The 55509-nt window shown below is 65.8% G+C and carries 54 protein-coding genes and 1 pseudogene (1 of these 55 cut by a window edge); 42 read left to right on the forward strand and 13 right to left on the reverse strand.

The annotated features are described in order from the left end of the window. The first annotated feature begins 274 nt into the window (after window positions 1-274). Both ACQR0W_RS10475 and ACQR0W_RS10480 read left to right on the forward strand, forming a co-directional pair. Complete coding sequence (locus ACQR0W_RS10475; RefSeq protein ID WP_315718526.1) at window positions 275-619, forward strand: hypothetical protein; 345 nt, start codon at window positions 275-277, stop codon at window positions 617-619. Between the two features lie 106 nt (window positions 620-725). Continuing rightward, window positions 726-1190 (forward strand): RbsD/FucU family protein, encoded by a 465-nt coding sequence (locus tag ACQR0W_RS10480; RefSeq protein ID WP_315718506.1) that lies wholly within the window; start codon window positions 726-728, stop codon window positions 1188-1190. Window positions 1191-1456: 266 nt separating this feature from the next. Here the strand turns inward: ACQR0W_RS10480 and ACQR0W_RS10485 are convergent, their stop codons facing one another. Beyond that, window positions 1457-1837, reverse strand: a complete 381-nt coding sequence (locus ACQR0W_RS10485; protein ID WP_316164640.1) for a hypothetical protein — start codon at window positions 1835-1837, stop codon at window positions 1457-1459. Window positions 1838-2415: 578 nt separating this feature from the next. Then, the gene (locus ACQR0W_RS10490; protein ID WP_315749831.1) at window positions 2416-3621 is read right to left on the reverse strand and encodes a M20/M25/M40 family metallo-hydrolase; all 1206 of its coding nucleotides are present in this window, start codon (window positions 3619-3621) and stop codon (window positions 2416-2418) included. A 143-nt stretch (window positions 3622-3764) separates the two neighbouring features. On the opposite strand from ACQR0W_RS10490, the gene ACQR0W_RS10495 reads away from it, so the two are divergent. From ACQR0W_RS10495 to ACQR0W_RS10520, 6 genes are all read left to right on the forward strand, one after another. After that, window positions 3765-4523, forward strand: coding sequence for an SDR family oxidoreductase (locus tag ACQR0W_RS10495; RefSeq protein ID WP_315749833.1), 759 nt, complete (start codon window positions 3765-3767; stop codon window positions 4521-4523). Next, window positions 4520-5428, forward strand: coding sequence for a sigma-70 family RNA polymerase sigma factor (locus ACQR0W_RS10500; RefSeq protein ID WP_316186895.1), 909 nt, complete (start codon window positions 4520-4522; stop codon window positions 5426-5428). Before ACQR0W_RS10495 ends, ACQR0W_RS10500 begins: the two co-directional genes overlap by 4 nt. 81 nt (window positions 5429-5509) lie before the next feature. Beyond that, the gene (locus tag ACQR0W_RS10505) at window positions 5510-6076 is read left to right on the forward strand and encodes a cytochrome b (protein WP_315718501.1); all 567 of its coding nucleotides are present in this window, start codon (window positions 5510-5512) and stop codon (window positions 6074-6076) included. Window positions 6077-6217: 141 nt separating this feature from the next. Continuing rightward, window positions 6218-6622 carry an OsmC family protein gene (locus tag ACQR0W_RS10510; protein ID WP_316186896.1) on the forward strand — a complete coding sequence of 135 codons (405 nt, stop codon included), beginning with the start codon at window positions 6218-6220 and terminating at the stop codon, window positions 6620-6622. After that, the gene (locus ACQR0W_RS10515) at window positions 6619-7320 is read left to right on the forward strand and encodes a VIT1/CCC1 transporter family protein (RefSeq protein ID WP_316186897.1); all 702 of its coding nucleotides are present in this window, start codon (window positions 6619-6621) and stop codon (window positions 7318-7320) included. Before ACQR0W_RS10510 ends, ACQR0W_RS10515 begins: the two co-directional genes overlap by 4 nt. A gap of 63 nt (window positions 7321-7383) precedes the next feature. Further along, window positions 7384-8391: an HlyD family efflux transporter periplasmic adaptor subunit gene (locus tag ACQR0W_RS10520; RefSeq protein ID WP_316186898.1), complete on the forward strand. Its 1008-nt coding sequence runs from the start codon at window positions 7384-7386 to the stop codon at window positions 8389-8391. Between the two features lie 926 nt (window positions 8392-9317). Here the strand turns inward: ACQR0W_RS10520 and ACQR0W_RS10525 are convergent. Further along, entirely contained in the window at window positions 9318-10898 is a 1581-nt protein-coding gene (locus tag ACQR0W_RS10525; RefSeq protein WP_316170364.1) for an endonuclease/exonuclease/phosphatase family protein, read from the reverse strand. Between the two features lie 24 nt (window positions 10899-10922). After that, entirely contained in the window at window positions 10923-11660 is a 738-nt protein-coding gene (locus ACQR0W_RS10530) for a hypothetical protein (protein ID WP_316186899.1), read from the reverse strand. A 171-nt stretch (window positions 11661-11831) separates the two neighbouring features. Here ACQR0W_RS10530 and ACQR0W_RS10535 point away from each other — a divergent pair, with 171 nt between their 5' ends. Together ACQR0W_RS10535 and ACQR0W_RS10540 are read left to right on the forward strand one after the other, a co-directional pair. Then, window positions 11832-12482, forward strand: coding sequence for a hypothetical protein (locus ACQR0W_RS10535; RefSeq protein WP_315749844.1), 651 nt, complete (start codon window positions 11832-11834; stop codon window positions 12480-12482). 217 nt (window positions 12483-12699) lie between these two features. Continuing rightward, window positions 12700-13070 (forward strand): annotated as a pseudogene (locus tag ACQR0W_RS10540) (hypothetical protein). A gap of 737 nt (window positions 13071-13807) precedes the next feature. Here ACQR0W_RS10540 and recQ read toward each other — a convergent pair. After that, window positions 13808-15613 carry a DNA helicase RecQ gene (recQ, locus tag ACQR0W_RS10545; RefSeq protein WP_316186900.1) on the reverse strand — a complete coding sequence of 602 codons (1806 nt, stop codon included), beginning with the start codon at window positions 15611-15613 and terminating at the stop codon, window positions 13808-13810. Window positions 15614-16075: 462 nt separating this feature from the next. Here recQ and ACQR0W_RS10550 point away from each other — a divergent pair, with 462 nt between their 5' ends. The 13 genes from ACQR0W_RS10550 to dhaK all read left to right on the forward strand — a co-directional run bounded on the left by ACQR0W_RS10550 (window position 16076) and on the right by dhaK (window position 27140). Further along, window positions 16076-16723 (forward strand): 4'-phosphopantetheinyl transferase family protein, encoded by a 648-nt coding sequence (locus ACQR0W_RS10550; protein ID WP_315749848.1) that lies wholly within the window; start codon window positions 16076-16078, stop codon window positions 16721-16723. 331 nt (window positions 16724-17054) lie between these two features. Next, on the forward strand, window positions 17055-18386 hold the full coding sequence (locus tag ACQR0W_RS10555) for an ABC transporter substrate-binding protein (protein WP_315749849.1): 1332 nt from the start codon (window positions 17055-17057) through the stop codon (window positions 18384-18386). Between the two features lie 124 nt (window positions 18387-18510). Further along, window positions 18511-19473, forward strand: coding sequence for a carbohydrate ABC transporter permease (locus ACQR0W_RS10560; protein ID WP_315712570.1), 963 nt, complete (start codon window positions 18511-18513; stop codon window positions 19471-19473). Continuing rightward, window positions 19470-20423 (forward strand): carbohydrate ABC transporter permease, encoded by a 954-nt coding sequence (locus ACQR0W_RS10565; RefSeq protein ID WP_315712568.1) that lies wholly within the window; start codon window positions 19470-19472, stop codon window positions 20421-20423. The genes ACQR0W_RS10560 and ACQR0W_RS10565 overlap by 4 nt, the downstream gene beginning before the upstream one ends. Further along, the gene (locus tag ACQR0W_RS10570) at window positions 20420-20638 is read left to right on the forward strand and encodes a hypothetical protein (RefSeq protein WP_315749850.1); all 219 of its coding nucleotides are present in this window, start codon (window positions 20420-20422) and stop codon (window positions 20636-20638) included. The genes ACQR0W_RS10565 and ACQR0W_RS10570 overlap by 4 nt, the downstream gene beginning before the upstream one ends. 4 nt (window positions 20639-20642) lie before the next feature. After that, window positions 20643-21755, forward strand: a complete 1113-nt coding sequence (locus ACQR0W_RS10575; RefSeq protein WP_315712564.1) for an ABC transporter ATP-binding protein — start codon at window positions 20643-20645, stop codon at window positions 21753-21755. Next, on the forward strand, window positions 21748-22758 hold the full coding sequence (locus ACQR0W_RS10580; protein ID WP_315749851.1) for an ABC transporter ATP-binding protein: 1011 nt from the start codon (window positions 21748-21750) through the stop codon (window positions 22756-22758). Before ACQR0W_RS10575 ends, ACQR0W_RS10580 begins: the two co-directional genes overlap by 8 nt. 3 nt (window positions 22759-22761) lie before the next feature. Further along, window positions 22762-23373, forward strand: coding sequence for a dihydroxyacetone kinase subunit DhaL (gene dhaL / locus ACQR0W_RS10585; RefSeq protein ID WP_315749852.1), 612 nt, complete (start codon window positions 22762-22764; stop codon window positions 23371-23373). Next, the gene (dhaM, locus tag ACQR0W_RS10590) at window positions 23370-23768 is read left to right on the forward strand and encodes a dihydroxyacetone kinase phosphoryl donor subunit DhaM (RefSeq protein ID WP_284416623.1); all 399 of its coding nucleotides are present in this window, start codon (window positions 23370-23372) and stop codon (window positions 23766-23768) included. Before dhaL ends, dhaM begins: the two co-directional genes overlap by 4 nt. Before the next feature lie 12 nt (window positions 23769-23780). Next, on the forward strand, window positions 23781-24083 hold the full coding sequence (locus tag ACQR0W_RS10595; RefSeq protein WP_315749853.1) for an HPr family phosphocarrier protein: 303 nt from the start codon (window positions 23781-23783) through the stop codon (window positions 24081-24083). A gap of 2 nt (window positions 24084-24085) precedes the next feature. Continuing rightward, window positions 24086-25705, forward strand: coding sequence for a phosphoenolpyruvate--protein phosphotransferase (gene ptsP, locus ACQR0W_RS10600; protein WP_315749855.1), 1620 nt, complete (start codon window positions 24086-24088; stop codon window positions 25703-25705). Beyond that, a complete protein-coding gene (locus ACQR0W_RS10605; protein ID WP_315712557.1) occupies window positions 25702-26154 on the forward strand; it encodes a hypothetical protein in 453 nt (150 codons plus the stop codon). Before ptsP ends, ACQR0W_RS10605 begins: the two co-directional genes overlap by 4 nt. Beyond that, window positions 26151-27140, forward strand: a complete 990-nt coding sequence (gene dhaK, locus ACQR0W_RS10610; protein WP_315749856.1) for a dihydroxyacetone kinase subunit DhaK — start codon at window positions 26151-26153, stop codon at window positions 27138-27140. Before ACQR0W_RS10605 ends, dhaK begins: the two co-directional genes overlap by 4 nt. A 12-nt stretch (window positions 27141-27152) precedes the next feature. Here the strand turns inward: dhaK and ACQR0W_RS10615 are convergent, their stop codons facing one another. After that, the gene (locus tag ACQR0W_RS10615; protein WP_316170368.1) at window positions 27153-27929 is read right to left on the reverse strand and encodes a GntR family transcriptional regulator; all 777 of its coding nucleotides are present in this window, start codon (window positions 27927-27929) and stop codon (window positions 27153-27155) included. Between the two features lie 66 nt (window positions 27930-27995). Here ACQR0W_RS10615 and ACQR0W_RS10620 point away from each other — a divergent pair, with 66 nt between their 5' ends. The 6 genes from ACQR0W_RS10620 to ACQR0W_RS10645 are packed head-to-tail and all read left to right on the forward strand — an operon-like array spanning window position 27996 to window position 35454. Beyond that, the gene (locus tag ACQR0W_RS10620) at window positions 27996-29315 is read left to right on the forward strand and encodes a M20 family metallopeptidase (protein WP_316170369.1); all 1320 of its coding nucleotides are present in this window, start codon (window positions 27996-27998) and stop codon (window positions 29313-29315) included. Then, window positions 29315-30865: an ABC transporter substrate-binding protein gene (locus tag ACQR0W_RS10625; protein WP_316170370.1), complete on the forward strand. Its 1551-nt coding sequence runs from the start codon at window positions 29315-29317 to the stop codon at window positions 30863-30865. Before ACQR0W_RS10620 ends, ACQR0W_RS10625 begins: the two co-directional genes overlap by 1 nt. A 15-nt stretch (window positions 30866-30880) precedes the next feature. Continuing rightward, the gene (locus ACQR0W_RS10630) at window positions 30881-31828 is read left to right on the forward strand and encodes an ABC transporter permease (RefSeq protein ID WP_316170371.1); all 948 of its coding nucleotides are present in this window, start codon (window positions 30881-30883) and stop codon (window positions 31826-31828) included. Continuing rightward, window positions 31821-32651 carry an ABC transporter permease gene (locus ACQR0W_RS10635; RefSeq protein ID WP_316170372.1) on the forward strand — a complete coding sequence of 277 codons (831 nt, stop codon included), beginning with the start codon at window positions 31821-31823 and terminating at the stop codon, window positions 32649-32651. Before ACQR0W_RS10630 ends, ACQR0W_RS10635 begins: the two co-directional genes overlap by 8 nt. Beyond that, a complete protein-coding gene (nikE, locus tag ACQR0W_RS10640; RefSeq protein ID WP_316170373.1) occupies window positions 32648-34222 on the forward strand; it encodes an ABC transporter ATP-binding protein in 1575 nt (524 codons plus the stop codon). Before ACQR0W_RS10635 ends, nikE begins: the two co-directional genes overlap by 4 nt. 17 nt (window positions 34223-34239) lie before the next feature. Further along, on the forward strand, window positions 34240-35454 hold the full coding sequence (locus ACQR0W_RS10645) for a M20 family metallopeptidase (protein ID WP_315827452.1): 1215 nt from the start codon (window positions 34240-34242) through the stop codon (window positions 35452-35454). An 8-nt stretch (window positions 35455-35462) separates the two neighbouring features. Here ACQR0W_RS10645 and ACQR0W_RS10650 read toward each other — a convergent pair whose 3' ends face one another. The 4 genes from ACQR0W_RS10650 to ACQR0W_RS10665 all read right to left on the reverse strand — a co-directional run bounded on the left by ACQR0W_RS10650 (window position 35463) and on the right by ACQR0W_RS10665 (window position 40461). Further along, window positions 35463-35819, reverse strand: coding sequence for a carboxymuconolactone decarboxylase family protein (locus tag ACQR0W_RS10650; protein WP_315712545.1), 357 nt, complete (start codon window positions 35817-35819; stop codon window positions 35463-35465). Between the two features lie 8 nt (window positions 35820-35827). Then, window positions 35828-39049 (reverse strand): efflux RND transporter permease subunit, encoded by a 3222-nt coding sequence (locus tag ACQR0W_RS10655; RefSeq protein ID WP_316170374.1) that lies wholly within the window; start codon window positions 39047-39049, stop codon window positions 35828-35830. Next, window positions 39046-40035, reverse strand: coding sequence for an efflux RND transporter periplasmic adaptor subunit (locus tag ACQR0W_RS10660; RefSeq protein WP_315712542.1), 990 nt, complete (start codon window positions 40033-40035; stop codon window positions 39046-39048). The genes ACQR0W_RS10655 and ACQR0W_RS10660 overlap by 4 nt, the downstream gene beginning before the upstream one ends. 126 nt (window positions 40036-40161) lie before the next feature. Then, window positions 40162-40461 (reverse strand): ArsR/SmtB family transcription factor, encoded by a 300-nt coding sequence (locus tag ACQR0W_RS10665; protein WP_315827472.1) that lies wholly within the window; start codon window positions 40459-40461, stop codon window positions 40162-40164. Window positions 40462-40581: 120 nt separating this feature from the next. Here ACQR0W_RS10665 and ACQR0W_RS10670 point away from each other — a divergent pair, with 120 nt between their 5' ends. The 5 genes from ACQR0W_RS10670 (at window position 40582) to ACQR0W_RS10690 (ending at window position 44457) form a co-directional block, all read left to right on the forward strand. Then, window positions 40582-41868, forward strand: coding sequence for an NAD(P)/FAD-dependent oxidoreductase (locus tag ACQR0W_RS10670; RefSeq protein WP_315712541.1), 1287 nt, complete (start codon window positions 40582-40584; stop codon window positions 41866-41868). Then, entirely contained in the window at window positions 41865-42305 is a 441-nt protein-coding gene (gene trxC, locus ACQR0W_RS10675) for a thioredoxin TrxC (RefSeq protein ID WP_315712540.1), read from the forward strand. The genes ACQR0W_RS10670 and trxC overlap by 4 nt, the downstream gene beginning before the upstream one ends. A 61-nt stretch (window positions 42306-42366) precedes the next feature. Beyond that, a complete protein-coding gene (locus ACQR0W_RS10680; RefSeq protein WP_315827454.1) occupies window positions 42367-42570 on the forward strand; it encodes a YgaP family membrane protein in 204 nt (67 codons plus the stop codon). Window positions 42571-42607: 37 nt separating this feature from the next. Continuing rightward, window positions 42608-44053: a cytochrome c oxidase accessory protein CcoG gene (gene ccoG, locus ACQR0W_RS10685; protein ID WP_315712537.1), complete on the forward strand. Its 1446-nt coding sequence runs from the start codon at window positions 42608-42610 to the stop codon at window positions 44051-44053. 197 nt (window positions 44054-44250) lie between these two features. Beyond that, on the forward strand, window positions 44251-44457 hold the full coding sequence (locus tag ACQR0W_RS10690) for a hypothetical protein (protein ID WP_315712536.1): 207 nt from the start codon (window positions 44251-44253) through the stop codon (window positions 44455-44457). Window positions 44458-44479: 22 nt separating this feature from the next. Here the strand turns inward: ACQR0W_RS10690 and ACQR0W_RS10695 are convergent, their stop codons facing one another. Then, window positions 44480-45118 (reverse strand): TetR/AcrR family transcriptional regulator, encoded by a 639-nt coding sequence (locus tag ACQR0W_RS10695; protein WP_315712535.1) that lies wholly within the window; start codon window positions 45116-45118, stop codon window positions 44480-44482. Window positions 45119-45382: 264 nt separating this feature from the next. On the opposite strand from ACQR0W_RS10695, the gene ACQR0W_RS10700 reads away from it, so the two are divergent. From ACQR0W_RS10700 to ACQR0W_RS10735, 8 genes are read left to right on the forward strand one after another with little or no spacing between them, the layout of a single operon-like run. Beyond that, window positions 45383-46243: an FAD binding domain-containing protein gene (locus ACQR0W_RS10700; protein ID WP_316170523.1), complete on the forward strand. Its 861-nt coding sequence runs from the start codon at window positions 45383-45385 to the stop codon at window positions 46241-46243. Continuing rightward, window positions 46240-46773 (forward strand): (2Fe-2S)-binding protein, encoded by a 534-nt coding sequence (locus ACQR0W_RS10705; RefSeq protein WP_316164653.1) that lies wholly within the window; start codon window positions 46240-46242, stop codon window positions 46771-46773. Before ACQR0W_RS10700 ends, ACQR0W_RS10705 begins: the two co-directional genes overlap by 4 nt. Then, entirely contained in the window at window positions 46770-49145 is a 2376-nt protein-coding gene (locus ACQR0W_RS10710) for a xanthine dehydrogenase family protein molybdopterin-binding subunit (protein ID WP_316170375.1), read from the forward strand. Before ACQR0W_RS10705 ends, ACQR0W_RS10710 begins: the two co-directional genes overlap by 4 nt. Before the next feature lie 24 nt (window positions 49146-49169). Then, window positions 49170-50420: an ABC transporter substrate-binding protein gene (locus ACQR0W_RS10715; RefSeq protein WP_316170376.1), complete on the forward strand. Its 1251-nt coding sequence runs from the start codon at window positions 49170-49172 to the stop codon at window positions 50418-50420. A 10-nt stretch (window positions 50421-50430) separates the two neighbouring features. After that, complete coding sequence (locus ACQR0W_RS10720; protein WP_315827460.1) at window positions 50431-51303, forward strand: branched-chain amino acid ABC transporter permease; 873 nt, start codon at window positions 50431-50433, stop codon at window positions 51301-51303. Further along, window positions 51303-52304, forward strand: a complete 1002-nt coding sequence (locus ACQR0W_RS10725; protein WP_315827461.1) for a branched-chain amino acid ABC transporter permease — start codon at window positions 51303-51305, stop codon at window positions 52302-52304. The genes ACQR0W_RS10720 and ACQR0W_RS10725 overlap by 1 nt, the downstream gene beginning before the upstream one ends. Further along, complete coding sequence (locus ACQR0W_RS10730; protein ID WP_315827462.1) at window positions 52301-53056, forward strand: ABC transporter ATP-binding protein; 756 nt, start codon at window positions 52301-52303, stop codon at window positions 53054-53056. Before ACQR0W_RS10725 ends, ACQR0W_RS10730 begins: the two co-directional genes overlap by 4 nt. Beyond that, a complete protein-coding gene (locus ACQR0W_RS10735; RefSeq protein WP_315712527.1) occupies window positions 53049-53768 on the forward strand; it encodes an ABC transporter ATP-binding protein in 720 nt (239 codons plus the stop codon). Before ACQR0W_RS10730 ends, ACQR0W_RS10735 begins: the two co-directional genes overlap by 8 nt. Before the next feature lie 20 nt (window positions 53769-53788). On the opposite strand, the gene eutC is transcribed toward ACQR0W_RS10735, so the two are convergent. Next, a complete protein-coding gene (eutC, locus tag ACQR0W_RS10740) occupies window positions 53789-54580 on the reverse strand; it encodes an ethanolamine ammonia-lyase subunit EutC (RefSeq protein ID WP_315827463.1) in 792 nt (263 codons plus the stop codon). Further along, window positions 54580-55509, reverse strand: the 3' portion of a protein-coding gene (locus ACQR0W_RS10745) for an ethanolamine ammonia-lyase subunit EutB (RefSeq protein WP_315827464.1). It continues 456 nt past the right edge of the window; the window shows 930 of its 1386 coding nt (coding positions 457-1386); its start codon lies beyond the right edge, outside the window; the stop codon is at window positions 54580-54582. Before ACQR0W_RS10745 ends, eutC begins: the two co-directional genes overlap by 1 nt.

Raw genomic sequence — 55509 nt, forward strand, 5'->3', positions numbered from 1 at the left:
GCCGAACGGGCGCTCGGCATGAGCCGCCCATCTGCCGTGTGGAAATTCCGGTTACGACAATCCGGAGTTGCCGGCTTTGTTCCGGGCCTGCGGCCGCGGCCCTGGAGGAGCGTCCGCGTGCATCGGGACCTGTTGTGCGCGGTGAAGTCAGGCCGTGGATGGTTGCCGGTGGGATGGCGGCGTCGTACGCTCGCGCGCCACGTGACAGGTGGCATGATCGGGGACCGGGTCGTTTCAGGATGAGGCGCTGATGGCGCGGAGGGCAGCTCGCGTGATGGATGAGGACGACCCGAGCGGAGAGATCTCCCGGATCGAGGCGCGGATCGACGAGCTTGCCGAGATGGCGGAGCGGTGCCGAAAGATCATCCTGGCCTCGAAAATCGCGATAGCGGGCGGCGCCGCATTGCTGCTCGGCGCGGTGCTCGGCCTGCTCGGATCCGATGCGGTCGCGCTCCTCGGCGCCATTGCGGCGCTGCTCGGCGGCATCGTGTCGCTCGGATCGAATGTCAGCACGTTGCGACAGACAATGGCGGCGATGGCCGCCGCTGAAAGGCTGCGCTCGGACCTGATCGGCAGCATCGATCTTCGCCTGGTCGGCGAGAGGCGAGGGAGCGTGTAGTTCGCGATGGGATGATGGCGTGACGCGCTCCAGGTGTTGGCAGCAGTTGCCCTTGGCCGATGGCCCGGCGACCTGGTCCGTTCGATGAAAATGACAGGGAGACCACATGCTCAAGGGGATCGATCCACTGCTCAATGCCGACGTGCTCCATGCGCTCCGCGCGATGGGGCATGGCGACCGTCTCGTGATCTGCGACACCAATTTTCCGGCGGATGCGATCGCGCGGCAGACAGTGTTCGGCGGGCTGCTGCGCATCGATAATGTCAGCGCGGCGCGCGCGGTCCAGGCCGTGCTGTCGGTGCTGCCGCTCGACAGCTTCATCGACGATGCCGCCGTGCGGATGGAAGTCGTGGGCAGTCCTGCGGAGGTGACGCCGGTGCAGCAGGAGGTGCAGGCGGTGATCGACCGCGCCGAGGGCAGGTCGTGGCCGCTGGTCGGCGTCGAGCGCTTCGCATTCTATGAGATGGCCAGATCAGCCTATTGCGTGATCGCCACCGGCGAGCGCCGGTTCTACGGCTGCTTCATCTTCAGCAAGGGCGTCATCCCGCCGGATGGCGCATCGGGATCATGATGCCGGCTGGCGCGCCGCATTTGGGCAGCGGTGCGCATGCCGGCAAGGGTATCGCGATCGGTCATCCGCCTCGCGTTCGACGCGTAGCCCCCGCCGCGGCTCAATGGGCTTCGGGGAAGCGACCCGGCGAGAGATCGGTCCCGCATGTCGCTGCGCTCATGGCAGGTTACGGGACTGATCGCGACGGCAGAGAAGCGAGTCCAGCGCCGGGCGAGCGCCGCGAGACCTCGCCCGATGCCGCGTCGAGGTTTCAATCAGAAGCGGTCTCAGCGGCAATTCCAGGTCGTGCCCTGCGCGCAGACCGCGTTCGGGCTGTCGCCGCCATAGACCTGATAGGGGTATTCGCCCTTGCGGTAATAGCCATAGGCGTGTGGGTTCACGCCGTAGTAGGACGGAGCCGCGTAATACGCCGGGCCGTCATAGACCGGGCCATCGTAATAATCGTAGGCGTCGCGGCTTGCGGCGATCGCAAGACCGGTGCCGATGGCACCCGCCGCAAGCGCCGCGCCGATCGCAGCGCCGCCGCCGCCGCCGTGCCAGCGCCCATTTCGCGCGTCGGCACTGGTCGGGGTGAAGGCGCCGATCGCGAGTGCAGTCAATGAAGCAATTGCGGCCGTGCGGCCGAGCAGAGCTGGTTTGGTCGACATGTCAGGCCTCCAGTGAAGTGCGCCGTGATTGGCTGATGTCTCCGGTGTCCGGCTCTGCCGAGAACTGTGACGAACGTCAGAGCCGTACAATGCCGGCAAACGGATGATCGATTGCGGTTCTGGACCTGACCTCGCCGAGGAGCTGGCGACGGTCCAACGCGAATGGCAGGTCCATCGCACTAGAACCGCCGTCCCGCTTTGGAGTTCCGGCCCCGCCCGAACTTCCATGCGATCGGACAGGGGCCGCTGGGCACGCAGAGGAGGAATGGCTCGTGCTTTGCCGACCCGGCAGCCCGGTGCCGGAGCCAACTCATCACTGTGACGGTGGATTCCAATCACTGAAGACGTTTGAAGGGCGTCGATGAGACTGGCCGCCGTGACCCGACGAGCTCGCGCCATCCCGAGCTGCACGACGGGCAATCTCTGCCTGGGTGCCATCCGCCGCGGGAGCGCGACGTCATGGCCTCGCTGTTCGACCTGTTCGGAACATGCGCGTTTGCTGGCGAGCCCGTCATCACGACGTTGCGCGGGAGCAAGGAGGTTGCAGCCATCCAAGTGCGTGTCCGGATGGCGTCGTCTCACCCCATCGTCGCCAGCCTGACCGCCAGCGCACACGCCCGATCGTATTCGTCCAGGTTGATCCATTCGTCAATCGTGTGCGGCTCGTTCTGGCCGGTGCCGAAGGTCACGGTGGGGATGCCGTGGCGGACCATCCAGTTGGCGTCGAGGCCGCCATTGCCGGCGCGCAGGGTCGGCGCGGCGCCGATGTCGGAAACGGCAGCCATGGCGCGCTTGACGACGGGAAGGGTCTCCTTCATCCGGAACGGATGATAGTCGGTCTCGGCCTTGAACTTGACGCGGCCGGACTTGCCCTCGCTGTTGGTGACCTGCTTGGCCGCCTTCTCGAAGGCCGCCTTGTAGGCCTTGGTGATCTCGCGGATGAATTTGGCATCGTGGCTGCGGCATTCGCCGCGGACGTGGACGTAGTCGGTGACGACGTTGGTGGCGTCGCCCGCGGGGCGGCCTTCGCCGCCGGTGACCGGACCGACATTGCTGGTGCCAAGCCTCGCGTCCTTGCCCTTGCCCTTCACCACCTTGCCGAACCAGCCGCCGGCTTTCACCTCGGCGAGCGCGAGCGCCAGGATCATGGTGGCGCTGATGCCGCGCTCAGGCGCGACGCCGGCATGCGAGGCGCGGCCGAAGATCTCGACCTCCCAGCGGTCGGCGCCGACAGCGCCGATCGTGACGGCGGAGGCCGAGCTGCCGTCGAAATTGAACGCCATCTCGGGCGCGCCGAGGTCGTCGGTGTTGACGTGCCGCGCGCCATAGAGCCCGCTCTCCTCGCGCACGCAGAACAGCAGCGTGATCGGCGGATGATCGAGCTTCTGCCGGATCAGCTCGGCCGCGAGCGTGACGAGAATGCCGCAGCCGCAGCGATTGTCGCCGCCGAGCGCGGTCCTGGCCTGGTTGACGATCTTGCGACCGGAGATCTTCGGCTGCGCGCCGGCGCACAGCGGCACCGTGTCCATGTGGGTCATGAACATGATCCGCGGCTGATTGTGCTGGCTGCCGCGGCCGGGCAGCTCGACGATCAGGTTGCCGGTCTCGGTCGGCAGCGGAATGCGCGTATTGGCATCGTCGAGCCGCATCGCCTTGGCCGGCACGCCGGCCTGCTTCAGCGCCGCCATGATCTCGCGCCCGATCGCCTTTTCCTGTCCGGTCACGCCCTGGACGGCGAGAAAACGCATCAGACGATCGGTGGCGGCGGTGGTGTCGACGGACATGAAGCGATTCCCGTGATGAACGATGTGCCCGGAGCATCCAGCCGGGCGGCCGGTTGCGCAAGGGGGCTCGCATTGGTTTCGCCGCCCGACTCTTTTCCGATGCCTCGATCGTTTTCATGTCATCTGGACATTGGAGCATCATCATGAGCCTGAAAGACAAGACGATCGTCGTGACCGGCGGAAGCCGCGGCCTTGGCTTGGGAGTCGTGGAGGCCCTCGTCGATCGCGGCGCCAAGGTGACCGTCGTCGCGCGCGGAACCGAGGCGCTGAACGCGATTGCTGCGCGCCTGGGTGTGGCCACGATCGCGGCCGACGTCACCGACGAGGCCGCTGCGCATCGCATCGTCGGCGATATCAGCCCCGACATCCTGATCTTGAACGCCGGCACAACGCCGCACATGGACCGGCTGGATCGGCTGACCTGGAGGGATTTCTCGGTTGCCTGGGAAACGGACGTCAAGGCGGGCTTGTACTGGATCCAGGCGGCGCTCAAGCTCCCCCTGAAACCAGGAAGCCGCGTCCTGGTCGGATCGAGCGGCGCGGCGGTGGGCGGTTCGCAGATGTCAGGCGGCTACGGCGGCGCCAAGCGCATGCTCTGGTTCATGGCGAAATACGCCAACGGCGTGTCGCAGGACGACAGGCTCGGCATCCGCTTCCAGGCGATCGTGCCGCGTATGATGATCCTGGGCACGGGAGTGGGGGATACGGCCGCGGGTGCTTATGCCGGGTCCATGGGCATTGCGCCGGAAGCGTTCGTTGCCCGCTTCGGCGCGCCGATGCCGCCACGGGCGTTCGGCGATCGTGTGGTCGCAGTGCTGGAGGACCCGCGGTTCGTCGACGGCGTCGTGTTCGGTCTCAACGGAGATTCCGGCGTGACGGTGATGGAAGGAGCGGCAGCTTGAGCGACGGCGGACATGCTTCGCGCGGCGCGCGCAGCGCCGAGCTCGTGGCCCTCGCAGAGCAGCTGCGGCCCGAGCTGCATCGTTATTGCGCGCGCCTGATGGGCTCTGTGATCGACGGCGAGGACGTCGTGCAGGACACCCTGACAAAAGCGCTCGTCGCGGTGGACGAGATGCGCGACGTCGTGATGCTGCGTGCCTGGCTGTTCCGGGTCGCGCATAACCGGGCGCTGGACCTGCTGCGCAGCCGTGCGATCCGGGCCGCCGAACCGATGGAGGCGGCTGACGGTGTCGCCGACGACACCGTGCCGGATGCCGTGGAGGCGATGATGCGCGACGAGGCGATCCGGACCGCGGTGTCGCGCTTCACGGAGCTTCCGATCCCTCAGCGGAGCGTCCTCGTTCTGAAGGATGTGCTCGATGAGTCGCTCGCCGACATCGCGGCGCTGCTCGACCTGACGGTGGACTCGGTGAAGGCACATCTCGCCCGCGCCCGGGCGCGGCTCTCCGAGATCAACGCTGTGGCCGAGGCGCGGCCGGCGGCGAGACCCGCCTCCGATGCGGCGACACGCTATGTGAGCCTGTTCAACCGGCGTGATTGGGACGGCCTGCGCGCGCTGCTGGCGCAGGACGTCAAACTGCACCAGTCCACTCATCCCGTCCGTGTCGGCCCGGCCGATGTCGGGATGTTCTTCAGCATCTACGCCGGGATGGACGGCGTCTGGCTGGCGCCGGCCTGGCTCGAGGGCCGGGAAGTGATCGCCGTGTTCGAACGCCAGGGCGATCCGCGGCCCAGCTACGTCATGTGGCTGAGCTGGCGCGACGGCAAGATCAGCTTCATCCGCGACTACCGCTACGTCCGCTATGTCATCGCCGATGCAGAGCTGGCACTCGCCCCGCCGTCCTGAGCACCCAGACCGGCAAGGGCTTGATCCACATCAACGAGGGACGGTCGCGCCAGGAGCATCTTTTGACCAAAGAGGTCTGAGATGCAGCTCTTCAACTCGACGAGGGACTACGGGGCGATTCCGCAGACGCTGCATTGGCTGACGGTCGTTCTCGTGGCCGTCGCCTGGGCGCTTGGGGTCTTCGGTGACGTGCTGCCCAAGGGCGCGCCGCGCGAGTCCGGCCTGCTCGTCCATGTCACGGCTGGGATCGCGATCCTCATGCTTCTGGCGGTGCGCCTGGCTTGGCGGCTGGCCGATCCTTCTCCGCCGCCCGAAGCGACCGAGTTCGCCACATGGATGGGAAAGTGGCAGGATCCGGCCGCGCGTTTCGCGCACTACGTTCTCTATGCGCTGCTCTTTGCCGTGCCCGTCGTTGGCATCGTGTTGCAGTTTGCGCGCGGTGATTCCTTGCCGCTGTTTGGCATTGCCGAGATCGCGTCGCCCTGGCCCAAGGACCGCGCGTTTGCTCACAACGTCAAGGAAGTGCATGAAATTCTCGCCCACGCCCTCGTCATCGTGGCCGCAATGCATGCGGCCGCCGCGCTGATCCATCACTGGATCTTCCGGGATCGGACGCTGCTTCGCATGCTGCCTCACTCGGACGACTAGGGAAGGCGACACGCCTGTCGGAAACCATGGATTGCGCCGGTCGCTTCTGCCGCCGTAACCGGACGGTCGCGATCCGATCGATCACTCCGCTCATGGTTCGGATTGCCAACCCCAAGGACACGCGGCCCGGAGACTCCCCCAATGCTAGAGTATCGCGTCAACGCCCGACGGATCGATGCGCATGAAAGCGTGGCTGACTGCAAGGATGCGACCGTGGTGCTCGACACCGATGTCCAGGGACGGCGGGATGCGTTCAACCCGGCCGAGCTTCTTCTCGCCGCGGTTGCCGCCTGCATGATCAAGGGAATCGAACGCGTGACGCCGATGCTCAAGTTCCATGTTCGTGGCGTCGAGGTGCGACTGATCGGCTTCCGTCAGGACAGCCCGCCGATGATGGCGTCGATCGATTACGAGCTGATCATCGACACCGACGAAGACGACCGCCGGCTCGAGCTGCTTCATCAGAATGTCAGGAAGTATGGAACGATTTCCAACACCGTGGCGGCCGCCACGAAGTTGCAAGGCGTGATCAGGAGAAAGACATGAGCCGCCTTCACGTCCACCCCGAAAGCCATCTGGTGGCGCGGATCGGATGGCTCAGAGCGGCCGTTCTGGGAGCCAATGACGGCATCATTTCGACTGCGAGCCTGATCGTCGGTGTTGCTGCGGCAGCAGCGACACGAAACGACGTCCTGATCGCAGGCGTGGCGGGATTGGTCGCCGGAGCGATGTCGATGGCCGCCGGTGAATATGTCTCCGTCAGCTCGCAGTCGGATACGGAGCAGGCCGACCTGGCCCGGGAACGCAAGGAACTGAGCGACAACCCCGTATTCGAACGCGACGAGCTTGCCGATATCTACGTCAAGCGAGGTCTGGATCAATCCCTTGCGCGGCAGGTGGCCGAGCAGCTGATGGCGAAAGACGCACTGACGGCTCATGCCCGTGACGAATTGGGAATCTCGGAGATCACCGCAGCGCGGCCGATCCAGGCTGCCCTGACCTCGGCCATGATGTTTTCGGTGGGGGGCGCCATGCCCTTGCTGATGGTCGTGGTGTCGCCCGCCAATTTGCTGGTCCCGATCGTCTCCGCGGCTTCTCTCGCCTTTCTCGCGGTGCTGGGAGCGATCGGCGCAAAGGCAGGCGGGGCCAACATTCCGCGCGCCACCTTTCGCGTGACGTTCTGGGGGGCCTTCGCCCTGGGTCTCACCGCAGGCATCGGAAGGCTGTTTGGGGCCGTTGTTTGAAGCGCTGGCAAAGCTTGCGCGACGGTCAACGGCGTTACCCCGTCTGGTGTCGAGGCTGCGGCGGTGTCGGTGTCGTCGACACGGGCATTATTTCGAGAAATTGAAGACCCAATTCGGTCCTGGCGCCATTATCAACCGGCCCGCGAGCCGCCACATCTCGCGTCACGGGCATTCGATGGGTGCGACCCTGACATCAACAGGATGCCGCCGAGGCGGCAACGCGCCCGATGCCGTGGTCGTGAGGAGCGAGTGGTGGACGGACAGCAAGCGCCGGGCGGATCCCGGCCGGTCATTCTGCATCAGGAGCGTCCCCCGGCGGAGCCGCGCGCCAGGGCGTCCGCAGGACGTGCGCTGTGGTTGCTCGTCGCGCTCAGCCTGATGTTCGGAATGCTGGTCGCGGTGCCGTGGATGGTCGAGTATGTGACCGTGGGCCAATATCTGGTTCACACCGATGATGCCTATGTCAGTATGAACGAGATTCCGGTCAGGTCGGCGGTGTCCGGCCTGGTCAGGGACCTGCTCGTGACCGACAATCAGGAGATCGCTGCGGGACAGGTTCTCGCGCGGATCGAGCACCGGGACGAGCGCGCTTCGACGGTCGCGCTGAACGACGTCATCGCTCCCGTCGCCGGCGTCGTGGCTGCAAGCGGTCTCCATGTCGGCGACGCCGTGACGACAGATCGGTCGTTGATGGCGGTGGTCACGCCAGGCGAGCCCCACGTCATCGCAGCCCTCGCGGTTTCCGAGATCACCTATGTCGCGATCGGACAGGCGGTCACGATCGACGTGCCGGGCCTGCCCGCCCGGCTCTATGGACATGTCGCGGATGCTGAGTGGATCGGCGCGGCGTCCGGCTCGCCAACCGGCGAAGCGCGGATCGCGCTGAAGATCAGCCTGCTTCAGGCGGCCATGCCCGCCGGATTGCGATCGGGCATGGCTGTCGGCGCGACGATCCTGACCGGCCTGACCGGGACGGAGCGGATGGTCTCGCAGATCCTGCGGGAGAGGGCGCAGAGGACCTGCCACTGCGAGCAGGATCTCCAGCCCGCGTCGGTGCAGCGGCGCATCTGACCACGGCCATCCCTGCGCGACGGGCAATCCGTGCATGCCTCTCATGCCTGAACTGCCCGTCGTGCCAGTTTGTCGCGGACTCATCACTTGCACCGTCGGGCAAATCACCTCCACATTTCCTGTTATCCCGGCTCGCTGAAGAGGGACGTTTCGCGATCGTCACGAGCGTCGAGCCGGAAGATGCGATGGGCGCGTTGCTCCGCAGCCGGGTGTCACAGCCCGCGCCGACGAACGGAGCGATGCGACGGCGAAGTGGTGTGGTCCAGGCATCGCGGTGCTGATGCCAAGCCGGCGGTGATGATGATCCGCCGGCGACGGGGGCAAGACAGCCGATCCCCGGGGAGAGCGCCTATAAGTCGTCAAACCGTCGCGCAGGGAAGGCCGGATATTGGGCTGAACCTGTGGTTCTGCCGCGTGCTTTTTGCTGCACGCGGACCGCGGGTATCAGCTGATACCCGATCTTCCCTGCGCCTCTTCTTCGGAGGAAGAGGTTCACTCAAGATGACAACTCGGGCGGATGCCGCCGCGAGATGGCTCAGCCTTGCCTGCTGTTTGAAACGTACAACACGCGGTCGTGCGATGTCCCGCACCAAGTGGGCAGTCGCAAGGTGATCTGCGGCCCTATCTCGACGTGATCGAGAGCGTCTTCTTCACCGGCGGCCTGTCGGTGACGATCAAGTCGCACCACAAGGTCGGCGGCCTGCCGGCGCGCATGAACATGAAGCTGGCCGAACCCTTATGCTCAGCGGTCGGCGAGAGGTTGGTGATGCTAATGGCCTACCGTTTACCAAGTCGAGTGCCAAGACGCCTCAACTTGGCATCCCCGCCGACAAGCGCTGCGCAGACGGCCAAGTCGGCATTGTCGACGATGAGTGACCCATTCTGTGACTCCGAGCCTCTGCCGCGCTTCTTGAACGCCCGGAGCTCTAGTGCCTTGGGCTGGCGAACAAAGTCGCCTCCAGTCCGATGTGGTTCGAAAGATAGTCCTGCGGGCCGGGGGTGACGACCCAGCGAATGCGTGACTTGAAAGCACGCCGGCGCACACGTGAGACGTCGAGATTGAAGCCGTGAAATGCAGTCGCACGTTCCATGAACAGGTAGTCGATCCTCGATCCGGTGGGATTCGCGTCGTCTGGCTGCATGTCGTCGCAGTAGTAATCGACATCATCCGACATCGTCGGCGTGGCAACGGCCGGATCGTAGGCTTGCCGATATGCCTCGCTGGCGCGATAGACCTTACAGTTGGTATTGAAGTCGTTGTAGATCGGCTCGTCGCCCTCGCCGTGACGGTCGGTCAAACCGTCGCTTTTCATCGTATCGTACGGGACGCTCCACAGGTCATAGAAGCCGGCCTGCTCCATCGCCGCGACCAGGTTGTGGTATTCGTCGGTATCAGCACCGATGTTGAAATCTCCGGCGACAATGGCCACGTTGGATGGAAGGTGCGTCGCCTTGATGAAGGCAATCAACTCATCAATCTGCGTGCGCCTGACGTCGATCTTCTCCGCGTCAGTTGGGCCGGGCGGCAGAAGGCCGCCATCGCCGGCATAAACATGCGTCGAATAGAGCTCGATCGCACCGAAGCCGACCGGGATACGCGTGAGTTGCACCCCTTTGTTCGCCCATTTGTCAGAATCGAACATGTAGCCCATCTCGCATCCGCCGGGCATCACTCGCGACACGCCGTCCGCGGCATAGACATGCCCGCCGCCATTCTCGATCGTCCGCGTCGGGCTGAGGACGAGGATCCCGCTCTGCAGTTGCTTGTAGGCGAGGGAGCCGGTCGGTCCGTCGACATGCTGCGCGGTGCCATGTGCCAGGATCGTATCCCGCGTATCCTGGTCCCAAGCCTCGACCAGCGATACGAGGTCGTAGGCGAACACCCTCCGGCCGATTTCGTCGGCGCGCTCGGGGATGACCGGCTTCTCCATGACACTCACTTCGAACACGCCAAGCACCGGCGCGACCAACTGCATCAGCACCTCGAATACGACCTCCTCGGGGATCGAGAAGAGGCTTATCAGCCAGTCGAGGTCGGAACTGAGATTTTCGATGATGTATCCGCCGAGCGAGAGGCAGTTGCCCACCAGCTTGCAGGCATCGTTCAGCGGGTTGGCGGAAACGCCGCAGACTTCCACGATCGGCGGGAAGATGCGGTCGCAGACATCTCCGATGTCGGCCCCGATCATCTCCAGTGCCTTGCCGATGAACTCAGCCGATGAGACCCCAAGACAAGCCGCGAAGTGGCCCACCCCTCCGGCAGCGGCGACGATCTCCTTCAGCCCGATCTTCGCGCGCAGGCACCAGATGTTGTAGTGGAGGAATGAAATTCGTGTCGTGGAGGGGCCTGAGAGGCGCCAAGCCGCCTCGGCGAACGAAGCCGTCGGCAGGGTCGTTCCCGGTGCCGCTCCGGGGTAGCGCAGCCTGGACAACAGGCTGTGCATCGACTGCGGCGGGTAAAGTGCGTCGGCCTGCTGCGCGAGCTGATTGAACGACGTGGTGGGCATGCGCGCGTCCTCCTGACTGGTGAATCAGCTTGCCTGGAAGCGATAGGCGAGCGTCGGCCACGACAGCCAGCGTTCCGGCGCCCGTCTGACTTCCTGCTCGATCTTCTGGTTCACCCAGGCAGCGAGATCCTCCGGCTGCTTGCCGGCGGTGGGCAGTGTCGCCACCACTTCCACGCGGCTGTCCCTGGGCGCTATCAGCGCCAGCGTGTAGCCGTTGCGGATCGCAAGCCTCAGAATGGCGGCCGGAGTCTTGCTGGGGCGCCCGAAGAATGGGCTGCGGATGAACTCGGTGCCCGGATGAATATTGTCCATCATCGCGAACACGTTGCGGCCTTCGCGCATGTACGCGGCGAGCGCCGCCGCACCGCCTTCGGCCCGGAAGTTCAGTGTGGTGCCTGCGTCCTTCAACTCGGAGAGCCAGGGAGCATCATTCGATACCAGAACGACCACATGCTTTTTTTCCGCAGTCCCGAGCAGGCTCGCGAGCTCCGGGAAGTACCATCCGACAATCAGCAGCTTCCCCGATGCCGGCAGGTTCAGATCGATCTGCCGCGTCTTCCATGCACTTAGATTGCTCATGGCCTCGAGCCAAGCCCGCTGATGAGCCGAGCTGAAATCGGCGCGGGCTCGAACGTGGGGCGTGGGGAGCAGCTTGCCTGCCCAGGCGAAGGCATGGTCCGCGCAGGCCGGAACCGACCTCTCGACTGCGTCGACCTTCAATCCGTGAATGCCGCTCAGGACGGTGTGCAGATCATTGGGCATTTCAAGACCCCGCCAGTTCCCATGTTCTGAGCGCGGCCTGGCGCGCGCCAGAACATCCTACTTCGTAGTTAACGGTCGCAGGCGCCAGCCGATGGAGCGTTGACGTGAATCAAACTGCGGCGGCCGAGTTGACGATATTTTAAGTTACATCTTCAGCGGGAGGCGGCGAACATGACGAGCGACATCAAACTCACCGACACGTCGGTCATCCTGGAAGGATCAACGACTGTGCTGCAGAGCGGCAATGTCAGGGTTCCCGTCGACGCGCAGGGCTATCCCGGCATGCTCAGAATCGAGTTTGACGGCGCGGCGGCCCACGCGGGACGTCTCTTGCTAGCCCCGGCTTGGTTGGGGCGAGCGATAATGGCATGCAACGTCGAGACCGTGCAGCTCCAGAGCCCGAAAGTGCCTCCGGCGGCGCGCGCGGCGCTCTCTCACTCCCAGGCTGACGAACTTGTTCTCAACGATGGCAAGCATTACGCCGGGGGCGTTTCGATTCACGGTGCGGCGAAACTCGAAGACGTGACCGTTAAAGGCGCCGCGCGGTTCGAGAAAACCGTTACCGCTCCAGACGGAATTGTCGCGGGTGGCGTTACGATCGCAGTCCCCGCACCGCCCGCATTGCAACCGGGTCTATCAGTTGCGAGCTCCCGCACCAGCATGGAGATCAGCTCGTCGACCATTCGTGTGACAACGAGCCATGTCGGGATGATGGGGCATCAACCCGCGCCGGACGTCCTTGACCTGGTCGCGGAGATCCGCAGCCTTCGCGACCGGGTGGCCGCGCTGGAGAAGAAAGCCGGGGTTCCCGTGCCGGCCTAGTTTCGAGAGGCTCCTCGGCTTGGTCGCGCCGTAACAAAGCCAGATGCCATGCGTTGGTGTGATCCAAGGCCTGTAATATCTCAGATGATCGCGAGCTTCATCAAGGTCGATGCCTCACGGCCGCAAACCATCTCTTGGATTGTCCAACCAATGGCCGTACGTTGGTGGGCGGGGACGGAATTAGCCCAAAGCAACACCGTGGAGAACAGTTGGTCTGATGGATGAGGACGACCCGAGCGATCAATCTCCCTCATCGAGGCGCGGATCGAACAGCTGGCCGACGCGGCCGAGCGGTGTCGAAAGATCATCATGGCCTCGAAGATCGTGATATCCGGCTGCGCCGCGTTGCTGCTCGGGGCGGTGCTGGGCCTGCTGGGGTCCAATGCGGTCGTCGTCCTCGGGACGATTGCCGCGGTGCTCGGCGGCATCGTTTCGCTCGGATCGAACGTCAGCACCTTGCGACAGACCATGGCGGCGACGGCCGCCGCTGAAACGTTGCGCTCGGACCTGATTGGCAGCATCGATCTTCCGGCCCCGCCCGAACTTCCATGCGGTCGGACCAGTGCCGCCGGGCACGCGGAGAAGTAGAATGGCTCGTGCTTTGCCGACCCGGCAGCTCGGTGCCGGAGCCAAGCTCATCACTGTGACGGTGCATTCCAATCACTGAAGACGTTTGAAGGCGTCGATGGGACCGGCTGCTGTGACCCGACGAACTCGCGCCATCCCGAGCTGCACGACGGGCAATCTCTGCATGGCGCGTATGCGCCAACTGCCCGTCGTGCCAGTTTGTCGCAAACTCATCACTTGCACCGTCGGGCAAATCACATCCACATTTCCTGTTATCCCGGCTCGCTGAAGAGGGACGTTTCGCGATCGTCACGAGCGTCGAGCCAGGGAGGCGACGGGCGCGTTGCTCCGCAGCCGGGTGTCAAAGCCCGCGCCGACGAACGGAGCGATGCGACGGCGAAGTGGTGTGGTCCTGGCATCGCGGTGCTGATGCCAAACCGGCGGTGATGATGATCCGCCGGCGACGGGGGCAAGACAGCCGATCCCCGGGGAGAGCGCCTATAAGTCGTCAAACCGTCGCGCAGGGAAGGCCGGATATTGGGCTGAACCTGTGGTTCTGCCGCGTGCTTTTTGCTGCACGCGGACCGCGGGTATCAGCTGATACCCGGTCTTCCCTGCGCCTCTTCTTCGAGGAGAAGGGGACTTCAGTTGCATAACCCGGGCGTCATCAGCGGCGGGATCGCGAGGCCATGTGTGAGCCATGTGTGCCGTCTGATCGTCGAGCGAAGGAGCCGCGGTGCTGCTGGACGATGGCCGGCTCAGGCGCCCGCATCATGCGCATTGATCACCGCCACGAAGGCCTCGCCGTAGCGCGCGAGCTTGACCGTGCCGGCACCGGGGATGCTCGCAAGCTCCGCGACGGAGCGCGGATGGCGGGCCGCCATTTCGGCCAGCGTCTTGTCGTGGAAGATGACATAGGGCGGGACGTTCTGCGCCTTGGCGAGCTCCATCCGGCGTACGCGCAGCTTCTCGAATAGGTCGCGGTCGAGGTCGGGAAATGCCGCCGTGGTCTGCCGCTCCCGGGATTTGCGGTCGCGCCGCGACTTCTTCAGCACGCGCAGGCTGAGCTGCGGCTTGTCGCGCAGGAACTGGCGACCCTCGGGCGAGATCGACAGGCCGCCATGGCCGGCGACGTCGACGCTGATCAGACCATGCGCGACGAGCTGGCGGACGATCGAGCGCCAGGCGTTGCGGTCGTGCTCCTTGCCGATGCCGAAGGTCGAGAGCTTGTCGTGGCCGAGCCGTTCGATGCGCTCGTCGGTCTCGCCGAGCAACACCGCGATGACGTGGGCCTGGCCGAAGCGCTCGCCGGTGCGGTGGATGCAGGACAGCAGCTTCTGCGCGGCGATGGTGCCGTCGAAGGTCTCCGGCGGGTCAAGACAGATGTCGCAATTGCCGCACGGCGCGCAATCGTCGCCGAAATAGCGCAGCAGCACTTGGCGGCGGCACTGGCAGGTCTCGGCGAAGCCGAGCAGCGCATCGAGCTTGCGGCGCTCGGTGCGCTTGCGCGCATCGGGCGCGTCGGACTCGTCGATGAAGCGGCGGCGCAGCGCGATGTCCTCCGCCCCGTACAGCATCAGAGTCTCGGAGGGCAGGCCGTCGCGCCCGGCGCGGCCGGTCTCCTGGTAGTAGGCCTCGATGCTGGAGGGCAGATCGGCATGAACAACGAACCGCACGTCGGGCTTGTCGATGCCCATGCCGAAGGCGATCGTGGCGACCATGATCAGGCCCTGCTCGAGCTGGAAGCGGCGCTGGTTCTTCTCGCGCGCCTTCATCTCCATGCCGGCATGATAGGGCAGCGCCGGGAAGCCATGATCGCTGAGCGAGGCGGCGACCTCCTCGGTCTTGCGCTTGGACAGGCAATAGACGATGCCGCTCTCGCCCTCGCGCGATTTCAGGAAGGCCAGCATCTGCTGCATCGTGCTGGTTTTCTCCGCTGCGCCATAGCGGATGTTCGGCCGGTCGAAGCCGGCGATGAAGCTGTTGCCGTCGCCGATCGAAAGATGCTCGACGATCTCGGCCCGCGTCGGCGCATCGGCCGTGGCGGTGAGTGCGATGCGCGGGATGGTCGGGAACAGCCCGGCGAGGCAGTCGAGGGCGCGGTATTCGGGACGGAAATCATGGCCCCATTGCGAGACGCAATGCGCCTCGTCGATCGCGATCAGCGACAACCGTGCGGTCTTGAGCCGCTCGAGGTTCTCCGCCTTGAGCAGCGTCTCGGGTGCCATGTAGAGGAGATCGAGCTCGCCGCGTTCGATGTCCTGCCACAGCAGGTCCTTCTCGGCGCCCCAGAGCCGCGAGTTCAGCGCCGCGGCCTTCACGCCGGCCTGCCGCAGCGCCGCGACCTGGTCCTCCATCAGCGCGATCAGCGGCGAGATGATCAGCCCGAGACCGGGACGCGCCAGCGCCGGGATCTGGTAGCACAGCGACTTGCCGCCGCCGGTCGGCATCAGCACGAAGGCATTGTGGCCGGCGATCACGTGCTCGACGATGTCACGCTGCCGGCCGCGGAAACTGTCGTAGCCGAACACGGTCTTGAGGATCGAGAGCGGATCGGCGGCCATGGGAATGCACTTCTTCGGCAGACAGAGGGACTGGATAAGTCCCGTTGCAGCCCGCTGCCGTCAAGCAAAAGCTGGCCGCCGACGCGCATGTCAGCGGGCCCGAAAAGCATGGACCGGGGGACAGCGGCAGGGGCGCGTTGGACAAGCCGGCGAGTTATGGCAGAATCGACATGCATCGCAGTATGTTCTGATCCTGATCCAACCATGGGCTCCTGGGGGGAGCCGGGTGCATTGGCACCTCGCCGGGCGCAAGTGCTGGTCGATGCCGATCCGCAGTGGTCGGTGGTGCAGCTCGCCGAGCGGCAGCGTGCGCTCGCCATGCAAAGCTCGGGGGCGTGGCGCCGCGAGATCGCGAGACATGTTGAATCGTTGGAATTCGCTTCGACGTCGCCGTTTCGTATACGGTGGCGGCCGGTCGAGGCCGGTCCGCAAAGAGACGCGCGTGCAGAGTTGGTGATGTGAGTGCTTGCAAATCTGTTTGACGGTCCGGTCGTGGTGGCGGCGTCCAGCCTCTCGCTGGCGGAGGATGAGCTGTTTCCCGAAGAGCGCGCGCATATCCAGGCCGCGGTCGCCAAGCGGCGCGCCGAGTTCGCGACCGCCCGGATCCTGGCGCGCAGGGCGCTGGCGTCGCTGGGAGCTTCGCCGGTCGCGCTCGTCCCGACGCCGGATCGCGCGCCGGTGTGGCCGTCGGGCTATGCGGGAAGCATCTCCCATTGTGCCGATCATTGCGCCGTGGCCGTGGCCCGAAGCAGGGATGTCCCGTCCCTTGGACTGGATGTCGAGGACCTGCGCGAGCTCGATCCGTCGATGCGCGATCTTGTGCTCACGCCGGCCGAACGGCAATGGCTTCGCGGCCAGCCCGACGCGTTGCAGCCGATGCTGCCGATCGTGATCTTCAGCGCCAAGGAAGCCTACTACAAATGCCAGTATCCGCTCACGCGCGGCTTCCTGGATTTCCAGGATGTCGAGCTCGCGATCGCATGGGCGGCGGGCACCTTCGAGGTGCGTGTCATGAGAGAGGATTGGCCGGCCGCCGTTGCTCGCCTTGCCGGACGCTTCTTCATCGCTGACGGCCGGGTCAGTTGCGGCGTGACGTTGGCGAAGGGCTGATCACGCGGATGCAGCCTGGAGTTGGGCCGCGCCTGCGTCCTGGCGGCGGCGCCGGAGAGCCACGCCATCGCCATCCCGGCAAACCTCCGGACGACGAGCAGCTTACCGCAGTCGCTAAACATGATGCGCTGCAAACGTCGCGAAAACGCGCTTGACATGTTTAGTCGTTCGCAATCTACTAAACAAAATACTTAACTCGGACGGATGATCCGAGGGCCAGGGGAAACGCTTGCGGCTCGCGCTGTCGTTGTGACGGCGCCGCTCGCCGCGGGCCATGCATCGCCGTCACCCACGCGAAGCGGGGACGGCGCCAACAGGGAGGGAGTGCCAGATGAAGTTGCTGCAGACATTTGCACTGGCGGCGACGGTCGCCGCCGCGACCGTGCTCGGCGCGTCCGCGCCGGCGCGCGCCGAAGGAAAGACGATCACCCTGTGCTGGGCCGCCTGGGACCCGGCCAATGCGCTGGTCGAGCTGTCCAAGGACTTCACCGCCAAGACCGGCGTCAACATGAAGTTCGAGTTCGTGCCATGGCCGAACTTCGCCGACCGCATGCTCAACGAGCTCAACTCCAAGGGCAAGCTGTGCGACCTGATGATCGGCGATTCCCAATGGATCGGCGGCGCGGCCGAGAATGGCCAATACGTCAAGCTCAACGAGTTCTTCGACAAGGAAGGCATCAAGATCTCTGATTTCATGCCGGCCACCGTCGCCGGCTACGCCGAATGGCCGAAGGGCTCGCCGAACTACTGGGCGCTGCCGGCGATGGGCGACGCCAACGGCTGGACCTATCGCAAGGACTGGTTCGCGCGGCCGGAGATTCGCGAGGAATTCAAGAAGAAGTTCGGCCGCGAGCTCGAGGTGCCGAAGACGCAGGAAGAGCTGAAGGACATTGCCGAGTTCTTCCAGAAGCGGGTGATCGACGGCAAGACCGTTTATGGCGCGGCCATCTTCACCGAGCGTGGCTCGGAAGGCATCACCATGGGCGTCACCAACGCGCTCTATCCGTTCGGCTTCAAGTATCAGAACCCGAAGAAGCCGTATGACATGCAGGGCTTCGTCAACTCGGACGATGCGGTGAAGGGCCTCGAGTTCTACAAGGCGCTGTACAAATGCTGCACGCCGCCCGGCTATTCCAACGGCTACATGCAGGAAGGACTCGATGCCTTCAAGTCCGGCCAGGTCGCGCTGCAGATGAACTGGTTCGCCTTCTTCCCGGGCCTTTACAAGGATCCCAATGTCGGCGGCGACAAGATCGGCTTCTTCGTCAACCCCGCGCAGAAGGAGAAGGGCTCGCAGCTTGGCGGGCAGGGCATCTCGGTGGTGGCATATTCGCCTAACCGCGCCGAAGCGCTCGAATATATCAAGTGGTTCGCCGCGCTCGACACCCAGAAGAAGTGGTGGGCGCTCGGCGGCTACAGCTGCCACAAGGGCGTGCTCAACGATCCCAACTTCAAGAACACCGCGCCGTTCGCCGCCGACTTCCTGGTGGCGATGGACCAGGTGGTCGACTTCTGGGCCGAGCCGTCCTACGCCCAGCTTCTGCTCGCGATGCAGAAGCGCGTCCACGACTATGTCGTCGCCGACCAGGGTACGGCGAAAGGCGCGCTCGACGGGCTGATCGCCGACTGGACCAAGGTGTTCAAGGAGGACGGCAAGCTGTGATGGAGGCGGCACCTCTCGCGCAAGCGAGATCCGCCACGACAATCCCTCCGGCGAGCTTCGGCTTGCCGGGCGGACCAGCCAGTCTCACCGCCAGCCCGAAGCCGCCAGTGAAGCAGCCCCTCGCATGACCGACCAAACCGGACTGAGCAGCCTCGTCGACCGCGCCGCCCTGGTGACGCCGCCCGCCGTGGCGGGGCGCGTGCGCGGCCTGTCCGAGCGCGCCATCGCCTGGCTATTCATCATGCCGACCATGCTGCTGCTGCTCGCGATCAACATTTTCCCGTTGATCTGGACCATCCGGCTGTCCTTTACCAATTATCGCGCGAACCGTCCGAACGCCACCGTGCTCGATATCGGACTCGCCAACTACCAGTCGATCCTGACCGATCCGGACGTCTGGGCGGCGATGACGGTGACCGCGCGCTTCGTGTTCTGGACCATCCTGATCCAGACCCTGCTGGGCTTTACGCTAGCCTGGCTGATCGACAAAAAGTTCCGCGGCCACGGCCTGTGGACCACCTTGATCCTGCTGCCGATGATGCTGTCGCCGGCTGTGGTCGGCAACTTCTGGACGTTCCTCTACCAGCCGCAGATCGGGCTCTTCAACTACGTCATCTCCGCCGCGACGGGCGCGCCCGCATCGTCTTTCCAGATGCTGGCGCAAGTGCCGCTCGCGCCCTGGGCGATCGTCATCGTCGACACCTGGATGTGGACGCCTTACGTGATGCTGATCTGCCTTGCAGGTCTCCGCTCGATTCCCGACTACATCTATGAGGCGGCCGAGGTCGATCGCGCCTCGCCGTGGCGGCAGTTCTGGTCGATCACTTTGCCGATGGCGCTGCCGTTCATCATGCTGGCGGTGCTGTTCCGCGGCATCGAAAACTTCAAGATGTTCGACATGGTCAACCTCCTGACCGGCGGCGGTCCAGGCTCGACGACCGAGGTCGCCTCGATCACCCTGAAGCGCGAAGCCTTCGAGAAGTGGCGGACCGGCTATTCCTCGGCCTTCGCCATCATCCTGTTCGTCACCGTGTTCGGCCTCGCCAACATCTACGTCAAGGCGCTCAACCGGGTGAAAAGCCGATGACCGGTCTCGCAACCGCCCATTCCGTCGTCGATCCGTCGCCGCTGACCAAGCGGATCGCGGCAACCGTGGTGATCGCCTATGCGCTGATCACTCTGGTGCCGCTGCTGTGGATCTTCATGACCGGCTTCAAGTCGCCGTCGGACGCGATCGCCTATCCGCCGAAGCTCGTCGCCGAGCCGAGCCTGGAGGGCTATTGCAACCTGTTCACGACCCGGACCCGGCAGGCGCCGGAGTACATGGCCAAGCTGCCACCGGCTGCCAGTCTGTGCGACCGCATCTCGCGCGGCCGCAACATGGTGGTCGCGGGTCCATCGAACTACATCCCGCGCTACGTGAATTCGCTGGTGATCGCGTTCGGCTCGACGGCGCTGTCGGTCGTGCTCGGCACGCTGGCGGCCTACGCGTTCTCGCGCTTCAAGGTGCCGTTGAAGGATGATCTGCTGTTCTTCATCCTGTCGACCCGGATGATGCCGCCGATCGCGGTCGCGATCCCGATCTATCTGATGTATCGCGAGCTCGGCCTGTCCGACACGCGGCTCGGCATGATCCTGCTCTATACGTCCGTCAACATCTCGCTCGCGGTCTGGCTGCTCAAGGGATTCATGGACGAGATCCCGCGCGAATACGAGGAGGCGGCGATGGTCGACGGCTACACCCGCCTGCAAGCCTTCTTCAAGGTCGTGTTGCCGCAGGCCACCACCGGCATCGTCGCCACCGCGATCTTCTGCCTGATCTTCGCCTGGAACGAATATGCCTTCGCGGTGCTTCTGACCTCGGGCACGGCGCAGACCGCGCCGCCCTTCATCCCGATCATCATCGGCGAGGGCGGCCAGGATTGGCCGGCGGTCGCGGCGGGCACCACGCTGTTCCTGATCCCGATCGTCGTGTTCACGGTGCTGCTGAGAAAACATCTGTTGCGCGGCATCACCTTCGGAGCGGTGCGCAAATGACCGAGATGGCACAAGATCAGCCGGCCGATGCGGCGCACTCGCGCTGGCCACGGGCGCTGCGGCGCGGCCCGATGGAGACGCTGGCAACGATCCTCATTGCGGCCGGCGTGCTGATGCTGCTGCAGCCGTTCGCACTGGTGCTCTACACCTATTCCTTCATCACCACGCTCGCCGGCGTCGTGATGTTCACCATCGTCTCCAAGTTTCCGGACTGACGCCATGGCCGAGATCCGGATCGAGAATCTGTTCAAGGAGTTCGGCGGCTTTGCCGCCGTGCGCGGCACAAGCTTCACGATCGCCGACGGCGAGTTCTTCTGCCTGCTCGGTCCGTCCGGCTGCGGCAAGACCACGACGCTGCGCATGATTGCAGGCCTGGAGCTGCCGACCTCGGGGGCGATCAGGCTCGGCGGCGAGGACGTCACCTTCCGCCGCGCGCGCGAGCGCGACATCGCCATGGTGTTCCAGCTGTTCGCGCTCTACCCGCACATGAACGTGCGCCGGAACATCGCTTTTCCCCTGGTCTCGATGGGGGTGCCCAAGGGGGAGATCCGGCGGCGGGTCGAGGAAGCCGCGCGCATCCTGCGCATCGACCATCTGATCGACCGTCCGGTGAGCGGGTTGTCGAGCGGCGATCGCCAGCGCGTCGCGCTCGGCCGCGCCATCGTCCGCGAGCCGAAAGCGTTCTTGATGGATGAGCCGCTCGGCGCGCTCGATGCGGAGTTCCGTCACATCATGTGCGGAGAGCTGCGCGCCCTGCACGACCGGCTCAAGGCCACCACCGTGTTCGTGACTCACGACCAGCTCGAGGCGATGTCGATGGCCGACACGATCGCGGTGATGAATCGCGGCGTCGTGGAGCAGCTCGGAACGCCCCAGGAGATCTACGACCGTCCCGCCACCATGTTCGTCGCGGACTTCATCGGCTCGCCGGCGATGAACTTCATCCGCTTCGCGGGCAGGCTTGGCGCCGGCACGAACTGCGTGCGGATCGACGGCGCCGAGATCGGCGTGCCCGAGCTGCGCGAGGATGCCGGGAGCGACGAGTTGGTCCTCGGTGTGCGGCCGGAGCAGGTGGCGCTCAGCGCCGAAGGCGGGCTGCGCGGCGAGGTGTTCGGCGCCGAATATCTCGGCACCACCCAGATCATCACCGTCACGACGTCTCATGGCATCGTCAAGGCGCGCGCGCCCGCGGCGGTCCGGGTGCAGCGTGCGGAGCCGGTCGGGCTCAGCTTCCGCGCCGACCGGCTGTCGCTGTTCGACGCCGCCACGGGCCGCGCGGTCCGCACGGCGCTGTATGAGCAGCCGGTGAGAGGAGGGCGCCATCATGGCTGAGACGCGGCTCAACGCCGTCAGCAAGTCGTTCGGTTCCAAGCCGGCGGTACGGGATTTGTCGCTGACCATCCGCGACGGCGAGCTCGTCGTGCTGCTCGGGCCGACCGGTGCCGGCAAGACCACGACATTGCGGCTCGTGGCCGGCCTCGAGATGCCGGATCGCGGCAGCATCACCATCGGCGGCGTCGACCAGACGAAGGCGACGCCGGCCGCGCGTGACGTCACGTTCGTGTTCCAGCAATATTCTCTCTATCCGCATCTGTCGGTGTACGACAATCTGGCTTTCCCACTGCGCTCGCCGGTGCGCAAGATTGCGGAGGCTGAGATCAGGCGCATCGTCGGTGACGTCGCGGCGATGCTCCGGATCGAGGACAAGCTCGGCAACCGCGCTACTCAGCTCTCCGGCGGCCAGATGCAGCGCGTGGCGATCGGCCGCGCGCTGGTGCGCAGACCTGCGATCGCGTTGCTAGACGAGCCGCTATCCTCGCTCGACGCCAAGCTGCGTTCCGAGCTGCGCATCGAGCTCAAGCGTATCCAGCAGGATCTCGGCGCCACCATGCTCTACGTCACCCACGACCAGATCGAGGCGATGACGCTCGCCAACCGTATCGGCGTGATCGAGCAGGGCCGGCTGGTGCAGGTCGGCAGCCCGCGGGAGGTCTATGAGGATCCGGCCAATACCTATGTGGCGACCCGGCTCGGCAGTCCCGGCATCAATCTACTGCCGCGCGGGCTGTTTCCGGATCTTGCGGTGCCGGGCGACGTCGCGACGATCGGCGCGCGCACCGAGCACATGACGGTCCGGCGCGCCGAGAGCCGTGCCGACGCACGGGTGAAATGGATCGAGCATCTCGGCGATCAGAATCATCTGCATATCACGCTGCAGGACCAGACCATCGTCAGCCTGGTGGAGCCGGATACGGAATTGAAAGTCGGCGACTCCGTCGCTATCGAGTTCACCCGGCCGCTGCTGTTCGACCGGGCGGGCCAGCGGGTGAGATAGACAATGGACCAGGCGTTCAAGCGCAAGGTGATCGTGGCGATGGCCGATGCCATCATCGCCCATGCGGAGGAGCTGACCGCGCTCGACTCGGCGATCGGCGACGGCGATCACGGCCTCAACATGAAGCGCGGCTTCGAGGCCGTGCTCGCCGATGTGGACAATATCTCCGCCAAGCCTCTTCCCGAGGCGTTGAAGGCGGTCGGCATGGCGCTGGTGATGAAGGTCGGCGGTGCGTCCGGTCCGCTCTATGGCACGCTGGCGATGGGACTTGGCAAGGCGCTGCCATCAGAGCCCTCTGCCGCCGAAGCGGCGGCGGCGCTCGGTCGCGCCATCGCGGACGTCAAAGCGCGTGGCAAGTCGGAAGCAGGGCAGAAGACCATGCTCGACGTCTTGATCCCTGTGCAGGTCGCTTTTGCGGCCGGTGGCGACGATCTCAGTTCCCGGCTGCCCGCAATCGCCGCCGAGGCCGCCGACGCGACGGTGCCGATGCTGGCGATCCGCGGCCGTGCTTCGTTTCTCGGCGAGCGCTCGATCGGGCACATGGATCCCGGCGCGCGCTCGTCCAGCCTGCTGGTGCAGGCGATCTGCGGCGTATTCAATGAGGCCTGGGCATGAGTGAGCAGAAGAATGTCGGCATCGTCATCGTGTCGCATTCCGCCAAGGTGGCGGAAGGCGCGGCCGACATGGTCCGGCAGATGGTCGGCGACAGCGTGCCGCTCGCGGCGGTCGGCGGCAATGCCGATGGCGGGCTCGGCACCGATGTCGGCGCCATCATGGGCGCGATCGACAAGGCATGGTCGGAGTCGGGCGTTGCGATCCTGGTCGATCTCGGCGGCGCCGAGACCAACAGCGAGATGGCGGTGGAGATGATGCCGGAGGAGCGGCGCGAGCGCATCGTGATCTGCAACGCGCCGCTGGTCGAGGGCGCCGTGATGGCGGCGACGGAAGCTTCCGGCGGCTCGCCGCTCGATGCGGTGCGCGCGACCGCCGAAGAGCTGATGGGCGGATGAGCGGGAACGACAATGGCTGACGGTGGAGAGATCGGCATGCAGGAAGCGAAGGCGCACGCGCTGCTGACCAACGAGGTCGGGCTGCATGCGCGGCCCTCGGTCAAGCTGACCCAGCTCGCCAAGCGCTTTGCGTCGAGCATCGAAGTCGCGATCGCGGCCGACGGGCCCTGGACCGACGCCAAGAGCCCGGTGAAGATCATGCGCGTCAAGGCCGCCAAGGGCGAGACGCTGTTCCTGCGCGCCAATGGAACCGATGCCGAGGCCGCCATCGCCGCGCTGGTCGATCTGGTGAACCGCAAGTTCGACGAGGAGTGACGATGGAGCGGCGTATCTTCGGGCGGGCGGCGTCGGACGGGATGGCCATCGGGCCCGCGGCGATCCTGCATGCGCTGGAGGGCGCCAGCCGGACGAAAGGGGCGATCGCCGAGGAGCATGAAGCGCTCGCCGTAGCGGTCGCGCATGCGCGCGAGGCCGTGGCCGAGCTGATCGACAGGCTCGAGGGAGACGCGGCCGAGCTGATCGGCTTTCAGCTCGCGCTGCTCGAAGACGATGCGCTGACCGAGGCGGCTTACGTCCAGATCGAGGGCGGCGTCGCTGCGGATGCGGCTTGGCGTGCGGCGATGGCGGAGGAGATGGCGGGGTATGAGTCCGCTGAGGACGAATATTTCCGCGCCCGCGCCGGCGACCTCGCCGACATCCGGGATCGCGTGCTGCGACACTTGTTCGGCTTGCAGCAGAACGGCAAGTTGCCGAAGGGGGCGATCGTCGTTGCGCGTGATCTGGCGCCATCGGCTTTCCTCGCCATCGAGTGGACGAATGGAGGGGGCATCGCGCTCGGCGAGGGCAGCCCGACCAGCCATGTCGCGATGTTGGCGCGCAGCCGCGGCGTGCCGATGGTGGTCGGGCTCGGTCACGATTGGGACAAGCTGACAGGGGATTTGCTGGTCGATGGCGGTCGCGGTGTCGTCATTGCCGATCCCAGTGCGCAGCGTATCGCTGCCGCCCGGGCGGAGGATGCGACCGCCTCGCGCCGCAAGGCGGACGCGATCGCGCGCCAGCACGAACCGGCACTGACGCGCGACGGCACCCGCGTCTCGGTGCTCGTCAACATCTCCGGCCCTGCCGACATGACGCTGCTTCCGGCCGCAGCCTGCGACGGCATCGGCCTGGCACGCACCGAGTTTCTCACCGGCAACCTGCTTCACGACGAGGAGGCACAATATCACGCCTATGCCGAGCTCGTGCGCTGGGCCGAAGGCCGGCCGGTCACGATCCGCACGCTCGATGCCGGCGGCGACAAGCCGATTCCGGGCTACACGATCGATGGCGAGAGCAACCCGTTTCTCGGCCTTCGTGGCCTCCGTCTGTCCTTGCGTCACCCCGAGATCTTCCGCGTTCAACTGCGCGCGCTGGCTCGCGCCGCTGCGCTCGGACCGCTCAAGGTGATGCTGCCGATGGTGACCAATGCAGCGGAGCTGGACGTGGCGCGTCGCCATCTCCGCGCCGTGCTCGCCGACTTGGCCGCCGGCAACGTCGCGTTCGCCGCGCCGGCCTTCGGAATGATGGTCGAGGTGCCGGCTGCTGCGTTGGCAGCGCATGACTTCGCTGCGGACTTCTTCTCGATCGGCACCAATGACCTGACCCAATACGCGACCGCTGCTTCGCGTGACGGCGCCGAGGTCGCCGACTATGCTGACGTGCTGCATCCCGGGGTGCTGGCGATGATTGCCCATGTGGTGCGCGCTGGTCGCGCGCGGGGCGTGGAAGTCTCGATCTGCGGCGACGCCGCCGGTGATGTCAGAGCCATGCCGGCGCTGCTTGAGCTCGGTGTGCGCGCGCTGTCGGTCGCGCCGGGCCTGCTGCCGCTGGTGAAGGCGGCGATCCGCGAGCTTGACCTCGCCAAGGGCACGGAAAAGACCGCGGAAGAGGGCGCATGAGTGACCAGGATGCATCGGGGGCCGCGAGTCCGCTCGCCGAATACAAGGCGATCCTGCGCGCGGTGATCGACAGCCGTCCCTCCGGTACACGGCAGCGGCTGGCGGAGGCGATCGGCAAGAATCGCAGCTTCATCTCGCAGATCGTCAATCCGGCCTATGCGACGCCGATCCCGCTGCAGCATCTCGAGACCATCTTCCACATCTGTCACTTCTCGCCGCATGAGCAGCAGGCTTTTCTGACCGCCTACCGCGCCGCCCATCCGGGCCGGCTGGACGAGGTCGAGGCGCAGCGGCCGATGCGGCGCCTCGTGGTCGAGCTGCCGGACTTCGGCGACCCCGCGCTCAACGCCCATGCCGACCGCATCATCACCGGCGTCGCGCGCGGCATCACCGCGCTGATCTCAGCCAACGAAAACAACGACGACGCCGAACCGGGAGGGAAGCCATGAAGAAGCTGATCAACGCCGTTTCCGACGTGCTGACCGAGAGCCTGCAGGGTTTTGCCGCCGTGCATGGCGACATCGTCACGCTGGGCGAGGACAACAAGTTCGTTCGCCGCAAGAGCCTCAAACCGGGCAAGGTCGCGCTGATCTCCGGCGGCGGCTCCGGCCATGAGCCGCTCCACGCCGGCTTCGTCGGGCCGGGCATGCTCGATGCCGCCTGTCCGGGCCAGGTTTTCACCTCGCCGACGCCTGACCAGATGCTCGCGGCCGCGCAGGCCGTGGACACCGGCGCGGGCGCGCTGTTCATCGTCAAGAACTACGAAGGCGACGTGATGAATTTCGCGATGGCCGCGGAGATGATGGAGGGCAAGGTCGCGACCGTCATTACCGACGACGACGTCGCGGTCGAGACCTCGACCTATTCGACCGGCCGCCGCGGCGTTGCCGGCACGCTGATCGTGGAGAAGATGCTGGGTGCTGCGGCCGAGCAGGGCCGCGATCTCGACGCGCTGAAGGCGCTTGGTGACGACGTCAACAGGCGCACCCGCTCGATGGGCGTGGCGCTGACCTCATGCACGGTGCCGGCCGCGGGCAAGCCGACCTTCACGCTCGGCGAGGACGAGATGGAGATGGGGGTCGGCATCCATGGCGAGCCCGGCAGGCGCCGGGTCAAGCTGGCGTCCGCGGACGCCATCGCCGAGGAGATGATGGGCGCGATCCTGGCCGATCTTGCAGCGAAGCCCGGGACTCCGTGCCTGCTGCTGGTCAACGGCTTCGGGGCTACGCCAGCGATGGAGTTGTACGTGATGGCCAATGCGGCGCGGCGCATCCTGGAAGGGCGCGGGCTCGCCATCGCGCGCGGGCTGGTCGGCTCCTACGTCACCTCGCTCGACATGGCCGGCTGCTCGCTCACCGTGACCGCGCTCGATGATGCATCGCTGGGACTGTGGGACGCGCCGGTGCACACCGCGGCGCTGCGCTGGGGCTGCTGAAGCGATACGTGCTCAGCGGATCTCGTTCGAGTAGTAGTGTTGCGCCGTCGTGGCGCGGTGCTGGCTGAGGATCGCCAGCGCGCCGGTCTGGTCGTAGGCCTCCTCGTCGATCACCAGCACGGCGCTCGGAGCGGGCAGGCCGAGCAGCTTGCGGTCCTCCTTGGTGGCGACCTCCGCCGTCACCTTCTCGCGCACCGCGGCGATCCGGATGCCATAGGCCTCGAGCAGATGCCGGTAGATCAGGGCAGGGACCTTCTTCGGCTCGGCCGGAAATCCCGCCACGCGGCTCGCGACCATCGAGATCCGCGAATGCAGCACCGGCGCGCCAGCGACGCGGCGGATGCGATGAAGATGCAGCAGCGGCCCGCCCTCGGCCATCGCGAACAGCGCGGCTTCGCGTGACTCGGCGGCGCGTGTCGTCACCGACAGCACCTCGGCCTCCGAGTGCAGCAGGCTGCCGTCCGCGGCGAGCAGGCGGAAGTACTGGAAGAAGAAGCTGAGCCCATGCTGCGACGCGCGGCCCGTCACCACCGTGCCGGTCTTGCGCCGGCGCATCAGCATGCCGCCCGCGGTGAGATCGGCCAGCGCGCGGCGGATGGTGCCGACGGCGACGCCATATTGATTGGCGAGCGCGACCTCGCCGGGCAGCACTGTGCCGGGCGGCATGTCGCCGATCAGGATCGCCTCGGCGATCTGGCGCTTGACATGCTCGTAGAGCGGCACCGGCAGCGCGCCCGGACCCGCCCCCACCCCGTCTGCCGCTTTGCTGGCCACAGCTGCCTTTTTCATGGAATTGACAAACGCCGCGTCGTGAATTCTATTTCTATATAGAATATAGGATAGAGCTGGCGGCAAATGATTTCTGAGGGCATTCCAGCGGACCGGGGCGCGCGCAGCCTGGCCAGCGCTTTTGCCGCGATCGACGCCATGGCCGAGACGGCGGTCGAGGACCTGCGGAAGATGGTGGCGGTCGACACCAGCTTTCCTCCGGGGGCCGGCTACGATGCATTTGCCGACGTGATGGAGCAGCTCGCTGCCCCGCTGGCACTGGATAGCGAGCGCGTGATCGTTCCGGAGGACCTATGGCGCGCACCGGGGGCGCGCGGATCGCGGACGAATCTGATCGCACGGCGCCGCGCCGGCAGACCGGTGCTCGGGCTCTATTTCCATGTGGACACGGTACCGGCGGCGCCCGGCTGGGCCACCGATCCGCTGCAGCTGAGCCGCGACGGTGACCGTCTGATCGGACTCGGCGCGGCCGACATGAAGGGATCGATTGCGGCGGCGCTGCTCGCACTCCGCGGCGCGCAGCAGACTGGATTGCCGCTGGCCTATGATCCGATGTTGCTGCTGTGCACGGACGAGGAGGCAGGGCTTTATCCCGGCGTGCGTTACCTTGCCGAGCAGGGCCGTCTCGAAGGGCATATTCTGAATTTCAACGGCAGTGCCATGCCGCGGATCTGGGCCGGCTGCTTCGGCCTGTTCACGCTCACGGTGCGGGTTCACGGCAAGGCAGCGCATGCCGGCGAGCAGCGCCGCGCCGGCGCCAACGCGATCGAGGCGGCGCTGCCGATCCTCAATGCGCTCGCGGCCCTCGAGCCGGTCATCGCGCAGCGGACGTCGGCGTTGCCGCCACCGCCGCAGGCGGCTGGACCGCTCGCCGCGAGCCTCGACATCTCAGCCATTCATGGCGGCCAATGCGGCGGACAGATCCCCTCGCTGGTCGAGATTCTCCTGTGCCGCCGATACACGCCCGAGGAGGACTTCGCCGCTGCACGCCGCGAGATCGAAACGGCCGTCCGGCAGGCGGCCGGCACCCTCGACGTCGAGATCATCCTCACCGGCCATCTGATGCCGACATCCGATCCCGGCGGGCCGCATTGGTCGCGCTGGCAGCAGGCGCTGTCGGCCGGCTTCGGCTATGCCGCGGAAGACTTCGCTCGCTGGGGGGCGGCCGGCTGCTCCGATTTCGGCTGGGTGCAGCAGGCCACGGGCGTGCAGGAGGTGCTGCTCACGGGCCTCGGCAGGCCCGATAGCCGCATTCATGCGCCGGGCGAATCCACGACGCTCGCCGACATCGTCGCATTGGCGAAATCGGTGCTCGCCTATCTTGCAGCCGAGTTCCGTCCCGAACTCTGTCCCGAAGCCATCACGCCTGAAAAGGACTTCGCCTGATGCCGTCCGTGACCCGTCGTCATTTCCTTGCCGGCTCCGCGCTCGTGCTTGGTGCTCTGCCGCAAGTCTCTCTCTCTGCCGAGGTGCCGAAGCACGGCGGCGTGTTGCGGATCTCGGTCGACCAGGGCGCGGCGGTCATTCATCCGCTGCTCGCGCGTGTCAATCCGGAATACCTCATCACCGAGCTGCTCTATTCCAACTTGACCCGGTTGAAGCCGGACATGTCGGTCGAGCCGGACCTCGCCTTGTCGTGGCAGGCCGGCGCGGGGCTCACCGAGTGGACGTTCAGGCTGCGGCCCAATCTCAGTTTCCACGACGGCTCGCCGCTGACGGCGGAGGATGTCGTCGCGACCTTCAAGGCGATCCTCGATCCGAAGACCGCATCACCGGCGCGCACCAATGTCGGCCCGATCAAGGATGTCGCTGCCGTCGATGCGTCGACCGTGCGGTTCACGTTGTCGGTTGCCTTTGCCGATTTTCCGGTCGCGCTCGCCTACAACAATGCGCGCATCGTGCCTGCGAAAGTCGTTGCTGCCGATCTCGCCAGCCTCGCCACAAAGGCGAATGGTTCAGGGCCGTTCAAGCTCGTGTCCTATGAGCCGGACCGCAAGATCGTCGTCGAGCGCAACCCGGCGTATTACGATCCGGCGCGGCCTTTGCTCGATCGCGTCGAGATTCTCGTCTATCCCGACCGCACCGCCGAAGCATCGGCTCTGATTTCGGGCGACATCGATCTCATGTTGTCGACCACGCCCGGCGAATATGAGCGGCTCGGCAAGGCCAGCGGCGTCAAGGCGGTGCGGGTCCCCTCGGGGCAGTTTCTGAACGTCAACATGGGCTGCGATCAGAAGCCGTTCAACGACGTTCGCGTGCGCCAGGCGCTGGCGCTGACCATCGATCGCGAGGCCATGGCCGGCTTCGTGGCCGGCGGCTACGGCACGCCCGGCAACGACACGCCGCTGAGCCCCGCCTACCGGTTCTATCAGGACAGCAAGCTGAAGAAGCCCGACATCGCGAAAGCCAGGCAATTGCTCGCCGATGCCGGCTATCCCTCCGGCATCGACCTGACGATGGTGGCATCCGACAAACCGGACACGCGCACGCAGCTTGGCGTTGCGATCCGTGAGATGGCGGCACCGGCCGGCTTCCGCATCAACGTTCAGACGATGCCGCACGCGACCTATCTCGACCAGGTCTGGAAGAAGGGCAATTTCTACGTCGGATTCTACAACATGCAATCGACCGCCGACGCGATCTTCAAGCTGCTCTACACCTCGGATGCCGCCTGGAACGAGACACGCTGGAACAATGCGCGCTTCGACGAGATCGTCAATGCGGCGCGTAGCGAGACCGACGATGCCAATCGCGCCGCGCTCTATGCGCGGGCCCAGACGATGATGAGCGAGGAGGTGCCGTCGGTCATTCCGGTCTTCTTCGACATCCTGGCGGCGCAGCGCGCCTATGTGGAAGGATACCAGCTGCATCCGCGCGGATCGGTGTTCCGGCTCGATCTCGTCTCGCTCGGCGCAGGCGCGCCCAGGCGCAGCTGAGACGGGATCCGAGCGGTGTCATTCGCCTGGCTGCTGCGGCGGCTGCTCCTGATGGTCTATACGGTCGTCGTCGTCAGTGTGCTGGTGTTTGCCATCACACAGGCGCTGCCGGCTGATGCCGCGCAGACGCTGCTTGGCGAGAACGCTTCGCCGGAGGCGCTGGCCGCAATTCGCAGCCGGCTCGGGCTCGACGACCCGGTCTGGCTGCAATTCTCGCATTGGGTCGCGCACGCGGCCATCGGCAATTTCGGTGTCTCCATGCGCACCGGCCTGCCGGTTGCGCCGGAGATGCTGACGGCGCTGTCGCGCTCGCTGCTGCTGGCAGCGGGCGCACTCGTCGTCACCCTCCTGATCGCGGTCCCGCTCGGAATCTTCGCGGCGCTCCGCAAGGGGCGGCCGGCGGATACGGCCACCAGCGTGGTCGCCTATCTCGGGGTCTCCCTGCCGGAGTTCGTCACCGCAACCGTGCTCGCGCTGCTGCTGACCGACATTCTGCCATGGCTGCCGGCGACCGGCTACGTGTCGCCGCTGGAGGATGCCGGGCCGGCGCTGCGCCATCTGATCCTTCCGGTCCTGACCGTCTCGGTCATTCTCGTCGCGCATGTGATGCGCATGATGCGTTCGGAGACGCTGGACGTGCTGCAGTCCGACTACGTCCGCGCGGCGCGGCTGAAAGGCCTGCCCGAGCGGACGGTGCTGGTGCGGCACGTGATGCGCAACGCGCTGCTGCCGGTCATCACCATCGTCGCGCTCGACGTCGGCTATCTCCTGGGCGGCATCATCGTCATCGAGGAGATTTTCGCCATTCCCGGCATCGGCCGGGCATTGATGATCGCCATCACCACCCGCGATCTGCCGTCGATCCAGGCCGGCGCGATGATCATGGCGGTCACCTATGCGATCACCAACACGCTGGCGGATGTCGTCTACGCGCTGCTCGACAGGCGGATCAGCTATGACTGAGCTGCTCGGCAGGATGATCCGCAAGCCGCAGGGGGCGATCAGCGTGATGCTGCTCGTTGCCCTCGCCATCGTCTGCATCCTCGGCCCGTGGCTCGCGCCCTATGGGGCGGAGAAGATGGATTTTCTCGGCCGTTTCCGCCCGCCGGGATGGCAGAACTGGCTGGGCGCCGATCAGTTCGGCCGCGACGTGCTGAGCCGGCTGCTGTCCGGCGCGCGCGCCACCGTTCCGATGGCGCTCGCGGCGACGCTCGCCGGCAGCGCGATGGGCGCCGTGGTCGGCGTCGCATCGGCCTATCTCGGCGGCAAGGCCGACGAATTCATCATGCGCACCAACGATGCTGTGATGGCCGTTCCTGGCCTCCTCATGGCGCTGCTGCTGGTCAGCACGCTCGGCAATGGGGCAGTCAACGCGGTGATCGCGATTGCCTTTGCGTTTGCGCCGGGCATGGCGCGGGTCACGCGCTCCGTGGCGCTTGCTGTGCGCAGTCAGGACTACGTCAAGGCCGCCATCGCGCGCGGCGAAGCGGCATCGCAGATCATTTTCCGCGAGATGCTTCCGAACGTGATGGGCCCAATCATCATCGAGGCCACCATCCGGGTGTCATTTGCGGTGATGCTGTTCGCGACGCTCAGCTTCCTCGGCCTGGGTGCACAGCCGCCGGCATCGGAATGGGGCCTGATGGTGGCCGATGCGCGCCAATACATGCACCGGGCGCCATGGATCCTGATCGCGCCCTCGGCCGCGATCGCGCTGTCGGCGATCGCCTTCAATCTCGTCGGCGATGCCCTGCGCGACGCGCTGAATCCGCGGGACGATCGATGAAGCCGGCGCTCGCCATCACTGCTTACGGACTGGATTACGTCACCCCGGCGGGCGCTGTGGAGGTGCTGCGTGACGTGTCGCTCGAGATCGCGCCCGGCGAGGTGCTCGGCCTCGTCGGCGAATCCGGCTCCGGTAAGAGCTCGCTGGCTTGGGCGTTGATGCGGCATCTGCCGGCCAATGCCCGCGAGGTCTCGGGCTCCCTGTGTCTGGGTGACCTCGACCTGCGGTCCCTCAGCCTGAAGCGACTGACCGCGGTCCGTGGCCGCCGCATCGGCATGGTGTTCCAGGATCCGTCGACCGCGCTCAATCCGACATTGACCATCGGCCGCCAGATCACCGAGGCGCTGATGCGTCATCGCGATCTGAATGCGCGGGCCGCCAGGAACCTCGCGATCGAATTGCTCGGCCATGTCGAGCTGCGCGACCCCGTGGCGGTGCTGCGGCGCTATCCGCACGAGATCTCCGGCGGCGAGAAGCAGCGGGTAGTCATCGCGACGGCCTTCGGGTGCCGGCCCGATGTCATCCTGTTCGATGAGCCTACGACGGCGCTCGACGTCATCACCGGTGCCCGCATCATCGAGCTGTTTGCGCGGTTGCGTGCGGAGACGGGCGTCGCTGCGCTCTACATCTCGCACGATCTCGCGATGATGACCCGGGTCGCCGATCGTGTCGCGGTGATCCGGCACGGCCGCATCGTCGAGCAGGTGCCCGCGTCTGACATCTTCAGGACGCCGCAGCACGCCTACACCAAGGCTCTCATCGCCGCCGTGCCGCGTCCGGAGCGGCGGCTCGTGAACGATCAGCCGGGCGCGGCCCTGGTGCTGGACGCACGCGGCATCGAAGTCCATTACGGCAGGGGCGGGCTGTTCCGTGCGGCTCCGCCACCGGCGACCAGGGCCGTCGATGTCCGCGTCCGTGCCGGCGAAATCGTCGGCCTCGTCGGTGAATCCGGCTCGGGGAAGTCATCCGTCGCTCGCGCCCTCACCGGGCTTGCCCGCTTCGACGGCACGATCAGCTTCGACGGCCGAACGTTGCGCAGGGCCGGTGACATGAACCGTGCCTATCGGCGCGATGTCCAGATCGTGTTCCAGCACCCGGATTCCTCGCTCAATCCGCGCCACCGGATCGGTGAGATCCTGTCGCGCCCCTTGAAGCTCTATGGCGGCGACGTCGCCGCCGTGCCGCGCCTGCTCGAACAGGTCCGGCTGCCGGCGTCGTATGCCATGCGCTGGCCGCACCAGCTCTCGGGTGGCGAGAAGCAGCGCGTCGCGATCGCGCGTGCTTTTGCGGCGCGGCCGCGCCTGGTGATCTGCGACGAGATCACGGCGCCGCTCGACGTCTCGGTCCAGGCCCAGATCATCGAGCTGCTGCTGGCTTTGCGCGCCGAGACGGGTGCGGCCTATCTCTTCATCACCCACGATCTCAACCTGATCAGGCAGATCGCGCACCGCATCGTCGTGATGCGCCACGGCCGGCTGGTCGACAGCCGTGCCGTCGATGCCTTCGGCGCAGACGACGTTCACCCTTACACCCGCGAGCTGATGGCGGCCTCGCCAGCGCCCGTTGGCTGACCGCAAGGATTGCCCCCATGGATCGCAACGACCTGCTCGCCCGCATCGACATTCCAGCTTCGCTCGCGCTGCTGTCGCGCATGGTTCAGCACAAGAGCTATTCGAAGACCGAGGGCGAGAAGCAGCTCGCGACCTTCATGGCTGAACAGATGAGCGCGATCGGCCTGGATGCCGCCGTCGCCCCGTTCGGGGCCGAGGGCCGTGTCAACGCGGTCGGCCGCTGGCACGGCACCGGCGGCGGCAAGAGCCTGCTCTTCAACGGCCATGTCGATACAAATCCGGTGACCGAGGGCTGGACCCTCGATCCCTGGGCGGGGAAGGTGGACGACGACTTCGTCTACGGAATCGGCGTGTCAAACATGAAGGCCGGCGACGCCGCCTATTTCTGCGCGGTCAAGACGCTGATCGAGGCCGGCGTCAGGCTGAGGGGTGATGTCGTTCTGACCTATGTGGTCGGCGAGCTGCAAGGCGGAGTCGGCACCTATTCGTTGCTGGAGCAGGGGCTGCGCGCGGACTATTTCATCAATTCCGAGCCAACCGACCTCAAGGCGATGACGATGCATGCCGCGGCATTCATGTTCATCATCGAGCTCGTCGGCAACACGCGGCATCTGTCGAAGCGCGAGGAGGCGGTGGACGCCATCACCGCCGCCTGCGATCTCATTCCGCGCCTCAATGCGATGCGGTTCTCCGGCGCGCGTTCGCCGGCACATGAGGCCATCAACCGCGTTCATGTCGGCGTCGTGCACGGCGCGCTCGGTCGTGAGTTGCACGAATGGCGAACGCCGCAGGTCGCGGATTTCGTCCGCATCAAGGGCTCCGGTCGTTACGCTCCTGGGCAGACCGAGCAGGGCGCGCTCGCGGACATGCGGCGCGAGCTCGATGCGCTGGAGGGGCGTTTTCCCGGCCTGAAGGCCCATCTGATGTCGGAGGACCGCGCCGGCGTGCCGACCATGCCGCCGTTCGAGGTCGCGCCGGACAGCCCGATCGTCCGTGCCGTCAACAATGCCTATCGTGTCGTGCGCGGCGCCGCCCAGCCGACAGGCCCGGTGACGCCGAGCTGCTTCTATGGCACCGATGCCGGCCATCTTTATACCTATGGCGGCATGGAGGGCATCGTCTGCGGACCGGGCGGCCGCTACAACACGATGCCGGACGAGCGCGTCGACATTCCCGACTATCTCGACATGATCCGCATCTACATGCTGGCCATTCTCGATATCTGCGGCTGAACCCGCGCTCAGGCGGCGGCTGCCTGTTGCTGGAATTGCTCGAACGCCGCAATCGCATCGGCGGCATACATCAACGACGGTCCGCCGCCCATGTAGATCGCCATGCCGAGCGTCTCCTCGACCTCCTGCCGGCTTGCACCGAGACGGACGAGCGCCTCCGCGTGAAAGCCGATGCAGCCGTCGCACCGAACGGCAACCCCGATCGCCAGCGCGATCAGCTCCTTGGTCTTCTTGTCGAGCGCGCCATCAGCGGCGGCGGCCCTCGCCAGTGCAGAGAAGCCCTGCATGACGTCCGGAATGTCCTTGCGCAGCGTCTTCAGGTTACCCGAGATGTCCTTGCAGATCTCGCTGTACAGCTTGGTCATGATAGCTCCTACGACATCTTCGTGGTGGGTTTGCCGGGCTCGCGCAGTGCGATGTAGATCGCGGGGATCACGAGTACGGTGAGCAGGGTGGAGGAGGCCAGGCCGAACAGCAGCGAGATCGCCAGCCCCTGGAAGATCGGGTCGAGCAGGATCGTCGCAGCACCGATCATCGCCGCGAGCGCCGTCAGCAGGATCGGCTTGAAGCGCACGGCGCCGGCCTCCAACACGACGTCGCGCAGGGTCTTGCCCTCGCCGCCACTGTGCCGGATGAAGTCGACCAGCAGTATCGAGTTGCGGACGATGATGCCGGCCAGAGCAATGAAGCCGATCATCGACGTCGCCGTGAACGGCGCGCCCAGCAACCAGTGGCCGAGCAGGATGCCGATCAGGGTCAGCGGGATCGGCGTCAGGATCACCAGCGGCAGCCGGAAGCTCTTGAACTGCGCCACGACCAGAACGTAGATGCCGAGGATGGCCGCGCCGAATGCGGCGCCCATGTCGCGGAAGGTCACGTAGGTGATCTCCCATTCGCCATCCCACAGCAGCGTCGGACGGGACTCGTCCTTGGGCTGGCCGTGGAAGCCGATCACGGGCTTCGGCAGCTTGCCCCAGTCATGGGCGTCGATCCGGTCGGCGACCGCGAGCATGCCGTAGAGCGGGGCCTCGAAGCGGCCGGCGAGTTCTGCCATCACCATGTCGGCAAAGCGGCCGTCGCGGCGGAAGATCATCGGCGACCCCTCTTCCATGGTGGCCTTCACGACTTGGCCGAGTTCGACGACGGTCTTGCTGCCGGGCACCGTGTTGGCGGGCACCGGCGTCGAGGCCAGGGCCTGGCTCCAGCTCTTGTCGTGCTTCGGCAGACGCACGGCGATCTCGATCGGATTGCGGTCTTCGCCGCGATGCGAGTAGCCGACCGAGACGCCGCCGAACAGCGTCTGGATCGTGTCGTAGACGTCGCGCTGCTCGACACCGAAGAACTCGAGACTGTCCTGGTCGATCGACAGTCGCAGACGCGGCCGTCGCTGACCGATGGAATCGTCGATGTCGACGATGAAGGGAACGTCGGCGAAGACCTTCTTGAGTTCGGTGGTGACGGCGCGCCGGGTCGCCGCGTCCGGACCGTAGATCTCCGCCAGCAGGGTGGCGAGCACCGGAGGCCCGGGCGGCACTTCGACCACCTTGATGCTGGTGCCGGCCGGCACAGGGATGCTCTTCAGCCGCTGGCGCAGCTCGAGCGCGATGTCGTGGCTCGCGCGCTTGCGGTCGCCGCGCGCGGCGAGATTGACCTGGAGCTCGCCGAGCTCGGGCCGCTCCCGCAGATAGTAGTGCCTCACGAGACCGTTGAAGTTGAACGGGGCCGCCGTGCCGGCATAGCTCTGCACGGTCGTGATCTCCGGCAGCCCATGCGCAATGTCGGCGGCCGCGAACAGCGTGCGCTCGGTATCCTCCAGGCTCGCGCCTTCGGGCAGATCGACCATCACCGCGATCTCCGACTTGTTGTCGAACGGCAGCAGCTTGACGGTGACGGACTTGGTGGCGAACAGCGTCATCGACAGCAAGGTGGCGATGCCGACGCCGAGCAGGAAGATCCAGGCGGAGCGCTTGCTGGCGACGATCGGGCGCGCGACGCTGCGGTAGATGCGTCCGAGACGGCCTTCGCCATGCGCGTCATGAGAGTCCGCCGAGGCGCTGGTGGACCTCGGCGCCAGCCGCAGCATCAGCCACGGCGCCACCACCATGGCGACGAAAAACGAGAACAGCATCGCCGCCGAGGCGTTGGCCGGGATCGGCGCCATGTAGGGGCCCATCAGTCCCGACACGAACAGCATCGGCAGCAGGGCGGCGACCACGGTCAAGGTCGCGACAACGGTGGGGTTGCCGACTTCGGCGACCGCCTCGATGGTGGCCTGCAGGCGCGGCCGGCCGTCATGCATGCCCCAATGGCGCGCGATATTCTCGACCACGACGATGGCGTCGTCGACCAGGATGCCGATCGAGAAGATCAGGGCAAACAAGCTGACCCGGTTGATCGTGTAGCCCATCAGATTGGCGGCGAACATCGTCAGCAGGATCGTGGTCGGAATCACCACGAAGGTGACGAGGGCTTCGCGCCAGCCAATGGCGACAGCAATCAGCACGACGATCGAGATCGTGGCGAGGCCGAGATGGAACAGCAGCTCGTTGGCCTTCTCGTTGGCGGTCTCGCCGTAGTCGCGCGTCACCGTGACTGCGACGTCGCTCGGAATGAGACTGGCCTTCAGCCCTTCGAGGCGCTGCGCGATGTCGTGAGACACCACCACGGCATTGGCGCCGGCGCGCTTGGCGAGCGCAAGACTCACCGCCGGCACCCGGTGCCAGTCGCCCTTGTCGGTGCGGGCGTCGTCCCAGACGCGATGCTCTGCGAGGTTGGGCCCGATGACGACGGTGGCGACGTCGCGCACATAGACGGGACGGCCGTCGCGCGTCGAGATCAGCAGCAGGCCGATGTCCGGGATGCCCGTGAGCGTCTGGCCCGCGGCGACGTTGCGCACGATACCGCCGTCGCGAACGTCTCCGGCCAGGAACGAGCGGTTCGCGTCCTTCACCTTGGCGACGAGCTGCTGCAGGGTGACGCCGAACAGCGACAGCTTTTCCGGATCGGGCTCGACCCGGATCTGCTGGGCGCCGCCGCCGGAGATATAGGTCAGGCCGATATTGTCGACCTTGGTCAGCTCCGCACGCAGCTTGTCGGCGAGCTCGTAGAGGTCCTTGTCCGACCAGCGCCCGGCGGCCTCCGGCCTCGGCGACAGCGTCAGCACGGTGACGGCGACGTCGTTGATGCCGCGGCCGACGATCAGCGGCTCGGGAATGCCGACGGGGATGCGGTCGAGGTTGGCGCGTAGCTTCTCGTGGACGCGCAGGATCGCGTCCTCGAACTTGGTCCCCACCAGGAACCGCGCGGTGACCATGACACGGTCGTCCTCGGTCTGGCTGTAGACGTGTTCGACGCCATCGATCGCCTTGACGATGGTCTCCAGCGGCTTGGTCACGAGCTCGACGCCGTCAGGCGCACGCAGGCCGTCGGCGTTGACGCGGATGTCGACCATCGGCACGCTGATCTGCGGCTCTTCCTCGCGCGGGATCACGACGACGGCGATGAGGCCGACCACGAGCGCCGCGAGCAGGAACAGCGGCGTCAGCGGCGAGGCGATGGTCGCCTGGGTAAGCTTGCCTGAGAGTCCGAGTTTCACGGCTGCACCAACTGGTCGCCGGCGCGCAGGCCGGACAGGATTTCGAGTCCATCGGGGAGATCGGCGCTCGGCAGAGCGCGGCCGCGCTGCACCGGAACGCTCACCTTCTGCGTCCCTTGCTGCAACTGGACATAATCGATGCCGAACCGCGTTGTGACGTAGCGCTGCGGGATCACGTAGGCATCGCGTTGGCCGCCGGAGATCCAGACCCGGAGCCGGTCGCCGACGAAATACTGGCCGAGACCGGAGACGATCGCGTCGGCCACGACACGGCCTTCCTCGATCTGCGGATAGACCAGGTCGATCACCCCCCATTTGTCGGCGCTGTCGCCGAACTCGGCACCGTCGACCCGGACCTTGTCGCCGGCCTTGAGAAAGAGAGCGTGGCGCTCGGGCACGCGCAGTCGCAGCTTGAAGTTCTGCTGCGCCACCGTGACCACGGGATCTCCGGGCAGAACCACAGATCCGACGGCAACCAACTTCTTCAACACGCGGCCGTCATCGGGAGCCAGCACCTGGCCCTCAGTCATCTGCTGGTTGACCACGGCACGCTCGGCGGTCTTAGCCCGCAGCCCGTTCTCGGCGACGTTCAGCGCCGTGCGCGTCTCGTCGAGCTTGATGCGGGGCAGGGTGCCGCGCTCGACGAGGCCCTCGGTGCGGGTGAAGTCGATCTGCGCCTGGTTCGCTTGCGCCTGCAGCGCTTCGATCTGGGCGTCGAGCGATTTGATCTGCAGGGCCAGTTTGTCGTCGCCGATCAAGGCGATGGGCTGGCCGCGCCTGACTGGGTCGCCTTCGCGCACCGAAAGCTGCACGATGGTGCCGCCGATGCGGCCGCGGGCAGGGACCACGCTGATGCTCTCCACCGTCGCGAACACCGCCTTCTCGTCGGCGACCTGCCGCGGCGCCACCGTCAGCGTCTCCGCAAGGGCGGGTGCTGCCTGCCACGCCATCGCGGCGATCAAGCTCAGGACCGATAATCTGCGCATCAGCCTATTCCTGTCTGGTTTGATTCGATTTGTGAGGTTCGGGCGAGCCGTCCGCAGCCGGCTGCAGACATCTCACCCGGATGGGAGTTCCCGTTTGATATCGGTCAAGATGCCGGTCCGGCATCCTCATAGTCTCGGTGACGGTCTCGGCCCGCAGTACACCTGATAGAGCGTCTTGAGGACCTCGCGGGCCGGATCGCTTGTGATCGAATAGTAGATCGTCTGCCCCTCGCGCCTGGCGGTGACCAGGCCGTCCTTGCGCAGGAGCGCCAGGTGCTGCGACACGGTCGAATCGCGCAGGCCGAGAAACTCGGCGAGTTCTCCGACCGACCGCTCGTCGTCGACCAGCTGGCAGATGATCAGGAGGCGATGGCGGTTCGACAGCGCCTTCAGCAGGTCGCTGGCCTGGTCCGCCGCCGCTTCCATGATGTCAGCGTTAATTTTCATAGTTGCGTATATACAGATATTCGAATATATAGTCAAGGCCGGCGGCGGCGCCGCGGTGACATGAAGCAAGAATGAATCAAGTGCGGATGGAGGATCCCAATGGCGGAAATCGTGGTGATCGGGGCGGGGCTGAGCGGCTCGCTGATGGCTTATGAAATGTTGCCGCAACTGAGGAAGGAGGATCGCGTGACCGTCGTCTCGCAGGGCTCCTCCTATCATTTCGTGCCATCCAACCCCTGGGTGGCCGTGGGCTGGCGCAAGCGCGACGAGATCGAGATCGATCTGGTCGACGTCATGCAGCGCAAGGGCATCCGGCTGCTGACGCAGGGCGCCAAGCGCGTGCATCCGGCCGAGAACCAGGTCGAGCTGACGGACGGCGGCATGGTGGCATACGATTATCTCGTCGTCGCCACCGGTCCCGAACTCGCCTTCGACGAAATCCCGGGGCTTGGACCCGATGGGCATACGCAATCCGTGTGCCACGTCGACCACGCCGCTCATGCCAAGGCGGCCTTTGACAGGCTCGCCGAGAAACCCGGGCCGGTGATCGTCGGTGCGGTACAGGGCGCTTCATGCTTCGGCCCCGCTTACGAATTCCTGTTCATCCTGGAAACCGAGCTGCGCCGGCGCAAGATGCGCGATCAGGTGCCGATGACCTTCGTGACCTCCGAGCCCTATATCGGCCATCTCGGCCTCGACGGCGTCGGCGACACCAAGGGTCTGCTGGAAAGCGAGATGCGCGAAAAGCACATCAAGTGGATCACCAGCGCGCGCGTCACCAAGGTCGAGGATGGCCGCATGTTCGTGGAGGAGGTCGCCGACGACGGCACCGTCCGCAAGACGCACGAGCTACCGTTTGCCTATTCGATGATGCTGCCCGCCTTTCGCGGCGTGGGAGCCGTCCGCGGCATCGACAAGCTCACCAATCCCCGCGGCTTCGTCGTCGTGGACAAGCATCAGCGTAATCCGACCTTCCCCAACGTGTTTGCCATCGGCGTCTGCGTTGCGATTCCGCCGATCGGGCCGACGCCGGTGCCGGTCGGCGTGCCCAAGACCGGCTTCATGATCGAATCGATGGTGACGGCGACGGCCTTGAACATCGGGGCGCTGCTGCGCGGCCAGGAGCCAAAGGCCGAGCCGACCTGGAACGCGATCTGTCTTGCCGATTTCGGCGATTCCGGCGTCGCCTTCCTGGCCCAGCCGCAGATCCCGCCGCGCAACGTCAACTGGTCGTCGAAGGGAGAGTGGGTGCACTATGCCAAGGTCGCCTTCGAGAAGTACTTCCTGCGCAAGATGAGGCGCGGGACGCCCGAGCCGTTCTACGAAAAGTTCCTGCTCGACCGGCTCAACATCGCCAAGATCAAGGAAGTCAGGACCGGCACATGAGCAACGGTTTGCAGATCGTGTGCGGCCATTGCGGGCAGATCAACCGTCTGCCCGCGGACCGGGCGCCGACGCAGGGGAAATGCGGCAAGTGTCATACGCCGCTGTTCAGCGGCCATCCGATCGAGGTCGACCAGGCCGCGTTCGAACGCCATGTCGCGCATAGCAGTCTGCCGCTGCTCGTCGACGTCTGGGCGCCATGGTGCGGCCCGTGCCGCGCGATGGCGCCGATGTTCGCGCGCGCTGCGCAAGAGCTGGAGCCGCGTGTGCAGCTTCTGAAGCTGAACTCGGACGAGGCGCCGGAGGTGTCGGCGCGGCTCGGCATCTCCGGAATTCCGACCATGCTGCTGCTGCAGCAGGGGCGGGAGCTGGCGCGAATCTCGGGTGCGATGGACTCGCAACGAATCGTCGCCTGGACACTGTCCGGCTTGCGGCAGTAGCCGTACGGCCGGGCCGGCACTTGCTTGATTACGCTCAAATGCAACCATGAAGGAGTATGTCATGAACGTCGACAAAGCAGTTCTCACCTTCGCGGGCGTCGTCGTCCTGCTCAGCCTGACGCTGGGCTGGTACGTCAGTCCCTACTGGTTCTTGCTGGCGGCCTTTGCGGGCGTGAACATGATCCAGGCCTCGTTCACGGGCTTCTGCCCGGCGGCGATCGTCTTCAAGAAGCTGGGGCTCAAAAGCGGCAACGCGTTCTCCTGAATCGGTCGGAAGGACGGCAAGATGAAGCGGGGATATCATGGCTGACTCGGACGAAACCTATATCGTCGGGCCGCTCTACAAGGCGCGCGACAAGGTCTATCCGGCGGCCGTGCACGGCCGCTTCCGGCGCATCAAGTGGACGATCCTGTGCATCACGCTCGGCATCTACTACCTGCTGCCCTTCGTCCGCTGGGATCGCGGACCCGGCATGCCGAACCAGGCGGTGCTGGTCGATTTCCCGCATCGCCGGTTCTACTTCTTCTTCATCGAGCTGTGGCCGCAGGAGGTCTACTACTTCACCGGCCTGCTCATCATCGCGGCGGTCGCCCTGTTCCTGATGAACGCGGTCGCCGGCCGGCTGTGGTGCGGCTATCTCTGTCCGCAGACGGTGTGGACCGACCTGTTCTACGCCGTCGAGCGCTGGGCCGAGGGCGACCGCCGTGAGCGCATGCTCAGCGACAAGCGCGGCTGGACCTTCACCCACATCCGCCAGGCCGCGCTGAAGCATTTCCTCTGGATCATGATCGGCTGGTGGACCGGTGGCGCCTGGGTGCTGTATTTCGACGATGCGCCGACCCTGGTGAAGGACCTCGCCACCTTCCAGGCGCCGTTCACCGCCTATCTCTGGATCGGCATCCTGACGGCGACGACTTATGTGTTCGCCGGCCACGCTCGCGAGCAGGTCTGCATCTACATGTGCCCGTGGCCGCGCATCCAGGCGGCGCTGACCGACGAGTGGGCGCTCAACGTCACCTACAAGGGCGACCGCGGCGAGCCGCGCATGTCGGTCAAGAAGGCGGAAGCTGCACGGCTGCAGGGCGCACCCGCCGGGGATTGCATCGACTGCCATCAATGCGTCAACGTCTGCCCGACCGGCGTCGACATCCGCCACGGCATCCAGCTCGGCTGCATCCAGTGCAGCCTGTGCATCGATGCCTGCGACAGCGTGATGACCCAGATCGGCCGTCCGACGGGCCTCATCGGTTACGACACCGACATCAACGTCCAGCGCCGCAAGGAAGGCAAGCCCGAGATCTACCGGATCATCCGACCGCGCACGATCATCTATGCGACCTTCATCGCGATCGTCGGCGGGATCATGCTGTACTCGCTGGTGACGCGCGGCACGATGGGCATCAACGTGCTGCATGAACGTAACCCGCTGTTCGTGCAGTTGTCGGATGGCGGCGTCCGCAACGACTACACGGTTCGTCTGCTCAACAAGCGCGGGCCGCGCGACTTCGTGCTGGACGTCGTGGGGCTTCCGAACGCCAAGGTGACGGTGGCCGGCGAAACGCGCGAGCAGGACGGTCGTATGGTGATCGACGTCGGCCAGGATCAGACCCGCGAGATCCGCATGTCGATCGAGGCCAAGGGGGCCGACCTTCCCTCGGCGCCGGTGGACATCGAGATCAAGATCACGGATCCGGCGACCGGGACGTCGGTCAGCAAGCGCGATCACTTCGTTCCGGGGACACGATAGAGCAGCGTCGTTCGATCGCCGACTGTAAGGCGTCGGCGACATTCTGTCGGCTCATCGGGATTGATCGAGGGAGGAGCAGGTCGCTCCTCCCTCGATTGCTGAGTCCGGTTGTTCCAAATCAATGCCGGCTCGAAGCCGCAGGCAGAGCATTCTCGCGTCAAGGGATCGGAAGCTTTCCTACTGACGGAGAAAGACAGATGTTCAAGGTCGCAATTCTCATCTGGGTCATGCTGGGCACGGTGCTGGCAGGCAGCGCGGTGACGGCATTGTTGACGGTGCAGGGGCTGGTCGCGAGTCCGATGAAAGACCTGCCGTTGGCGGCGCTGGTCGGATTCGTCGTCGCCATGCCGCTATCCTATCTCGTCGCCGCGAAGATCAAGGGCGGGCGCGGCCGGACGGCGTGACGGTCATCGACGACGGGCCGGATCATCGTGCTGGTCCGGCCTGATCGTCGCGCAGGAGCCGAGGGAGCGCCAGCTTGGCGCCGTCCATGAAGAGGTCGATCGCATCACGCACGGTCTGCTCGAGATCTGATGGAACCGGTGTCTCGTAGATGAACTTTCGGATCGCGAGATAGAAGATGCGTCCGTGCAGTCCCCAGAACATCTCCGTCTCGCGGCTGCCGAGAGGGCAGGTGGCGGCGTCTGGCAGCTGCAGTTCATGCCGCAGCTCGATCGCGGCAGGCTCGATGATCTCGTGCCGGACGAGGTCGAGATAGCGGCCGGTGATGCCGAACGACTTCATGCCGGAGAACACGAAGATCCGCACCCAGTTGTATTCGAACACGCGTGCCACGTAGTCGAGATAGAAGCCGGTCAGTCGCGCCTTGAGTGGAAGGCTGCGATCGCGGACCAGCGGGCCCCAGTCCTGCGACCAGCGGCTGAGATAGACCTCCTGATAGACGCGCTCGATCAGGGCTTCCTTGCTGGGGAAGTGCCGGTAGATCACCGAATGCGCGATGCCCATGCGCTTGGCGAGCTCTCGCGTCTGGCCTTCGAAGCCGCGCTCGGCGAAAAAGCGGATCGCTTCATCCACGATCACGCGCTCGCGGTCGGCTGCGCGCATGTTGCGGCGCCTCGCCTGAGGACGGTTCTCGGACCTGCGCGGGCGTCCATCAACTCGGCCTGTTGTCTCAGCGCTCGCTGTCTTCGGGGTCCTAGCCATGGTCTCTATCGATTGCGGCGACAGCCTGCTTGATAGCCGAAAGCTGATTTGTGACCAATCGTTCGTTTCTGGTTGACCGCGGTGCCGCTGCGTGCAACTCTTTTGAGACCAGATGGTCACAAATTTGGGAATCCGGGCTGGCGAGCCCTGGCGGTGAGGAAACGGATGAAAGCGAGGGCTTTCAGCTATTTTCGTGCACACACGATCGGCGAGGCGCTCGAAGCTCATGCGGGCGCCGGCGACGATGTGCGTTTCATTGCTGGTGGTCAGAGCCTGGTTCCGGCGCTGGCGTTGCGTCTTCAGGCCCCGCGAATTCTGATCGATATCAACCACATTGCAGAGCTGCGCGGCATCACGCGGGACGGCGAATGGTTGCGGATCGGCGCCTTGACCCGGCACTGCGAGATGCTGACCGATCCGCTGATCGCTGAGTTTGCGCCGCTGTTGCGCGCCGCAGCCCCGTTCGTTGCGCATCCTGCCATCCGCAATCGCGGGACCTTTGGCGGCAGTGTCGCGCTGGCCGACCCAGCCTCCGAGTTTCCGGCGATGGTGCTGGCGCTCGACGCCGAGATTGAGATTGCCGGCGCGTCCGGCCGGCGCCGCGTCAAAGCCGATGACTTCTTCACCGATCTTTTCGAGACGGCGATCGCGCCCGGCGAGATCCTCGTCGCGGTTCATGTTCCTCTCTTCCAAGCCGGCCAGCGCATTGCGTTCGATGAGCTGGCCCGCCGGCGCGGCGACTATGCACTGGTCGGTTGCGGCCTGCTCGCGACCTGCCAGGGCGATCTGATCGAGCGCATAGGCATTTCATTCTTTTCGGTCGGCGACGTCCCGACCCGTGCGAGGCATGCGGAGACAGCGCTCACCGGCAACCGGATCGATGCTGCACGGATTGCGGCGGCGCAGGCTGCGCTCGACGCCGATCTCGCGCCCGCTGACAGCGACGATGTTCCGGCGGCGATGCGTCTGCATCTGGCGCGCGTTCTGCTCGGCCGGCTGCTGGGACGGATCGGAGAAGCCGCATGAGCCCGCCGGTCGACATCGAGACCGAGGAGCAGGTCCGCATTCGCCTCATCGTCAACGGCCGCAAGGTGGCGTGTGACGTCGCGCCTCGCGACACGCTGGTGGATTGTCTTCGCCAGCAGCTCGAGCTGACCGGCACGCATGCCGGTTGCGAGATGGGGGCCTGCGGCGCCTGCCTGGTTCAGCTCGACGGCGCTGCCGTGCATGGCTGCCTGATGTTCGCCGTGCAGGCCGATGGCGCGCGGATCGATACGATCGAGGGGCTCTCGGAGAGCGGCGTGATCGCCGACCTGCAAGCCGAGTTTCATCGGCGCAATGCGCTGCAATGCGGGTTCTGCACGCCGGGCATGCTGATCACCGCTCATGAGCTGCTGACCCACGTGGCACGGCCGAGTCGCGAGACCATTCGCGACGCGCTCTCGGGCAATTTCTGCCGCTGCACCGGATATGAAGCGATCGTCGACGCCATCGCCGCGGTCGCCGCGGCACGGGCAGCAACGGCATCGCAGGGCGCGGAGGGCTCGTCGCCATGAGCCCGCCGCTGACGTCGCTGGACCGCCCGAATTCCTATATCGGCCGCTCCGTGCCGCGACCGAATGCGAAGCGACTGCTCGCCGGACGCGGGCGCTATGTGACGGACATTCGCCTGCCGCGCATGCTGTATGCCGCCTTCCTGCGCACCCCGTATGCTCATGCACGGATCACCGGCATCGAGGTCGATGCGGCGCGGGCGCTTGCGGGCGTGCATCTGGTTGCGACCGGCGCCGATCTGGCGAAGATCTGCACACCGTGGACCGGGACGCTCGATCATTTCAAGGGCATGACGTCCGAGCCGCAGCTGCCGTTGCCATTGGATCGCGTCGTCTGGGCTGGGCAGGCCGTGATTGCCGTGGTCGCCGAGAGCAGGGCGATCGCGGAGGATGCGCTGGAGCTGATCTCGGTCGACTACGAGGAGCTGCCGGCGGTGGTCGATCTCGACGCCGCGCGTCGGCCGGGGATGCCGCTGGTCAATCCGGTTGCGGCGTCCAACATCTGTTTCCGCACGCAGCTCGACAGCGGCCGCGTCGATGAGGCCTTCGCGTCGGCCGCGCATGTGATCGAGGAAGAATTCAGCTTCGGCCGTCATACCCCGGTCACGCTCGAGCCGCGGGCCATCGTCGCGGACTATGATTCCGAGAGCGGCGCGCTGACGGTGCACCACGCCACGCAGACGCCCTACCAGTTCCAGGATCTGTACGCTCGCCACTACGGCATCCCGGAAGCCAGCGTGCGCGTGATCGCGCCCGATGTCGGCGGGTCGTTCGGCATGAAGCTGCATGTCTACCACGAGGACATGGCGGTTGTCGGGCTGTCGATCCTGCTCGGGCGCCCGGTCAAATACGTCGCCGATCGCATCGAGTCCTTCGTATCGGATATTCATGCCCGCGATCACCGCGTCCGCGCGCGCATGGCCGTCGACGCCGACGGCAAGATCCTTGCCATGGACGTCCACGATGCCACGGCGATCGGCGCGTTCTCGACCTATCCGCGCACCAGCGTCGTCGAAGGCAATCAGGTCATCCGCCTGATCGGTGCGCCGTATGATTTCAAATCCTACCGCGCCGCGCTCGAGGTCGTGTTCCAGAACAAGGTGCAGACCAGCCAGTATCGCGCGGTTGGACATCCCATCGCCTGCGCGGTCACCGAGCGCATGGTGGATCTCGCCGCTGCCCGTGTCGGGCTCGATCCATTCGCGATGCGCGCCAGGAACGTGATTGTCGACAGCGCCTATCCGACGGCATCGCCGACCGGCTACAGGTTCGAGGCGCTGTCGCACGAAGTCTGCCTGCGGCGGCTGCGCGGGATCATGGACTATGACGCGCTCCGCGCCGAGCAGGCCGAGCTGCACCGGCGCGGCATCTATCGCGGCATCGGCATTGCGACCTTCGTCGAGATCACCAATCCGAGCCCGGCCTTCTACGGCGTCGGCGGCGCGCGGATCTCCTCGCAGGACGGCGCGACCGTCAGCCTGACGCCGTCGGGCGAGGTGCGCTGCGCGATCTCCGTGACGGAGCAGGGACAGGGCACCGAGGCGATCATCGGCCAGATCGTCGCCGACCAGCTCGGCCTCGCCCAGGAGCACGTCAAGATCATCACCGGCGATACCGAGGTCACGCCACATGGTGGTGCGACCTGGGCCTGCCGCGGTGCGGGCATCGGTGGCGAAACGGCACTGCAGGCCGCGCGGAAGCTCAAGGCGAACATTCTGGAGATTGCCGCGCTGGTGCTGCAGGAGCAGCCCGCCGCGCTCGACGTCGTCGACGGCCAGATCACCTCTGTCGCGACGGGGCAGCCGCGTATCCCAGTCGCCGAGATCGCGCGCATCGCCTATTTCCGGTCCGACACCTTGCCACCGGGCACTCAGGCGCAGCTGACTGTCAGCCATCATTTCGCGCCCCAGGGCTACCCCTTTGCCTTCACCAACGGCATCCAGGGCTGCTACCTCGAAGTCGATGTCGAGACCGGCTTCATCAAGCTGCTGAAGCACTATGTCGTCGAGGATTGCGGCCGGATCATCAACCCGATGCTGGTCGACGAGCAGTTGCGCGGCGGTGTCGTGCAGGGTCTTGGCGCTGCGCTGTTCGAGGAGTGCCGTTACGGTGAGACCGGCCAGTTGCTCAACGGGTCGATGGCCGACTATCTGGTGCCGATGGCGATGGAGATGCCAGACATTACCATCGATCACGTCGAGACGCCGACGGCGGACACCATTCTCGGCGCAAAGGGCTGCGGTGAGGCTGGCACCGCGGCCGCGTCGGCCTGTGTGCTGAATGCGGTCAATGATGCGCTGATGCCCTTCGGCGCTTCCATCAACACCATTCCCATCACGCCTGCGCGCGTGCTCAAGGCGCTCAACCGGTTCTAAGAAAAACGAATGAGGGAGGAGATCATGCCAAACTACGAGACGAAGTTGCGACGCGCAGGAATATCCCGCCGCACGGCGCTGATGGGGATGTCGGCAGGTGTCGCCACGCTCGCGATGCCGCGCCTGGGGCGTGCCGCCGATGACACCATCCGCATCGGCTTTCCGACGCCGCTGACCGGTCCGTTCGCCGCCGAGGCGCGTGACCAGGTCAAGTGCGCCGAACTCGCCGTCAAGCTGGTCAACGACAAAGGCGGCGTCGCCGGCCGCAAGGTCGAGCTGCTTGTGCGCGACGACAAGCTCAACGCCGGCGAGGCGGCGACGCGGACGCTCGAGCTGATCGAGAAGGACAAGGTGCACGCTATCGTCGGCGCGCTCTCCAGCGCCGTCCAGCTTGCCGTCAACGAGGTGACGCGCGCTCGCGGCGTGATCTACGTGTCGATCAGCCAGTCCGACACCATCAACGAGGTCAAGGATTTCAGCAAATACACCTTCCACGAGGCGCTGAACCCGCACATGACCACGGCGGCCGTGGCCCGCCAGACCATCAAGAAGGGCATGAAGGTCGCCCATCTCGTGGCCGACTATGCCTATGGCCATGAGATGCTGCGCGGCTTCAAGCGGGCGCAGACGGCGATCGGTGCCGAGAGCGTCGGCGAGATCCTGCATCCGTTCGGTGCAGCCGACTATTCGACCTTCATGCCGCGGCTGATGTCGCTGCGGCCGGACGTGCTGTGCATCAGCAATTTCGGCCGCGACCAGGCCAACGCGATCAAGCAGGCGGTGGATTTCGGCATCAAGCAGCAGATGAAGATCGTGGTGCCGGTGATCCTGCACAATCAGCGCCTCGCCGTCGGGCCCGACGTGTTCGAGGGCGTCGTCGGCGGCGCCAACTATTATTGGGGTCTTGAGACACAGAACAAGACCGCGGCCGAGTTCAACAAGGCGTTCCGGGCCGCCAATGGCGGCGCGATCCCGACCGACTACGGCGCCTATGGCTACTCCGGCGTCGGCTCGCTGCTGCAGGCGATGCAGGCCGCCGGTGGCACCGACACCGATAAGGTCATCGCGGTGCTGGAGGGGCTGCAATACGATCTGACCAAGGGCCCGCAGCATTACCGCAAATGCGACCACCAGTCGGTGCAGTCGGTGCTTGTGCTGGAATCCAAGAAGAAGTCGGCGATGGCGAGCGAGAACGACCTGTTCGCGATCGTGGCCAGCGATCCCGGGGCGGACGAGATGCTGCGCAGCTGCGGCGAACTCGGCCACGCCACCTGATCCTGATCGCATGGACCTCTCGCTGATCATCATGCAGCTGTTTTCCGGCATCGCCCTTGGGGCGGTGCTGGTGATCACTGCGCTCGGCCTCACCATCGTGTTCGGCATGCTCGGCGTGGTCAATTTCGCCCATGGGGCGCTGTTCATGATCGGGGCCTATGCCGGTCTGTATCTGGCATCGCTGACCGGCAGCTTCTGGTGGGGCTTGCTGCTCGCCCCAATTCTGGTCGGCGCGTTCGGCATGCTGATCGAATTCGTCCTGGTCCGGCGCCTGTATGGCCGGTCGATCGATGATCCATTGCTGCTCACCTTCGGTCTCAGCTACATCCTGGTCGAGGGGGTGCGCATCGTGTTCGGCAGCGACGGCATTCCGTTTCCGACACCGTCCCAATTGATCGGCGTCGTCGATCTCGGCGTCGGCTTCTTCCCCAAATATCGTCTGTTCGTGATCGCGCTGGTCGCCGTTGTGCTGCTGGTGCTCTGGCTGATGCTGGAGAAGACCCGGGTCGGCCTGATCGTGCGGGCCGGCGCCCGTGATCCCCTGATCATGCGGGTGCTCGGGGTCGACATCGGCAAGGTGTGGCTCGCGATCTTCGGCCTCGGCGTCGGCCTTGCCGCGCTCGGCGGGGTGCTGGCGGGACCCATGCGCAGCGTCAATCCCGAGATGGGAACGCTGGTGCTGGCCGAGGCCTTCGTCGTCACCGTGATCGGCGGCCTCGGCTCGATCGTCGGCGCCGTGGTCGCGGGGCTGATGGTCGGCATCTGCATCAGCATGGTCGCGTTGTTTGCGCCCGAGATGGCGACGATCGTGATGTTCGCGCTCATGGCCGCGGTCCTGCTGATCCGGCCACAGGGTCTGTTCGGCCTCAAGGGGAGAACGTGATGACGGTGCATTCGACCGGCGAAGCACCGCCGCTTCCTCAGGCGCAGCGCCTCTTTACGCTTCTCGCGGATCACCGCGTGCTGGTTTCGCTGGTCGCACTGGCGCTGCTGCCCTGGCTGCTGCCGTCGAAGGCGCTCGCCGTGAACGTCCTGATCTATGGCGTCGTGGTGATGGGCTACAATCTGCTGTTCGGCTACACCGGGCTGCTGTCGTTCGGCCACGCCGCCTTCTTCGGCACCGGCGCGTATCTGACCGGCATCGCCATCGGCCGCTGGGGCCTGCCGTGGTTTGCCGCAGTGCCGCTGGCGATCGCGGCGAGCATGGCGCTCGCCGCATTGATCGGAACGATCTCGACGCGCACCCGCGGCATCTATTTCTCCATGGTCACGCTCGCGCTGGCGCAACTCGTCTACTACGTGGCGCTGCAGGCCTCCTCCTTCACCGGCGGCGAGAACGGGCTGCGTGGCTTCACGGTCGACCACATCGGTCTGTTCGGCGCGCAGATCAACTTCCTCGATCCCGTGAACAAATATTACGTGCTGATGGTGCTCGCGGCGATCGCGATCTGGGTGCAGTCGCGCATCCTCAACTCGCCATTCGGCGCGGTCATCGAGGCGATCCGCGAGAACGAGCAGCGCGCGCGGGCCTGCGGCTACGACGTCGAGCGCTGCAAGCTGATCGTGTTCATGCTGTCGGGCGCCATCTCCGCCGTCGGCGGCTGCATGTCGGCTCTGCATTTGTCCATCGTTCCGCTCGACATCCTGCACTACCAGACCTCCGGCATGATCGTGATGATGGTGCTGCTCGGTGGCGCACGCAGCTTCTTCGGGCCGTTCGTCGGGGCCGCGGTCTTCCTGATCCTGGAGGACGTCGTGTCATTGTGGACGCCGCACTGGCAGATCGTGGTCGGCGCCATCTTCGTGGTGTTCGTGCTGTTCCTGCCCAAGGGCATCTGGGGCACGTTCCTCGATGTGCTGCCGATCGCGAGGCAACGCCGATGAGCACCGAGCTGCTGCGCGCCGACGGGATCGGCCGTCGTTTCGGCGGCTTCGTCGCGCTGGAAGGGATCTCGGTCGCGTTCGCGGTCGGTGAGCTGACCTCGATCATCGGCCCGAACGGGGCAGGCAAGAGCACCTTCTTCAACATTCTCTCCGGCACGCTGTCGCCGAGCAGCGGCACCTTGCGGTTCAAGGGCCGCGAGCTGAACGGCCTGCCACAGCATCGCTTCGTGCATCAGGGCATCTCGCGCTCGTACCAGATCACCAACATCTTTCCCGATCTGTCGGTGCACGAGAATGTCCGGGTCGCCGCCCAGGCGATGCGGGTAAGCTACGACATCTGGCGCAAGCGCGCCGATCTTGCCGAACTCGGCGAACGCGCCGATGCGGCCCTGATGGCTGTCGGCCTGATCGGCAGGCGCGGCGAGCTCGCGAAGTATCTCGCCCATGGCCAGCAGCGCGCGCTGGATATCGCCATTGCGCTGGTCTCCGAACCGGAGCTTCTGCTGCTCGATGAGCCGACCGCGGGCATGGGGCCGGAGGAGACCAAGGAGATGGTGGCGCTGCTGGAGCGGCTGGCGGAGAAGCGCACGGTGCTGCTGGTCGAGCACAAGATGAAGATGGTGCTCGGCCTGAGCCAGCGGGTGCTGGTGCTGCATCACGGCCGGCTGCTCGCCGATGGTCGTGCTGAGGACATCCGATCCAACCCCGACGTGCGCCGGGTCTATCTGGGACAGAGTGAAGGCTATGGCTGAGACCGCGTTGCTCGAGCTCGACGGCCTCCAGGCCTGGTATGGCGCCAGCCACGTCCTGCACGGCATCTCGCTGCGCGTGAGCGAGGGCGAGGTGGTCGCGCTCGTCGGCCGCAACGGCGCCGGCAAGACCACGACGTTGCGCACCGTCATGGGGCTGATGCCGCGGGCCGCGGGGCGCGTGCGCTTTGCCGGCCATGATCTGCTGCCGCTTGCGGCCCACAAGCGCTTTCATCTCGGGCTCGCTTATGTTCCGGAGGAGCGCCGCATCGTGCCGGGCCTGTCGGTGCGCGAGAACCTGCGGCTCGGGCTGGTCGCCGCCAGCGCCGATATCGAGGAGCGCGCGGCGTTCGCCGAGGTTGCGGAGACCTTTCCACGATTGAACGAGCGGCTGGATCAGGAGGGCGTCACGCTGTCGGGTGGCGAGCAGCAGATGCTGGCGATCGCGCGGGCCTTGATCGCGCGGCCGCGCATGGTTCTGCTCGACGAGCCGTCGGAAGGCATCATGCCGGTGCTCGTCGAAGAGATGGGCGTGCTGTTCCGGCGGCTGCGCGACCAGGGCAAGACGCTGCTCCTGGTCGAGCAGAACGTCGAATGGGCGCTGCGGCTCGCCGATCGCGCCGTCATCATCGACCAGGGCGAGGTCGTGCATGAGAGCAGCGCCGCGGCGCTGCTGGCCGACAAGGACATCCAGGACCGCTATTGCGCGGTATGACGTCTCGCACCGCCCCGGCATCATGACGCGCCATCACCGTCCGGTGCGGGGAGTTGCGGCAGCCGGGCGAGGCTGACGCCGGCGGCCTGGTGGAGGAACATGCGCTGGATCAGTTCGGCCGCCTGGCTCGCCGCATCCGCCGGTGCGAGGCCGCCCTGGCGGACGTTGGAAATGCAGTTGCGTTCGGCATCGACGCGGCCCCGGCGCGGCATCCAGGTGAGATAGAGGCCGAGGGAATCGGCCGCGCTCAGGCCCGGGCGCTCGCCGATCAAGATGATCGAGGCCGACGCGCCGAACAGCTCGCCAACATGATCGGCGAGCCCGACGCGGCCCTGCGAAGCAACGATCACCGGCGACAGCCGTCTGCCGGTTGCAGCCAGGCGCGGCATCAACATGTCGAGCACGGGCAGGGCGTTGACCTGGACCGCGCGGCTGCTCAGGCCATCAGCCACCACCAGCGTGATGTCTGCCGGCGCGCGCGGCTCGGACAACAGCGCTTCCGACGCCGACGACAGCAGGCGCCCTGCATCGGGACGCTGCAGATAGGTGGCGCGATCGGCGGCGCGGCTGTGCACGGCAAGGGCCGGCCAGCCATGCGCGGTCGCCTCGGCGGCAAAGCGCTCGGCGTCGAACGGCTTCAGCACGGCATCGCGCGCTTCGGCGTGGGCAGCCTGGAAGGCGAGATGTGCCGATGTCGGCAGGCCAGGACCGCAGCGTCCCAACGCGATCCGCGCTTCGGTATAGCGTGACAGCCAGCGCCAATCGTCCGATGACGACGTTGCCGGCGAGTTGCTCTCGTCGGAGCCGCCCATCACTTGGCCTCCAGCAGCGGCAGCGCCGGCATCAGCCGCGCCGGCTCGAAGCGCAGCTCGCCTTTGGCATCGCTGAGGCCGGTGGCCGCGAGCCAGGCCTCGAACTCCGGCGCCGCGCGCTTGCCGAGCACCTTGCGCACATAGAGCGCGTCATGGAACGAGGTGCTTTGATAGTTCAGCATGATGTCGTCGGCGCCCGGCACACCCATGATGTAGGTGCAGCCGGCGACGCCAAGCAGGGTCAGCAGCGCATCCATGTCGTCCTGGTCGGCTTCTGCGTGGTTGGTGTAGCAGACGTCGCAGCCCATCGGCAGCCCCAGCAGCTTGCCGCAGAAATGATCCTCCAGGCCCGCGCGTATGATCTGCTTTCCGTCGTAGAGATATTCCGGACCGATGAATCCGACCACGGTGTTCACGAGCAGCGGCCGATAGCGCCGCGCGACCGCGTAGCAGCGTGCTTCCAAGGTCTGCTGGTCGACGCCGCAATGGCCGCCGGAGGAGAGCTCGCTGCCCTGTCCGGTCTCGAAATACATCACGTTGCCCCCGACGGGGCAGCGCTGCAGGCCTTCGGCCGCGGCGAGCGCCTCGTCGAGCAGCGACAGCGTGATGCCGAAGCCGCGATTGGCCTCCTCGCTGCCGGCCAGGGACTGGAACACGAGATCGACCGGCGCGCGGCGCTCGATCGCCTTCAGCGCCGTCGTGACATGCGCGAGCACGCAGGACTGGATCGGCGCATCGGAGGCGAGCCGCAAGGTCTCGATCAAGTCGAGCAGCCGTACCATGGTGTCGAGGTCGTCGCTCGCTGGGTTGATGCCGATGGTGGCATCGCCGACGCCGTACATCAGCCCGTCGAGGATCGAGGCTGCCACGCCCTTGGGATCGTCCAGCGGATGGTTGGGCTGCAGCCGCGTCGACATCCGTCCCGGCAG

Origin of the sequence: Bradyrhizobium sp. HKCCYLRH1034 (assembly GCF_051168375.1) — a bacterium.
Classification (GTDB): Bacteria; Pseudomonadota; Alphaproteobacteria; order Rhizobiales; family Xanthobacteraceae; genus Bradyrhizobium.

Excerpts from the sequence above, each read along its gene's own strand:
- ACQR0W_RS10475 (WP_315718526.1), top strand. The coding sequence starts at position 275 with ATGGATGAGGACGACCCGAGCGGAGAGATCTCCCGGATCGAGGCGCGG.
- ACQR0W_RS10480 (WP_315718506.1), top strand. The coding sequence starts at position 726 with ATGCTCAAGGGGATCGATCCACTGCTCAATGCCGACGTGCTCCATGCG.
- ACQR0W_RS10485 (WP_316164640.1), bottom strand. The coding sequence starts at position 1,837 with ATGTCGACCAAACCAGCTCTGCTCGGCCGCACGGCCGCAATTGCTTCA.
- ACQR0W_RS10490 (WP_315749831.1), bottom strand. The coding sequence starts at position 3,621 with ATGTCCGTCGACACCACCGCCGCCACCGATCGTCTGATGCGTTTTCTC.
- ACQR0W_RS10495 (WP_315749833.1), top strand. The coding sequence starts at position 3,765 with ATGAGCCTGAAAGACAAGACGATCGTCGTGACCGGCGGAAGCCGCGGC.
- ACQR0W_RS10505 (WP_315718501.1), top strand. The coding sequence starts at position 5,510 with ATGCAGCTCTTCAACTCGACGAGGGACTACGGGGCGATTCCGCAGACG.
- ACQR0W_RS10510 (WP_316186896.1), top strand. The coding sequence starts at position 6,218 with ATGCTAGAGTATCGCGTCAACGCCCGACGGATCGATGCGCATGAAAGC.
- ACQR0W_RS10515 (WP_316186897.1), top strand. The coding sequence starts at position 6,619 with ATGAGCCGCCTTCACGTCCACCCCGAAAGCCATCTGGTGGCGCGGATC.
- ACQR0W_RS10525 (WP_316170364.1), bottom strand. The coding sequence starts at position 10,898 with ATGCCCACCACGTCGTTCAATCAGCTCGCGCAGCAGGCCGACGCACTT.
- ACQR0W_RS10530 (WP_316186899.1), bottom strand. The coding sequence starts at position 11,660 with ATGCCCAATGATCTGCACACCGTCCTGAGCGGCATTCACGGATTGAAG.
- ACQR0W_RS10535 (WP_315749844.1), top strand. The coding sequence starts at position 11,832 with ATGACGAGCGACATCAAACTCACCGACACGTCGGTCATCCTGGAAGGA.
- recQ (WP_316186900.1), bottom strand. The coding sequence starts at position 15,613 with ATGGCCGCCGATCCGCTCTCGATCCTCAAGACCGTGTTCGGCTACGAC.
- ACQR0W_RS10555 (WP_315749849.1), top strand. The coding sequence starts at position 17,055 with ATGAAGTTGCTGCAGACATTTGCACTGGCGGCGACGGTCGCCGCCGCG.
- ACQR0W_RS10560 (WP_315712570.1), top strand. The coding sequence starts at position 18,511 with ATGACCGACCAAACCGGACTGAGCAGCCTCGTCGACCGCGCCGCCCTG.
- ACQR0W_RS10565 (WP_315712568.1), top strand. The coding sequence starts at position 19,470 with ATGACCGGTCTCGCAACCGCCCATTCCGTCGTCGATCCGTCGCCGCTG.
- ACQR0W_RS10570 (WP_315749850.1), top strand. The coding sequence starts at position 20,420 with ATGACCGAGATGGCACAAGATCAGCCGGCCGATGCGGCGCACTCGCGC.
- ACQR0W_RS10575 (WP_315712564.1), top strand. The coding sequence starts at position 20,643 with ATGGCCGAGATCCGGATCGAGAATCTGTTCAAGGAGTTCGGCGGCTTT.
- ACQR0W_RS10580 (WP_315749851.1), top strand. The coding sequence starts at position 21,748 with ATGGCTGAGACGCGGCTCAACGCCGTCAGCAAGTCGTTCGGTTCCAAG.
- dhaL (WP_315749852.1), top strand. The coding sequence starts at position 22,762 with ATGGACCAGGCGTTCAAGCGCAAGGTGATCGTGGCGATGGCCGATGCC.
- dhaM (WP_284416623.1), top strand. The coding sequence starts at position 23,370 with ATGAGTGAGCAGAAGAATGTCGGCATCGTCATCGTGTCGCATTCCGCC.
- ACQR0W_RS10595 (WP_315749853.1), top strand. The coding sequence starts at position 23,781 with ATGGCTGACGGTGGAGAGATCGGCATGCAGGAAGCGAAGGCGCACGCG.
- ptsP (WP_315749855.1), top strand. The coding sequence starts at position 24,086 with ATGGAGCGGCGTATCTTCGGGCGGGCGGCGTCGGACGGGATGGCCATC.
- ACQR0W_RS10605 (WP_315712557.1), top strand. The coding sequence starts at position 25,702 with ATGAGTGACCAGGATGCATCGGGGGCCGCGAGTCCGCTCGCCGAATAC.
- dhaK (WP_315749856.1), top strand. The coding sequence starts at position 26,151 with ATGAAGAAGCTGATCAACGCCGTTTCCGACGTGCTGACCGAGAGCCTG.
- ACQR0W_RS10615 (WP_316170368.1), bottom strand. The coding sequence starts at position 27,929 with ATGAAAAAGGCAGCTGTGGCCAGCAAAGCGGCAGACGGGGTGGGGGCG.
- ACQR0W_RS10620 (WP_316170369.1), top strand. The coding sequence starts at position 27,996 with ATGATTTCTGAGGGCATTCCAGCGGACCGGGGCGCGCGCAGCCTGGCC.
- ACQR0W_RS10625 (WP_316170370.1), top strand. The coding sequence starts at position 29,315 with ATGCCGTCCGTGACCCGTCGTCATTTCCTTGCCGGCTCCGCGCTCGTG.
- ACQR0W_RS10635 (WP_316170372.1), top strand. The coding sequence starts at position 31,821 with ATGACTGAGCTGCTCGGCAGGATGATCCGCAAGCCGCAGGGGGCGATC.
- nikE (WP_316170373.1), top strand. The coding sequence starts at position 32,648 with ATGAAGCCGGCGCTCGCCATCACTGCTTACGGACTGGATTACGTCACC.
- ACQR0W_RS10645 (WP_315827452.1), top strand. The coding sequence starts at position 34,240 with ATGGATCGCAACGACCTGCTCGCCCGCATCGACATTCCAGCTTCGCTC.
- ACQR0W_RS10650 (WP_315712545.1), bottom strand. The coding sequence starts at position 35,819 with ATGACCAAGCTGTACAGCGAGATCTGCAAGGACATCTCGGGTAACCTG.
- ACQR0W_RS10660 (WP_315712542.1), bottom strand. The coding sequence starts at position 40,035 with ATGCGCAGATTATCGGTCCTGAGCTTGATCGCCGCGATGGCGTGGCAG.
- ACQR0W_RS10665 (WP_315827472.1), bottom strand. The coding sequence starts at position 40,461 with ATGGAAGCGGCGGCGGACCAGGCCAGCGACCTGCTGAAGGCGCTGTCG.
- ACQR0W_RS10670 (WP_315712541.1), top strand. The coding sequence starts at position 40,582 with ATGGCGGAAATCGTGGTGATCGGGGCGGGGCTGAGCGGCTCGCTGATG.
- trxC (WP_315712540.1), top strand. The coding sequence starts at position 41,865 with ATGAGCAACGGTTTGCAGATCGTGTGCGGCCATTGCGGGCAGATCAAC.
- ACQR0W_RS10680 (WP_315827454.1), top strand. The coding sequence starts at position 42,367 with ATGAACGTCGACAAAGCAGTTCTCACCTTCGCGGGCGTCGTCGTCCTG.
- ccoG (WP_315712537.1), top strand. The coding sequence starts at position 42,608 with ATGGCTGACTCGGACGAAACCTATATCGTCGGGCCGCTCTACAAGGCG.
- ACQR0W_RS10690 (WP_315712536.1), top strand. The coding sequence starts at position 44,251 with ATGTTCAAGGTCGCAATTCTCATCTGGGTCATGCTGGGCACGGTGCTG.
- ACQR0W_RS10695 (WP_315712535.1), bottom strand. The coding sequence starts at position 45,118 with ATGCGCGCAGCCGACCGCGAGCGCGTGATCGTGGATGAAGCGATCCGC.
- ACQR0W_RS10700 (WP_316170523.1), top strand. The coding sequence starts at position 45,383 with ATGAAAGCGAGGGCTTTCAGCTATTTTCGTGCACACACGATCGGCGAG.
- ACQR0W_RS10705 (WP_316164653.1), top strand. The coding sequence starts at position 46,240 with ATGAGCCCGCCGGTCGACATCGAGACCGAGGAGCAGGTCCGCATTCGC.
- ACQR0W_RS10710 (WP_316170375.1), top strand. The coding sequence starts at position 46,770 with ATGAGCCCGCCGCTGACGTCGCTGGACCGCCCGAATTCCTATATCGGC.
- ACQR0W_RS10715 (WP_316170376.1), top strand. The coding sequence starts at position 49,170 with ATGCCAAACTACGAGACGAAGTTGCGACGCGCAGGAATATCCCGCCGC.
- ACQR0W_RS10720 (WP_315827460.1), top strand. The coding sequence starts at position 50,431 with ATGGACCTCTCGCTGATCATCATGCAGCTGTTTTCCGGCATCGCCCTT.
- ACQR0W_RS10725 (WP_315827461.1), top strand. The coding sequence starts at position 51,303 with ATGACGGTGCATTCGACCGGCGAAGCACCGCCGCTTCCTCAGGCGCAG.
- ACQR0W_RS10730 (WP_315827462.1), top strand. The coding sequence starts at position 52,301 with ATGAGCACCGAGCTGCTGCGCGCCGACGGGATCGGCCGTCGTTTCGGC.
- ACQR0W_RS10735 (WP_315712527.1), top strand. The coding sequence starts at position 53,049 with ATGGCTGAGACCGCGTTGCTCGAGCTCGACGGCCTCCAGGCCTGGTAT.
- eutC (WP_315827463.1), bottom strand. The coding sequence starts at position 54,580 with ATGGGCGGCTCCGACGAGAGCAACTCGCCGGCAACGTCGTCATCGGAC.